This is a genomic window from Fictibacillus sp. UD (assembly GCF_043558025.1).
In the GTDB taxonomy this organism is placed as follows: domain Bacteria; phylum Bacillota; class Bacilli; order Bacillales; family Fictibacillaceae; genus Fictibacillus.
In genome coordinates, this window is sequence record NZ_JARUHH010000001.1 from 575,037 (window position 1) to 632,707 (window position 57,671).

The 57,671-nt window shown below is 37.6% G+C and carries 66 protein-coding genes, 1 pseudogene and 2 riboswitches (2 of these 69 cut by a window edge); of the genes and pseudogenes, 59 read left to right on the plus strand and 8 right to left on the minus strand.

Features of this window, described 5'->3' with window-relative positions; translation table 11 throughout:
* The 18 genes from xerD to P8610_RS03070 all read left to right on the plus strand — a co-directional run.
* Positions 1–542, plus strand: partial view of a site-specific tyrosine recombinase XerD gene (xerD, locus tag P8610_RS02985; protein ID WP_289495241.1) — the 3' portion only. It extends 349 nt beyond the left edge of the window; 542 of the gene's 891 nt are visible here — the last part of the coding sequence; its start codon lies beyond the left edge, outside the window; it ends in the stop codon at positions 540–542.
* Between the two features lie 113 nt (positions 543–655).
* Positions 656–1,840 (plus strand): phosphopentomutase, encoded by a 1,185-nt coding sequence (deoB, locus tag P8610_RS02990; protein ID WP_394603022.1) that lies wholly within the window; start codon positions 656–658, stop codon positions 1,838–1,840.
* Positions 1,841–1,858: 18 nt separating this feature from the next.
* Positions 1,859–2,671, plus strand: a complete 813-nt coding sequence (locus P8610_RS02995) for a purine-nucleoside phosphorylase (protein WP_289495243.1) — start codon at positions 1,859–1,861, stop codon at positions 2,669–2,671.
* An 89-nt stretch (positions 2,672–2,760) separates the two neighbouring features.
* On the plus strand, positions 2,761–4,065 hold the full coding sequence (locus P8610_RS03000; RefSeq protein ID WP_394603023.1) for a pyrimidine-nucleoside phosphorylase: 1,305 nt from the start codon (positions 2,761–2,763) through the stop codon (positions 4,063–4,065).
* Positions 4,066–4,494: 429 nt separating this feature from the next.
* Positions 4,495–5,661, plus strand: coding sequence for a D-alanyl-D-alanine carboxypeptidase family protein (locus P8610_RS03005; RefSeq protein WP_394603024.1), 1,167 nt, complete (start codon positions 4,495–4,497; stop codon positions 5,659–5,661).
* Positions 5,662–5,776: 115 nt separating this feature from the next.
* On the plus strand, positions 5,777–6,127 hold the full coding sequence (gene spoIIAA, locus P8610_RS03010) for an anti-sigma F factor antagonist (protein WP_066242024.1): 351 nt from the start codon (positions 5,777–5,779) through the stop codon (positions 6,125–6,127).
* A 1-nt stretch (position 6,128) separates the two neighbouring features.
* On the plus strand, positions 6,129–6,569 hold the full coding sequence (gene spoIIAB / locus P8610_RS03015; protein ID WP_198767686.1) for an anti-sigma F factor: 441 nt from the start codon (positions 6,129–6,131) through the stop codon (positions 6,567–6,569).
* 12 nt (positions 6,570–6,581) lie between these two features.
* Positions 6,582–7,340 carry an RNA polymerase sporulation sigma factor SigF gene (gene sigF, locus P8610_RS03020; protein ID WP_289495246.1) on the plus strand — a complete coding sequence of 253 codons (759 nt, stop codon included), beginning with the start codon at positions 6,582–6,584 and terminating at the stop codon, positions 7,338–7,340.
* A 704-nt stretch (positions 7,341–8,044) separates the two neighbouring features.
* The gene (locus P8610_RS03025; RefSeq protein ID WP_394603025.1) at positions 8,045–8,203 is read left to right on the plus strand and encodes a hypothetical protein; all 159 of its coding nucleotides are present in this window, start codon (positions 8,045–8,047) and stop codon (positions 8,201–8,203) included.
* Positions 8,204–8,306: 103 nt separating this feature from the next.
* A complete protein-coding gene (locus P8610_RS03030) occupies positions 8,307–8,927 on the plus strand; it encodes a stage V sporulation protein AA (RefSeq protein ID WP_289497615.1) in 621 nt (206 codons plus the stop codon).
* Entirely contained in the window at positions 8,917–9,339 is a 423-nt protein-coding gene (locus P8610_RS03035) for a stage V sporulation protein AB (RefSeq protein ID WP_394603026.1), read from the plus strand. The genes P8610_RS03030 and P8610_RS03035 overlap by 11 nt, the downstream gene beginning before the upstream one ends.
* A 15-nt stretch (positions 9,340–9,354) precedes the next feature.
* Positions 9,355–9,810, plus strand: coding sequence for a stage V sporulation protein AC (spoVAC, locus tag P8610_RS03040; protein ID WP_289495250.1), 456 nt, complete (start codon positions 9,355–9,357; stop codon positions 9,808–9,810).
* A gap of 11 nt (positions 9,811–9,821) precedes the next feature.
* A complete protein-coding gene (spoVAD, locus tag P8610_RS03045; RefSeq protein ID WP_289495251.1) occupies positions 9,822–10,838 on the plus strand; it encodes a stage V sporulation protein AD in 1,017 nt (338 codons plus the stop codon).
* 1 nt (position 10,839) lies between these two features.
* Entirely contained in the window at positions 10,840–11,190 is a 351-nt protein-coding gene (gene spoVAE, locus P8610_RS03050) for a stage V sporulation protein AE (protein WP_289495252.1), read from the plus strand.
* 4 nt (positions 11,191–11,194) lie between these two features.
* Entirely contained in the window at positions 11,195–11,773 is a 579-nt protein-coding gene (locus P8610_RS03055; protein ID WP_394603027.1) for a stage V sporulation protein AE, read from the plus strand.
* Positions 11,754–13,229: a spore germination protein gene (locus P8610_RS03060; RefSeq protein WP_394603028.1), complete on the plus strand. Its 1,476-nt coding sequence runs from the start codon at positions 11,754–11,756 to the stop codon at positions 13,227–13,229. The genes P8610_RS03055 and P8610_RS03060 overlap by 20 nt, the downstream gene beginning before the upstream one ends.
* Before the next feature lie 59 nt (positions 13,230–13,288).
* A riboswitch (Lysine riboswitch) is annotated at positions 13,289–13,465 on the plus strand.
* A 93-nt stretch (positions 13,466–13,558) separates the two neighbouring features.
* On the plus strand, positions 13,559–14,881 hold the full coding sequence (gene lysA, locus P8610_RS03065) for a diaminopimelate decarboxylase (protein WP_394603029.1): 1,323 nt from the start codon (positions 13,559–13,561) through the stop codon (positions 14,879–14,881).
* A gap of 70 nt (positions 14,882–14,951) precedes the next feature.
* Positions 14,952–15,386, plus strand: a complete 435-nt coding sequence (locus P8610_RS03070) for a peptidylprolyl isomerase (RefSeq protein ID WP_289495256.1) — start codon at positions 14,952–14,954, stop codon at positions 15,384–15,386.
* Positions 15,387–15,552: 166 nt separating this feature from the next.
* Here the strand turns inward: P8610_RS03070 and P8610_RS03075 are convergent, their stop codons facing one another.
* Positions 15,553–16,065, minus strand: coding sequence for a DUF309 domain-containing protein (locus P8610_RS03075; RefSeq protein WP_394603030.1), 513 nt, complete (start codon positions 16,063–16,065; stop codon positions 15,553–15,555).
* Positions 16,066–16,199: 134 nt separating this feature from the next.
* On the opposite strand from P8610_RS03075, the gene P8610_RS03080 reads away from it, so the two are divergent.
* The 18 genes from P8610_RS03080 (at position 16,200) to P8610_RS03165 (ending at position 32,402) form a co-directional block, all read left to right on the plus strand.
* Positions 16,200–16,943, plus strand: a complete 744-nt coding sequence (locus P8610_RS03080) for a segregation/condensation protein A (RefSeq protein WP_289495258.1) — start codon at positions 16,200–16,202, stop codon at positions 16,941–16,943.
* Between the two features lie 6 nt (positions 16,944–16,949).
* A complete protein-coding gene (gene scpB, locus P8610_RS03085; protein ID WP_394603031.1) occupies positions 16,950–17,540 on the plus strand; it encodes an SMC-Scp complex subunit ScpB in 591 nt (196 codons plus the stop codon).
* A gap of 17 nt (positions 17,541–17,557) precedes the next feature.
* A complete protein-coding gene (locus tag P8610_RS03090; RefSeq protein ID WP_394603032.1) occupies positions 17,558–17,929 on the plus strand; it encodes a hypothetical protein in 372 nt (123 codons plus the stop codon).
* 403 nt (positions 17,930–18,332) lie between these two features.
* Positions 18,333–19,409, plus strand: coding sequence for a type III polyketide synthase (locus P8610_RS03095; protein WP_394603033.1), 1,077 nt, complete (start codon positions 18,333–18,335; stop codon positions 19,407–19,409).
* A 33-nt stretch (positions 19,410–19,442) separates the two neighbouring features.
* The gene (locus P8610_RS03100; protein WP_394603034.1) at positions 19,443–19,964 is read left to right on the plus strand and encodes an isoprenylcysteine carboxyl methyltransferase family protein; all 522 of its coding nucleotides are present in this window, start codon (positions 19,443–19,445) and stop codon (positions 19,962–19,964) included.
* A 78-nt stretch (positions 19,965–20,042) separates the two neighbouring features.
* Complete coding sequence (locus tag P8610_RS03105; RefSeq protein ID WP_394603035.1) at positions 20,043–21,212, plus strand: D-alanyl-D-alanine carboxypeptidase family protein; 1,170 nt, start codon at positions 20,043–20,045, stop codon at positions 21,210–21,212.
* Positions 21,206–21,799 carry a nucleoside recognition domain-containing protein gene (locus P8610_RS03110; RefSeq protein WP_066241975.1) on the plus strand — a complete coding sequence of 198 codons (594 nt, stop codon included), beginning with the start codon at positions 21,206–21,208 and terminating at the stop codon, positions 21,797–21,799. Before P8610_RS03105 ends, P8610_RS03110 begins: the two co-directional genes overlap by 7 nt.
* On the plus strand, positions 21,800–22,333 hold the full coding sequence (locus P8610_RS03115) for a spore maturation protein (RefSeq protein WP_289495266.1): 534 nt from the start codon (positions 21,800–21,802) through the stop codon (positions 22,331–22,333). It abuts the gene before it with no gap.
* A 93-nt stretch (positions 22,334–22,426) separates the two neighbouring features.
* Positions 22,427–23,173 carry a pseudouridine synthase gene (locus tag P8610_RS03120; RefSeq protein WP_289495267.1) on the plus strand — a complete coding sequence of 249 codons (747 nt, stop codon included), beginning with the start codon at positions 22,427–22,429 and terminating at the stop codon, positions 23,171–23,173.
* A gap of 53 nt (positions 23,174–23,226) precedes the next feature.
* Positions 23,227–23,751 (plus strand): thiol-disulfide oxidoreductase ResA, encoded by a 525-nt coding sequence (resA, locus tag P8610_RS03125; protein ID WP_394603036.1) that lies wholly within the window; start codon positions 23,227–23,229, stop codon positions 23,749–23,751.
* A gap of 12 nt (positions 23,752–23,763) precedes the next feature.
* Positions 23,764–25,368 (plus strand): cytochrome c biogenesis protein ResB, encoded by a 1,605-nt coding sequence (resB, locus tag P8610_RS03130; protein ID WP_394603037.1) that lies wholly within the window; start codon positions 23,764–23,766, stop codon positions 25,366–25,368.
* Positions 25,369–25,393: 25 nt separating this feature from the next.
* The gene (gene ccsB, locus P8610_RS03135; RefSeq protein ID WP_394603038.1) at positions 25,394–26,578 is read left to right on the plus strand and encodes a c-type cytochrome biogenesis protein CcsB; all 1,185 of its coding nucleotides are present in this window, start codon (positions 25,394–25,396) and stop codon (positions 26,576–26,578) included.
* Between the two features lie 318 nt (positions 26,579–26,896).
* A complete protein-coding gene (locus tag P8610_RS03140; RefSeq protein ID WP_066241957.1) occupies positions 26,897–27,613 on the plus strand; it encodes a response regulator transcription factor in 717 nt (238 codons plus the stop codon).
* On the plus strand, positions 27,610–29,409 hold the full coding sequence (locus P8610_RS03145; protein ID WP_394603039.1) for an ATP-binding protein: 1,800 nt from the start codon (positions 27,610–27,612) through the stop codon (positions 29,407–29,409). Before P8610_RS03140 ends, P8610_RS03145 begins: the two co-directional genes overlap by 4 nt.
* A 110-nt stretch (positions 29,410–29,519) precedes the next feature.
* Positions 29,520–29,703, plus strand: a riboswitch (cobalamin riboswitch).
* Positions 29,704–30,048: 345 nt separating this feature from the next.
* Positions 30,049–30,450, plus strand: coding sequence for a DUF4430 domain-containing protein (locus P8610_RS03150; RefSeq protein WP_394603040.1), 402 nt, complete (start codon positions 30,049–30,051; stop codon positions 30,448–30,450).
* Positions 30,443–30,973, plus strand: a complete 531-nt coding sequence (locus P8610_RS03155) for an ECF transporter S component (RefSeq protein ID WP_289495273.1) — start codon at positions 30,443–30,445, stop codon at positions 30,971–30,973. The genes P8610_RS03150 and P8610_RS03155 overlap by 8 nt, the downstream gene beginning before the upstream one ends.
* A 243-nt stretch (positions 30,974–31,216) precedes the next feature.
* Complete coding sequence (locus P8610_RS03160) at positions 31,217–32,029, plus strand: histidinol-phosphatase (protein WP_394603041.1); 813 nt, start codon at positions 31,217–31,219, stop codon at positions 32,027–32,029.
* Between the two features lie 157 nt (positions 32,030–32,186).
* Positions 32,187–32,402: a hypothetical protein gene (locus tag P8610_RS03165; RefSeq protein WP_289495275.1), complete on the plus strand. Its 216-nt coding sequence runs from the start codon at positions 32,187–32,189 to the stop codon at positions 32,400–32,402.
* Here P8610_RS03165 and serA read toward each other — a convergent pair.
* Together serA and P8610_RS03175 are read right to left on the minus strand one after the other, a co-directional pair.
* Positions 32,345–33,919, minus strand: a complete 1,575-nt coding sequence (serA, locus tag P8610_RS03170; RefSeq protein WP_394603042.1) for a phosphoglycerate dehydrogenase — start codon at positions 33,917–33,919, stop codon at positions 32,345–32,347. The genes P8610_RS03165 and serA overlap by 58 nt on opposite strands.
* 188 nt (positions 33,920–34,107) lie before the next feature.
* Positions 34,108–34,356, minus strand: coding sequence for a ferredoxin (locus P8610_RS03175; RefSeq protein ID WP_289495277.1), 249 nt, complete (start codon positions 34,354–34,356; stop codon positions 34,108–34,110).
* 229 nt (positions 34,357–34,585) lie between these two features.
* Here P8610_RS03175 and P8610_RS03180 point away from each other — a divergent pair, with 229 nt between their 5' ends.
* The 5 genes from P8610_RS03180 to P8610_RS03200 all read left to right on the plus strand — a co-directional run bounded on the left by P8610_RS03180 (position 34,586) and on the right by P8610_RS03200 (position 38,707).
* Positions 34,586–35,656, plus strand: coding sequence for a helix-turn-helix domain-containing protein (locus P8610_RS03180; protein WP_394603043.1), 1,071 nt, complete (start codon positions 34,586–34,588; stop codon positions 35,654–35,656).
* Positions 35,634–37,133, plus strand: a complete 1,500-nt coding sequence (locus tag P8610_RS03185) for a RecQ family ATP-dependent DNA helicase (protein WP_394603044.1) — start codon at positions 35,634–35,636, stop codon at positions 37,131–37,133. The genes P8610_RS03180 and P8610_RS03185 overlap by 23 nt, the downstream gene beginning before the upstream one ends.
* Positions 37,134–37,135: 2 nt before the next feature.
* Positions 37,136–37,759, plus strand: coding sequence for a CPBP family intramembrane glutamic endopeptidase (locus tag P8610_RS03190; protein WP_394603045.1), 624 nt, complete (start codon positions 37,136–37,138; stop codon positions 37,757–37,759).
* Positions 37,749–38,057, plus strand: a complete 309-nt coding sequence (locus tag P8610_RS03195) for a hypothetical protein (protein ID WP_289495281.1) — start codon at positions 37,749–37,751, stop codon at positions 38,055–38,057. The genes P8610_RS03190 and P8610_RS03195 overlap by 11 nt, the downstream gene beginning before the upstream one ends.
* 197 nt (positions 38,058–38,254) lie before the next feature.
* Positions 38,255–38,707 (plus strand): DUF2663 family protein, encoded by a 453-nt coding sequence (locus tag P8610_RS03200; protein WP_289495282.1) that lies wholly within the window; start codon positions 38,255–38,257, stop codon positions 38,705–38,707.
* Positions 38,708–38,711: 4 nt separating this feature from the next.
* On the opposite strand, the gene P8610_RS03205 is transcribed toward P8610_RS03200, so the two are convergent.
* Positions 38,712–38,927 carry a hypothetical protein gene (locus P8610_RS03205; protein ID WP_289495283.1) on the minus strand — a complete coding sequence of 72 codons (216 nt, stop codon included), beginning with the start codon at positions 38,925–38,927 and terminating at the stop codon, positions 38,712–38,714.
* Positions 38,928–39,102: 175 nt separating this feature from the next.
* Here P8610_RS03205 and P8610_RS03210 point away from each other — a divergent pair, with 175 nt between their 5' ends.
* From P8610_RS03210 to P8610_RS03235, 6 genes are all read left to right on the plus strand, one after another.
* A complete protein-coding gene (locus tag P8610_RS03210; RefSeq protein ID WP_394603046.1) occupies positions 39,103–39,855 on the plus strand; it encodes a metallophosphoesterase in 753 nt (250 codons plus the stop codon).
* A 65-nt stretch (positions 39,856–39,920) separates the two neighbouring features.
* Positions 39,921–40,832, plus strand: coding sequence for a MerR family transcriptional regulator (locus tag P8610_RS03215; protein ID WP_289495286.1), 912 nt, complete (start codon positions 39,921–39,923; stop codon positions 40,830–40,832).
* A gap of 98 nt (positions 40,833–40,930) precedes the next feature.
* Positions 40,931–41,521, plus strand: coding sequence for a genetic competence negative regulator (locus P8610_RS03220; RefSeq protein ID WP_394603047.1), 591 nt, complete (start codon positions 40,931–40,933; stop codon positions 41,519–41,521).
* 302 nt (positions 41,522–41,823) lie between these two features.
* Positions 41,824–42,741: a D-alanine--D-alanine ligase family protein gene (locus P8610_RS03225; RefSeq protein ID WP_394603048.1), complete on the plus strand. Its 918-nt coding sequence runs from the start codon at positions 41,824–41,826 to the stop codon at positions 42,739–42,741.
* Between the two features lie 238 nt (positions 42,742–42,979).
* Positions 42,980–44,263: a Glu/Leu/Phe/Val family dehydrogenase gene (locus tag P8610_RS03230; protein ID WP_289495290.1), complete on the plus strand. Its 1,284-nt coding sequence runs from the start codon at positions 42,980–42,982 to the stop codon at positions 44,261–44,263.
* Positions 44,264–44,364: 101 nt separating this feature from the next.
* On the plus strand, positions 44,365–45,351 hold the full coding sequence (locus P8610_RS03235) for a YpdA family putative bacillithiol disulfide reductase (RefSeq protein WP_394603049.1): 987 nt from the start codon (positions 44,365–44,367) through the stop codon (positions 45,349–45,351).
* Positions 45,352–45,385: 34 nt separating this feature from the next.
* Here the strand turns inward: P8610_RS03235 and P8610_RS03240 are convergent.
* Positions 45,386–45,874 (minus strand): annotated as a pseudogene (locus tag P8610_RS03240) (asparaginase); the annotation flags it as partial.
* A 196-nt stretch (positions 45,875–46,070) separates the two neighbouring features.
* A complete protein-coding gene (locus P8610_RS03245) occupies positions 46,071–46,271 on the minus strand; it encodes a YolD-like family protein (protein WP_394603050.1) in 201 nt (66 codons plus the stop codon).
* A 240-nt stretch (positions 46,272–46,511) separates the two neighbouring features.
* Here P8610_RS03245 and P8610_RS03250 point away from each other — a divergent pair, with 240 nt between their 5' ends.
* The 8 genes from P8610_RS03250 to P8610_RS03285 all read left to right on the plus strand — a co-directional run bounded on the left by P8610_RS03250 (position 46,512) and on the right by P8610_RS03285 (position 52,336).
* The gene (locus P8610_RS03250) at positions 46,512–47,243 is read left to right on the plus strand and encodes a DUF4145 domain-containing protein (RefSeq protein ID WP_394603051.1); all 732 of its coding nucleotides are present in this window, start codon (positions 46,512–46,514) and stop codon (positions 47,241–47,243) included.
* Between the two features lie 54 nt (positions 47,244–47,297).
* Positions 47,298–47,627, plus strand: coding sequence for a hypothetical protein (locus P8610_RS03255; protein WP_394603052.1), 330 nt, complete (start codon positions 47,298–47,300; stop codon positions 47,625–47,627).
* Between the two features lie 46 nt (positions 47,628–47,673).
* Complete coding sequence (locus P8610_RS03260) at positions 47,674–47,859, plus strand: hypothetical protein (RefSeq protein WP_394603053.1); 186 nt, start codon at positions 47,674–47,676, stop codon at positions 47,857–47,859.
* Positions 47,860–47,968: 109 nt separating this feature from the next.
* A complete protein-coding gene (locus P8610_RS03265; protein WP_394603054.1) occupies positions 47,969–49,510 on the plus strand; it encodes an SIR2 family protein in 1,542 nt (513 codons plus the stop codon).
* 53 nt (positions 49,511–49,563) lie between these two features.
* Positions 49,564–49,773 carry a hypothetical protein gene (locus P8610_RS03270; protein WP_394603055.1) on the plus strand — a complete coding sequence of 70 codons (210 nt, stop codon included), beginning with the start codon at positions 49,564–49,566 and terminating at the stop codon, positions 49,771–49,773.
* A gap of 75 nt (positions 49,774–49,848) precedes the next feature.
* Complete coding sequence (locus P8610_RS03275; RefSeq protein ID WP_394603056.1) at positions 49,849–50,637, plus strand: hypothetical protein; 789 nt, start codon at positions 49,849–49,851, stop codon at positions 50,635–50,637.
* Between the two features lie 24 nt (positions 50,638–50,661).
* Positions 50,662–51,261, plus strand: a complete 600-nt coding sequence (locus P8610_RS03280; RefSeq protein ID WP_394603057.1) for a hypothetical protein — start codon at positions 50,662–50,664, stop codon at positions 51,259–51,261.
* A gap of 103 nt (positions 51,262–51,364) precedes the next feature.
* Positions 51,365–52,336, plus strand: coding sequence for an asparaginase (locus tag P8610_RS03285; RefSeq protein WP_394603058.1), 972 nt, complete (start codon positions 51,365–51,367; stop codon positions 52,334–52,336).
* 44 nt (positions 52,337–52,380) lie between these two features.
* On the opposite strand, the gene P8610_RS03290 is transcribed toward P8610_RS03285, so the two are convergent.
* Entirely contained in the window at positions 52,381–53,253 is an 873-nt protein-coding gene (locus P8610_RS03290) for a GIY-YIG nuclease family protein (RefSeq protein WP_394603059.1), read from the minus strand.
* 100 nt (positions 53,254–53,353) lie between these two features.
* Complete coding sequence (locus P8610_RS03295; RefSeq protein WP_394603060.1) at positions 53,354–53,884, minus strand: asparaginase; 531 nt, start codon at positions 53,882–53,884, stop codon at positions 53,354–53,356.
* 92 nt (positions 53,885–53,976) lie between these two features.
* Here P8610_RS03295 and prsW point away from each other — a divergent pair, with 92 nt between their 5' ends.
* The 4 genes from prsW to P8610_RS03315 form a co-directional block, all read left to right on the plus strand.
* The gene (gene prsW / locus P8610_RS03300) at positions 53,977–54,657 is read left to right on the plus strand and encodes a glutamic-type intramembrane protease PrsW (protein ID WP_289497616.1); all 681 of its coding nucleotides are present in this window, start codon (positions 53,977–53,979) and stop codon (positions 54,655–54,657) included.
* 121 nt (positions 54,658–54,778) lie between these two features.
* Positions 54,779–55,672 (plus strand): spore cortex-lytic enzyme, encoded by an 894-nt coding sequence (gene sleB / locus P8610_RS03305; protein ID WP_289495293.1) that lies wholly within the window; start codon positions 54,779–54,781, stop codon positions 55,670–55,672.
* Positions 55,673–55,689: 17 nt separating this feature from the next.
* On the plus strand, positions 55,690–57,039 hold the full coding sequence (gene ypeB / locus P8610_RS03310; RefSeq protein ID WP_394603061.1) for a germination protein YpeB: 1,350 nt from the start codon (positions 55,690–55,692) through the stop codon (positions 57,037–57,039).
* A 152-nt stretch (positions 57,040–57,191) separates the two neighbouring features.
* Positions 57,192–57,671, plus strand: partial view of a flagellar brake protein gene (locus tag P8610_RS03315; RefSeq protein ID WP_394603062.1) — the 5' portion only. The gene runs 195 nt beyond the window's last position; 480 of the gene's 675 nt are visible here — the first part of the coding sequence; its start codon is at positions 57,192–57,194; the stop codon falls past the right edge of the window.

The window sequence follows — 57,671 nt, forward strand, 5'->3', positions numbered from 1 at the left end:
TCGAAGCATTGCTGGATACACCAGCTTCGAACGACCCGTTCTCACAGCGTGACAAAGCGATGCTTGAGCTTCTATATGCAACTGGCATTCGTGTTTCAGAACTCGTACAGCTTAATTTAGGAGATGTACATCTTGATATGGGTTTCATCCGCTGTGTAGGAAAAGGGAACAAAGAAAGAATCATCCCTCTTGGGAAGATGGCTCAGGCAGCGATCGAACGATATTTACACAATGGACGTTCAATCATGTTAAAGGGTAAGAAGACAGAAGCTCTATTTTTGAATCACCATGGTAATCGTTTATCTCGTCAGGGATTTTGGAAAATTCTAAAACTGCTTGCAAGAAAAGCTCATATTGAAAAGGAACTAACACCGCATACGCTTCGGCACTCCTTTGCTACACACCTTTTAGAAAATGGAGCTGACTTGCGTGCCGTACAAGAAATGTTAGGACATGCTGACATTTCAACAACACAAATATATACGCATGTTACGAAAACAAGATTAAAAGATGTATACTCCGCCTTCCATCCGAGGGCGTGAGCTTTATTTTTAAAAATAGATGTCAGACTTCTGACATCATTGAGGTTTTGTTTGTTGTTTCTACTAAAAGGAAATAGTAAATAAAGTGTATTTATGAACTTCAGGAGGAAAAAATGAAACAATCATGCTTTAAGAGAACTTTTTTAATCGTAATGGATTCTGTAGGGATCGGTGAAGCGCCAGACGCTGAAAAATTTGGTGATAAAGGCGCCCACACTTTAGGTCATATCGCAGAGAAAATGAACGGGCTAAGTGTTCCTAACTTGGAAAAACTGGGACTCGGAAATATTGATGCAACGATGAAAGGGATACAGCAGGCAGAGAATCCTCTTGCTCATTATGCAAAACTTCCTGAACTCTCAAACGGAAAAGATACGATGACAGGACATTGGGAGATCATGGGCCTTCATATAAAGGAACCTTTCCAAACGTTCCCTGACGGTTTTCCAGATGAACTGATTGATATGCTTACTGAAAAGTGGGGCAGAGGGATACTAGGAAATAAAGCAGCTTCAGGTACCGAGATTATTTCAGAGCTTGGGGAAGAACATGTTAAAACAGGTAAATTAATTGTATATACGTCTGCGGATTCAGTATTGCAGATTGCAGCTCACGAAGATGTTGTGCCGCTAGAAGAATTGTATAAGATTTGCGAAACAGCAAGAGAAATGACACGAGAAGGCAAGTACATGCTAGGCCGAATCATAGCTCGTCCGTTTAAAGGAGAACCCGGATCTTTCGAAAGAACGTCTAACCGTCATGACTATGCTCTTAAGCCTTTTGGAAGAACGGTTATGAACGAGCTGGAAGATAAAGGTTACGACAGCATCGCTCTAGGAAAAATCTCTGATATCTTTGATGGTGAAGGCGTAACGAAGGCTATTCGTACGAAATCTAACATGGATGGAATGGACAAGCTTGTTGAATCTATGGATGAGGATTTTACTGGACTTAACTTCTTAAACCTTGTCGATTTTGATGCACTGTTTGGACATAGAAGAGATCCAAAAGGCTATGGAGAGGCACTAGAGGAATTTGATGCACGTTTGCCAGAAGTTCTCGAAAAGTTAAAAGATGATGATTTGCTTATCATTACAGCGGACCATGGTAATGATCCCGTTCATCACGGAACAGATCATACACGTGAATATGTACCATTGATGGTTTATCACAAAAACATCAAAGAAGGTAAGTTGCTGAATGTAGGCAATACGTTTGCTGACATTGGCGCAACGATCGCAGAGATTTACGATGTACAGAAACCAGAAATCGGTCAAAGCTTTTTAAATCAGCTTTAAGTTAAGGGGGAAAATAACATGTCAAAACAATTGCAGACATCTGCTGAATTTATTCAATCTAAACTTACTTCAACTCCAAAAATAGGCTTAATCCTAGGTTCTGGACTTGGAATCCTTGCGGAGGAAATTGAGAATCCAGTTGTTATTCCATATTCAGAGATTCCTGAATTTCCTGTATCAACAGTAGAAGGACATGCTGGTCAGCTTGTTATTGGTGAGCTTGCTGGTAAACAAGTTGTTGCAATGCAAGGCCGTTTTCATTATTACGAAGGATACTCAATGGAAAAAGTAACTTTCCCGGTTCGTGTGATGAAACTGATCGGAGTAGAAACAATTGTAGTTACGAATGCAGCTGGTGGCGTAAACAAGGACTTTGAAGCCGGAGATTTAATGCTGATTACAGACCATATCAACAATTTTGGTGTCAATCCGTTAATTGGCGCAAATGATAGCACATTCGGAGTACGTTTCCCTGATATGAGTGAAGCGTATACAGCTTCACTTCAAGATGTGGCTCGAGGCGTAGCAAAAGAATTAAACATCACATTAAAAGAAGGCGTTTATGTCGGCAACACAGGGCCTTCTTATGAAACACCTGCTGAAGTAAGAATGCTTCGTGTTCTAGGTGCAGATGCTGTAGGGATGTCTACGGTCCCAGAAGTAATCATCGCACGTCATGCGGGCTTGAAAGTGCTTGGAATCTCATGTATTTCCAATATGGCTGCAGGTATCTTAGATCAGCCTTTAACACATGATGAAGTTATGGAAACAACAGAAATGGTAAAAGCTAATTTTCTTTCTTTAGTAAAAGGAATTGTAAAAGAAATTTAAGTTTAAAACCGAACTAAACCAAAGTTTTATCCAATTAGTACAAATATAATGTTTTTGAAGTATCGTTATAAGAAAGTGGTGTTGTTAAAATGAGAATGGTTGATTTAATTCAAAAAAAGCGTGACGGTAAAGAACTAACTAAAGCCGAAATAGATTATATTATCCAAAACTATACGAATGGCGAGATCCCAGACTATCAGATGTCTGCGTTTGCCATGGCTGTGTACTTTAAAGACATGACAACTGAGGAACGCGCTAATTTTACAATGGCGATGGTTGAATCAGGTGACCAAATCGATCTTTCTGCAATCGAAGGAATAAAAGTTGATAAACATTCAACAGGTGGTGTTGGTGATACAACAACTCTAGTATTAGCTCCTCTAGTTGCCGCTCTTGGTGTACCTGTAGCTAAAATGTCAGGAAGAGGACTTGGGCATACTGGCGGAACAATTGACAAATTAGAAGCAGTTCCTGGTTTCCACGTTGAAATTGACAACCAGCAGTTTATTGATTTAGTAAACAAAAATAAGCTTGCTGTTATTGGTCAGAGCGGAAATCTTACACCTGCGGATAAAAAACTATATGGTCTTCGTGATGTAACGGCTACGGTTAATTCGATCCCACTGATTGCAAGCTCGATTATGAGTAAGAAAATCGCAGCTGGTGCAGATGCGATTGTATTAGATGTAAAAACAGGTGCTGGAGCATTTATGAAAACACCGGAAGAAGCAGAAGAGCTTGCAAACGCAATGGTGAAAATCGGGAACGCAGTTGGACGAAATACAATGGCTGTAATTTCTGATATGAGTCAGCCATTGGGTCTTGCGATCGGAAATGCGCTTGAGATTAAGGAAGCGATAGACACACTTAACGGGAACGGACCTAAAGACCTTGAAGAGTTATGCTTAACACTAGGATCTCACATGGTGTATCTCGCGAAAAAAGCAGATTCCCTTGAGCAAGCACGTGAGATGCTGAAAGAAGCGATTACTTCTGGTAAGGCTCTTGAAACGTTGAAAGTGTTCTTAAAAGCACAAGGCGGAGATGATTCTGTTGTCGACCATCCAGAAAATCTTCCACAAGCAGCTCATACATTTGAATTGGCTGCAGAAGAAGATGGATATGTATCTGAGATCATTGCCGATGAGATCGGTACAGCAGCAATGATTTTAGGTGCAGGACGAGCAACAAAAGAATCCGAGATTGATTTAGCTGTTGGTCTGATGCTTAACAAAAAAGTTGGGGATTCAGTATCAAAAGGGGATTCTCTTGTAACGATCTACAGCAACACAGAGAATGTAGAAGATGTTAAAAAGAGAATTCGTGATGCTTATACGATTTCAAAGGATGCTGTAGAAGCACCACCACTTGTATATAAAGAAATCAAACAATAATTCTAGAAAATTTAAGGGTGACTCAAGAGGATTAAAACTTTTGAGTCATCTTTTTTTGTCTGGATAGACTTTTCCCTATGGTAGTGATGCAAGGCAAGTAAGGAAGCTGGATGAAGATTCAGCTTCTATTTTTATGAAGTAAAACAATTTATAGGGGTATAGGAGAAGGTGGATTTGTCGAGAAATAGCGAATCGCCTTTATTAGGAGGATAATCGCTTTATTGTAGTCAAAAATCGCTTAATTATTTCTAGAATGAACTTAATTCTATCCGAAATCGCTCAATTCAGTAAAAGGAATACCCCAGTAACGAATCTGCAGCCAGTCTGAATCTGTAAAATGTATAAAGTTAGCTTGTATTTTAGATGGAAGAAACGGTATAAAGTGAAAAATTATGGAAAAAATAAAGCTATATGAATGGAGGGAACTGTATGAAAGGCGTAATTTCAGGTCTACTTAGTATTTGTTTGCTAGCAGCTTTTTCTATCCCAAAAGCAGAGGCGGCAGAAAAAGAAAAGATGAAGCTTGCTGAACAGAGCCACTCGGCTATTTTAATGGAACAAGATAGTGGCAGTGTTCTGTTTGAGAAAAATAGTCATGAAAAGCTGCCGCCAGCAAGTATGACTAAAATCATGACGATGATCCTTATCATGGAAGCCATTGATAAAGGGAAAATCAGTTGGAACGATAAGATTCGTGTCTCTGATTATGCAGCAAGTATGGGAGGATCACAGATTTTCCTTGAGCCTGGTGAAGAGATGCGTGTAGAAGATATGGTCAAAGGAATTGCGATCGGCAGTGCCAATGATGCGTCTGTTGCAATGGCAGAACATATTGCTGGATCAGCAGAGTCTTTTGTTAACATGATGAACGATAAAGCAAAAGAGCTTGGTTTAAATGATACGTTCTTTAAGAATCCAACAGGACTTCCTGCAGCTGGACATTACACGTCAGCGCACGACATGGCAATCATGGGGAAGGAACTTCTCAAACATGAAGAAGTTACGAAGTTCACCGGACTTTATGAAGATTATTTAAGAGAAGAATCAGAAAAGAAGTTTTGGCTCGTTAACACGAACAGGCTTGTTAAATTTTATCCGGGTGTAGACGGTTTGAAAACTGGATTTACGAATGAAGCAAAATATTGTTTAACTGCAACAGCAAATAAGAACGGTATGAGGGTAATTGCAGTCGTTATGGGTGCTCCTTCTCCAAAAGAAAGAAATGCTCAAGTTACATCGATGCTCGATTATGCCTTTACCCAGTTTTCAACTAAGAAACTATACGACAGACATGAGATAGTAAAAGAAGTAAAGGTTCAAAAAGCAGAAAAATCTAAACTGCCTGTTGTTACCTCAGAAAACATCTCCCTTTTATTAAAAAGAGGTGAAACAGCGCAAAAAGTGAAAACCGAAGTAAATGTGGATAAAGATTTGAAATTACCTGTAAAAAAAGGTCAGCAGATCGGATCTTTAAAAATATATAGCGGGGATAAGCTGATCACTGAAAGTCCAGTTCTAGCTTCAGAGACAGTAAAAAAAGCATCATGGTGGAAACTTTTCAAACGAACAGCAGGACAAATGTCAAAATCCTCCTGATTATGAAGTATTCTTGACAGTTATAGGCGAATTCCCACTAGTTTTGTCAGGAGTGAAGGAATTCGTCTATTTTTATAGAAACTTCACGTTATCCAAAAAAGAAGGAGAGGATAGCGTGGGATTAGCTGTCAATCTGGAACTTAAACACACCGTATTATGTATCCGCTTAGACGGAGAACTTGATCACCATACAGCAGACATGCTTCGGTCACAAGTTGAAGAATATTTGAGAAAACATACGGTAAATCATATTGTATTAAATTTAGAAGGTTTAAGTTTCATGGATAGTTCAGGCTTAGGTGTAATATTAGGACGATATAAGCAGATCAAGAGTCAAAATGGAGAGATGGTAGTATGTGCCATATCACCAGCGGTAAAAAGACTTTTTGAAATGTCAGGACTATTTAAGATTATCAGGCTTGAAGAAGATGAAGAGCTTGCCCTTCAGGCTTTGGGGGTGGCTTAAAATGAGAAATGAAATGAAGATTCAATTTTCAGCATTAAGTCAAAATGAATCCTTTGCTCGTGTTACGGTAGCAGCTTTTATTGCCCAAATTGATCCAACGGTAGATGAACTGACTGAGATCAAGACCGTTGTTTCAGAAGCTGTAACGAACGCCATTATTCACGGATATGAAAACAAAGCAACAGGAATGGTCTATATTGAAGCAGCCATTGAAGAGGACACGATCCATCTAACAATCCGTGATGAAGGTATGGGAATACGTGACTTGGATCAGGCAAGACAGCCGCTTTATACATCTAAGCCAGAGCTTGAGCGCTCAGGTATGGGCTTTACAATCATGGAAAACTTTATGGACAGTGTAGAAGTCATCTCAGAACCGTCATACGGAACTACGATTCACTTGACAAAATACTTAACCAAAAATAAAGCAATGTGTAATTAAGGGAGTATGTCTATGGATGTCGAGGTGAAAGGCAGCAAAAGTGAACCGTTTCTTAAGGATGAAGAGATTAAGTTATTGATCAAACAGAGTCAGGAAGGAGATCAGTCAGCTCGTGATACGATTGTAGAAAAAAACATGAGGCTGGTCTGGTCTGTGGTTCAACGCTTTTTAAACAGAGGTTATGAAGCTGATGACCTTTTTCAAATCGGCAGTATCGGATTATTAAAATCAGTAGATAAATTTGATCTTTCCTATGATGTACGGTTCTCAACTTATGCAGTACCGATGATCATCGGGGAAATTCAGCGCTTCATTCGAGACGACGGAACTGTGAAAGTTAGCCGCTCTTTAAAAGAGACAGGAAATAAAGTAAGAAAAGCAAAAGACGAGTTATCCAAGTCTTTAGGGCGTACACCAACCATATCAGAAGTGGCTGAACATCTTGAGGTTGCAGTGGAAGATGTGATCATGGCGCAAGATGCAGTAAGAGCGCCACAATCCATTCATGAAACGGTGTATGAAAATGATGGCGATCCTATCACTTTACTCGATCAAATCTCAGACCACTCTGAAAACAAATGGTTTGATAAGATCGCATTAAAGGATATCATGGATAAGCTCGATGAAAGAGAACGTCTAATTGTATATTTAAGGTATTTTAAAGATCAAACCCAATCCGAAGTTGCTGATCGTCTTGCGATTTCTCAAGTACAAGTGTCGAGACTCGAAAAGAAAATACTGTTGTTTATGAAAAACCAGATGGAGACTTAAACGTCCTATCTGGTTTTTTGTTTTCTCCATGCTTTCTCATAAGATGTGGGTGGTTAGTGGTTGATTTCTGCTCCAGGTTGCGCGCTTTCCATGGGGCGAACGGTGTTCGAAGAAGTATGTGTGCTCCTGCGTCTACAAGTAAATCCTGCCGAAGCGAGCTTCCTCGTCGAATGCCTTACGAGAAGAAATTGCAGGTAGCTGGCACGCTACGCGCCATTAGGAGTCTCCACCTGACCGCTCGTCCCATAGGAGTCGGCAACATTAAGCTTCAATCAACTTGCATGAAGAAGAAAAAAAGACATCCAATAGCAAATCGCTTAGAAAAGAGCCTGTTATTTAAACGTCTCATTATAATGCTTCTTTCAAGTTACTGCACTTTATGACTTGCAAAATAAAGATACTAAATGCATCAAGCATTACCTATAAACATCACTGATTAGTTGATTGGAGTGACTCTCGGCTAGGACAAGCAGTCAGGTGAGACACTTAAGAGTGAACATACAAATGTGGCTCACCTGACTGCCCGCGAAAAGGGAGTACCTGGAACGGAAATCCACTACTTTCAAAAGTTACTATGAATACGAAAACAGCTTTTTATTATGAACACTCTGAGGTACCTGCAAATAGTTACTTTTTAGACTTTATGATAAAGATTGATTTCACAAGGGATTGTTGCTTCTTTGAACAGTTGATTGAAGTGTAAGGTGCGAGACTCCTGCGGGACAGGCGGGCAGGTGAGACACTTATACGTGAAACGTACGAATGTGGCTCACCGCCTGCCCCGCGGAAAGCGAGCATCTGAAACGGAAATCAACTACTTTCAAGTACACCAAAGAATACGCAACAGTTTTTTATATCTGTAACTTTTTTGTGGTAGTTTTTGGATGGTGTTCGATGTGAGGCATGATAAGAATTGCGGTATCGCATACTAAACACAAATGCGCTTAAGAAAGAGGTGAAGTGAAATTGGATAAAACGGTATACCTGCGTATGCGTCAACGTGTACAGGTCCTTTTGAATCAGAAGGTTACAATCGGTGAGGTTGCACAGATTGTTGCATCTGATGAGTTAGAAAGAGACATCAAGGGATATGTTATCCATGAAGTAACCCCTGAAGATAAGCATTTGATTGTTATAGATGTCATGCGTGTGATTGGAACGATTCAACAGAAAAAGCCTGAGTTAGATGTTCAGACAATCGGCCCTGCACAATCGATTCTAGAGATTCAGATGAAACAAAAAAAGTTAGCACCTGTTTATTTTGTACTCGTGTGGTTGCTGCTCTTTACTGGTTCTGCGCTTGCGATTATGAATTTTCATGAAGATGTCAGCATGCAGCTTGTTCATCAAAAAATCTATTTTATGATAACTGGGCATTATAAAGAACAGCCTTTATTGCTTCAAGTTCCTTATTCATTCGGACTTGGCCTAGGAATGATTCTGTTTTTTAACCATCTGTTCCGGAAAAGGCTTAACGAAGAACCAAGTCCGTTAGAAGTAGAGATGTTCAACTATCAACAAGACCTTGATCAATATGTAATCGTTCATGAAAACAAAGAAACCGAGAAAAAGATCAATGGGAATTAAAGTCATACTGGTTGCTTTTATTGGATTTGGCGGAGGAATAACAGTTGGTTCTGGTCTCGTTGCGCTGATAACGGTATTAGGAATCGTACCAAGACTGATGCAGCTTTCAAAAACATATCGGTACATCAGAGGTTATGAATTAAGCATTATATTAGGAGCGGTAATTGGTGGCTGGATGAACTTAAGAAACGCTTCAATTACATTTCCAGCATTCTTCCTCGTTCCAATAGGCCTGTTAGCAGGAATTTTTGTAGGGATGCTTGCAGCTGCTTTAACTGAAGTCTTGAACGTACTTCCGATTCTTGCAAAAAGAGTAGGATTCGGTGAGAAGATCATCATCATATTAATGGCGATTGTATTAGGTAAAATTTCAGGATCTTTGTTTCATTGGATGTATTACATTAACCACTAAGGATGTGAGTGATTTATGGCAACAAAAGAAGAACAGCAAGCATATGCAAAAAAAATCAAACCGATTCAGCCTAAACCTCCTTACGTTTTAAATTGTTTAAAAGCATTTTTAGTAGGCGGGTTAATCTGTGTAATTGGTCAAGCGATTCAAAACTTTTATATTGAATTTTTTAATTTCTCACAAGAAACGGCCGGCAACCCAACCGTAGCAACGCTCATTTTAATTGCAGCTCTTTTAACAGGATTAGGTGTTTATGATAAGATCGGTCAGTTTGCTGGAGCAGGTTCAGTAGTGCCAGTAACTGGTTTTGCGAATGCTGTAACGAGTGCTGCACTAGAACATAAGAGTGAAGGTCTTGTACTTGGAGTGGCTACAAATCTGTTTAAACTTGCAGGAGCAGTTATCGTTTTCGGGGCTGTGTCTGCCTACGTTTTTGGCATGATCCGCTACATCTTTCAGCATTTGACATAAGGAGTGAAAGCATGAATTTATTAGGAAGACAGACGTGGAAATTTGCGAATAATGTGTATCTGAATGCAGCAGGAACTGCCGTTGGTCCGATGGAAAGTGAAGGTCCATTAGGCAGTTACTTTGATAAAACATATAACAACCTTCATTGCGGGCAAAAGAATTGGGAGCTTGCTGAAAGGCAGCTGATGGAAGACGCGATCAATGCTTGTTTACAGAAAGTAAAGATGAAGCCTGAAGATATCAATTTTTTATTGGCAGGTGATCTGCTTAACCAGATCGTTTCATCCAACTATACAGCTCGAGGGAATGGTATCCCCTTCTTAGGCGTATTTGGAGCTTGCTCAACTTCTATGGAGTCTCTAGCGTTAGGCGCAGCATTGGTAGATGGCGGTTACGCAAACAGAGTTGTGGCAGCCGTTAGTTCGCACAACGCTACAGCCGAAAGACAGTTTAGATACCCAACTGAATATGGCGGACAAAAACCAGATACGGCTACGTTTACCGTTACAGGTGCAGGTGCGGCTCTTGTCAGTAAAGAGGTTTCTGATATTAAGATTACATCAGCAACAGTCGGAAAAGTTGTGGACTTAGGAATAAAAGACCCTTTTGATATGGGTTCTGCGATGGCACCTGCAGCAGCGGATACAATCGCTGCTCATTTTAAAGAGATGAATGTTGAACCAAATGAGTATGACTTAATCGCTACAGGAGACCTTTCAGGTGTGGGTGCGCCAATCGTAAAAATGCTGTTAAAAGAACAGGGCTATGATGTTTCTGATAATCATCGCGATTGCGGGCTGATGATTTATCGTTCCGGTCAGCAGGTGTTCGCTGGAGGAAGCGGCTGTGCATGCTCAGCGGTTGTCACTTATGGGTACATCCTGGATGAGATCCGAAAAGGGAATTTAAAGAAAGTTCTTATGGTAGCGACAGGAGCACTTTTAAACCCTGTTATGGTTCAGCAAAAAGAAAGTATTCCAACGGTTGCTCATGGCGTTGTTTTAGAGCGGGCGGAAGGAGGACAATAAGATGGAATTTTTCTGGGCATTTGTAATAGGAGGCGCCATTTGTGTCGTCGGTCAATTGATGATGGATGTTTTGAAATTAACACCAGCGCATGTTACCACTTCGTTTGTAGTGATAGGAGCAGGTCTTGATGCTTTCGGAATCTATGATAACTTAATCAAGTTTGCAGGAGCGGGTGCTACCGTTCCGATTACAAGCTTTGGTCACTCACTTCTTCATGGTGCGATGGCAGCAGCTGACGAACATGGTTTTATCGGAATAGCGATGGGTATTTTTGAGTTAACATCTGCAGGTATTTCTTCTGCCATTTTGTTTGGTTTTTTAGTAGCAGTCATTTTTGAACCAAAGGGGTGATTCTATGGTGAAAAAACGGGTCATTTTCATAACAGATGGAGATCTGTATGCATTGCGGGTTGTAGAACATGCTGCTAAACAAGTTGGCGGCCGCTGTATTTCGCAATCATGGGGAAATCCATCCAAAAAGAGCGGAGAAGAACTAGTAGAAATGATCCGAACAACACCTAATGATCCTGTACTTGTGATGTTCGATGACTGTGGTTTTAAGGGAGAAGGTCCTGGAGAACATGCAATGAGATACATTCATCAGCAAAAAGACATAGATGTTATCGGTGCAGTAGCTGTGGCTTCAAAGACTCATTTCGCTGAGTGGACGAAGGTACATTGCTCAATGGACAGATATGGTGAACTCACAGAGTTTGGCATTGATAAGAGCGGGGTGCCAGATTTAGAAACTGGAAGAATTAATGGCGATACCGTGTATATACTCGATGAACTAAATCTTCCCTTTGTGGTTGGAATAGGAGACATTGGTAAAATGTCAGGCTTCGATGCTGTCGAAAAAGGGGCTCCGATTACAGTTAAAGCCATTAAACTCATTTTAGAAAGGAGCGAATCAAGTGGGAAACGCCAAAAATAAGACTCCGATCAGTAAGAATATTCATGACACAGAAAAGTTCTTAAAAGAACGTCTTGGCATCGGCGTAAGTTTCGATGTTGGGGTCAGAAAGATTTTTGTTCTAAAAAAAGAACTGCAGCTTTATTATTGTACAGGTCTTTGTGATAGTGAGTTCATCATTATGATCTATCGTGAGCTTATGGATATGGATCATGGTCATAGGTCACCAGGCAAAGTAAAAGACCTTGTACATAATCATTTGGCTCACCAGCAAGTGGAGCTAACAAAATCATTAGATGAAGCCGTAGACAGGATGCTGTCAGGATTAATCGTTATCTTTGTTGACGGTGAGGAAGAAGCCTTTGTTGTTGACGTAAGGAGCTACCCTGGTAGGTCTCCTGAAGAACCGGATATCGAGAAAGTTGTAAGAGGTGCCCGCGACGGATATACGGAGAACATCATCATCAACACTGCTCTTACAAGAAGACGTATTCGAGATGAGCGTTTAAGACACGAAATTATGCAAGTTGGAGAAAGGTCTAAAACCGATGTATGTCTTTCTTATATACAGGACGTTGCAGATCCAGGACTCGTTGATCTGATCAGAAAAGAACTCAGCTCTATAGACATTGATGGCATACCGATGGCTGATAAAACGATCGAAGAATTTATTGTTAAACAAGGCTGGAATCCGTTTCCCTTAGTCCGGTATACAGAGCGGCCTGACGTTGCAGCTCAGCATTTAATGGAAGGGCATGTATTGATTATCACGGATACATCTCCGAGCGTTATTATTACCCCTACGACACTCTTTCATCATGTTCAGCATGCAGAAGAGTATAGGCAGACTCCATTTATCGGTGCTTTTTTAAGATGGACACGTTTTACTGGGATGCTCGCTTCTGTCTTTTTAGTTCCGATGTGGCTTTTGTTTTCAATGGAAAAAGAACTGCTGCCGCCTTTTATTGATTTTATCGGACCAAATAAAACAACCAACATTCCATTATTTTTACAGATCATCTTTGCGGAAATTGGAATTGATATCTTGAGGCTTGCAGCCATTCATACACCTAGTGCCCTTTCCACCGCTATGGGTCTGATCGCAGCAGTATTGATCGGCCAGATTGCGATTGACGTTGGCTTGTTCGTTCCAGAAGTTATCTTGTATGTAGCAATTGCTGCGATCGGATCGTTCTCAACTCCAAGCTACGAGCTCAGTATCGCCAATAAAGTGCTGCGGCTCTTCTTAATTGCAATGGTGATGCTCTTTAAAGTTCCGGGGTTTGTAATCGGGTTTACGATTATGATTTTATACATGGCAACCATTAAGAACTTGAACACACCATACTTATGGCCGCTCTTACCGTTTAATCCGAAAGCGTTTCTGCAGATTGTCATTCGGATAGCCGTTCCGCTCTCTAAAGTGCGACCGAGCATCGTGCATCCGCAAAACACAAAAAAACAGCCAACTAATTAATCTGTCCCTTGCTGATTGTTGAAAATTGTGTTAAATTCATAACTAATTATATATGCCTCATATGAGGTAGAGGCGCAAAACGAATGAGTAGCATATGGAGTTTGTGGATGACGATGAAATATGTTGAAAGGTCAATTTGCCGAAGTGTAAAAAGAGCTCCATCTCTTTTTATGCTGGGCCGCTGCTGAAGAAGCAACGGACTGTCACTACAGCAGTAGTGGAGAGCTATTCCGACATGAGGGTACGGTTATGACAGCCTGCCTTAGTTGCGGCTGTCTTTTGTATTTGTCGGGATTGAATTCTCTATCAACAACGAGAGGGGATTTTTTGTGAATTTACACGGTACAGCACAGATCGGACAAAATCATCATCTATGGATAGGTGGTACAGATACGGTTGAACTTGCAAAAAAATACGGAACACCACTTTATCTGTACGATGTATCTTTGATAAAGAATAGAGCAAGAGGTTTTAAGAGAGCATTCGAAGAAAAAGGTGTGGGCTACCAAGTCGCGTACGCATCTAAAGCGTTCTCTTCCATCGCCATGTTTCAGCTGATCGAACAAGAAGGATTAAGTCTAGATGTAGTTTCAGGCGGAGAGCTTTACACAGCCCTTCAAGCAGAGTTTCCAGCAGAAAGAATTCATTTCCATGGTAACAATAAAAGCTATGAAGAGTTAGAGTTTGCACTTAATGCTGGAGTAGGATGTATTGTAGTTGACAACTTTTTTGAGATCTCATTACTAAAAATGTTAAGCAGCAAACTCAATAAAAAAGTGAATATTTTATTGCGGCTCACTCCAGGAATTGAGGCACATACACATGATTACATCATTACCGGCCAGGAGGATTCTAAATTTGGTTTTGATTTAGGGAACGGCCAAGCTGATAAGGCGCTGCAGGAAGTTCTTGATTATGAAGGTTTTCAAGTATTAGGGGTTCATTGTCATATCGGTTCTCAAATCTTTGAAACAGATGGTTTTACTTTAGCGATCGAGAAGTTATTTGGGCACTTTAAGAAATGGGAAGAGAGCTTCAACTATTTTCCAGAAGTCGTTAACCTTGGTGGAGGTTTTGGTATTCAATATACTTCTGAAGACACACCGCTTGCACCAGAACAGTATGTCACGGCTATGATTGAAGAAGTGAGCAAACAGATGAACCGTTTTGAAGGAAGAGGTTTACCTGAGTTGTGGATTGAACCAGGCCGGTCCCTTGTAGGTGACGCAGGAACAACGATCTATTCAATCGGATCGCAAAAAGAGATTGAAGGTGTTAGACATTATGTTTCTGTTGACGGCGGAATGACCGATAACATTCGCCCTGCACTCTATCAGGCAAAATATGAAGCTTATGTCGCAAACAAAATGAACGAAAAGCCTGCACAAACCGTATCCATCGCAGGCAAATGCTGTGAGAGCGGAGATATGCTGATCTGGGATATCGAGCTGCCGAAAGTAACGGATAACGATTATTTAGCAGTATCATGTACCGGAGCATATGGATACAGCATGGCGAGCAATTATAACCGCATTCAACGACCTGCCGTTGTGTTTGTAGAGAACGGCGAGGAACAACTTGTAGTGAAACGGGAAACATATGAAGACCTCATTAAGAATGATGTCCCATTAAAAACAAATGTTTTTGTGTAAATTAGTTTACGGAGCAGTCATTTAACCGTACAATGGTAGTTGTAATGAAGTTGAAGGAGGCCTGTTTTTTATGAAAAAAGGTTCGATTGAATTTGAAAATGGCGAAAAAATACTTTTTGATTTGTTCCAAGAAGAAGCACCTGGAACAGTAGAAAACTTTGAAAAACTTGCAAACGAAGGGTTTTATAACGGTGTAACGTTCCACCGTGTTATCCCTGGTTTCGTAGCTCAAGGTGGAGACCCTACGGGAACTGGAGCTGGCGGCCCTGGTTATTCAATCCCTTGTGAAACAGAAGGAAACCCGCATAAGCACGTAGCTGGTTCTCTATCAATGGCACATGCTGGCCGTGATACAGGCGGAAGCCAATTCTTTATCGTACATGAGCCACAGCCGCACTTGAACGGTGTTCACACGGTTTTCGGACAAGTTACCGAAGGCATGGAAACGGTACTTCGCATTAAACAAGGCGATGTAATGAAAGAAGTTAAAGTTTGGGAAGAATAATCTCTTAAAATGAGGAAAGCTCCGGAAATGATCCGGAGCTTTTTTTATTTATGTCGACTCGTCAATATATGATTAAAATTAGTCAAATTAATCATTTAAACTCGTCAAATTAATAATGAAATTGGCTGAATGAAAGCTCAATTCAACAAATAGTGTGAGTCAACCTTCATAAAATTCTGTTTTTCTTCAGTTTTTGTTTATTTCGTTCATCAATAACAGAGGTTCGATCTCTTAATGAGTGCTTATGAACGATATGGTCATCAATCATGGCTTGTGGGAACCAATCTTCTTCAGATGCGTTTGCTTCAAATAAGCATTTTTGTAATAATTCCGTTGTTAGGGGCAGAGATATCGGCTCAAAGGGTTTCTGTTGCTCAATTTTTTGTTTTCTCTCCCTAATCAGTTCAAAAAATGGCTGAGTTTGTATCCCAAGTTCCTTTATAGTTGATTCTTCTTTTTCAAGTTTTCGTAAACCGCTCGTAATCATTTTTTTTGCGCCGTTCATGTTACCTCGCCGCTGATGATAGAGTGCGACAGCGAGTTGGATGAGTCCCGGCCACAGATCACCTTTCATCCCTTCGTTCTTCCAATGCTCTTCAAGAACTTCATGGCATTCAAAGTAATCTTGTTCTCTATGAAAATGTATTAAGTATTCAATCCATGGTTTTGGGTATATCACAGTCGTTCACGCCCCTTAATAAGCTCGATTTTAAGTTTACCACATGCACCGTGTGAATAAAAACAAACCGCGACACGAACAAAATATGATATAATTTTATAATACAAAAACGCTGATAAAACTGGGGAAATGTTATGCAATATAGTGTGAAGCTTGATGGATTTGAAGGTCCGCTTGATTTATTGCTTCATTTAATACAAACCTACGAAGTGGATATTTATGATATTCCAGTAGCCATTATCACTGAGCAATACCTTCAATATATACATACGATGAAAGAACTAAAACTGGATGTGGCAAGTGAATTTTTAGTGATGGCAGCTACACTGCTAGCGATTAAGAGTAAGATGCTGCTGCCGAAGCATGAGGAAGAACTGTTTGAAAACCAGATGGAACTTGAGATGGAAGAAGATCCGAGAGATGAGCTTGTTAGAAGGCTAGTAGAGTATAGAAAGTATAAACATGCTGCAGATGAGCTAAAAGAAAGAGAATCCGCAAGAAGTTTAGTCTATACGAGACAGCCGCTTGATTTGAGTCAGTTTGAAAAAGAAGAAACTGCCAAACAAGTCACGAATGTAACCCTTTATGATATGCTGCAGGCGATGCAAAAAGTCTTTCAAGAGAAGGTTACCCGTGCTCCGAGACAAACGACGATTGAACGTCAAGAGATTCCTATCGAAACAAGGATGGAACAAATAAAAAGTTCACTTGTTTCAGTAGGAGGACGAAAAAAGTTTACAGAGCTGTTTGATAAAAGTACAAAAGAGCACGTGGTTGTTACGTTTCTTGCGATTTTAGAATTAATGAAGGTGAAAACTATCAATTGTGAACAGCAAGATCATTTTAGTGAAATATATATAACGATGTTAGAGGAGTAATACGATTTGGAACGAAATGAAATAAAAGCAGTTGTCGAGGGTTTGCTTTTTGTCAGTGGCGACGAAGGAATTGATAGAAAACAGATCGCTCAAGTACTGGAGATTGATAGCAAAGATTTGGATCCCATCATTGAAGAATTGAAGGAGAGTTATTCGTCATCAGACAGAGGGATGTCTATTGTGGAATATGCGGGATCTCTTCAATTTGTAACAAAGCCGGATCATGCTGTCTATTATGAGCGGCTAGTCGAAACACCAGGACATTCAACACTTTCACAGGCTGCGCTTGAAACACTCGCAATCATTGCTTATAAACAGCCGATTACGAGGTCTGAGATTGAAGAAGTAAGAGGTGTAAAAACAGAAAAGCCTTTACAGACATTATCTGCAAAAGGACTTGTAAAAGAAGTTGGAAGAGCTGAGGGTACCGGTAGAGCGATCCTTTATGGAACAACCAAAGCATTTTTAGAGCATTTTGGTCTGCAGAACATTAAGGAGCTGCCACCGCTGCCTGAGAACATAAAGGAAGAAAGTGTTGAACAGGAAGCAGACTTGTTCTTTTCAAAGTTTCAGGAATCACTAAATACTGAAGATTAGTAAGGGGGAGTTATGCATTGTTGATTCAGCATATTGAGGGTATTGAGTTAGAAAAAGAAAAGCCGAATACATCAGAAGATTTTTTCAACCGTTCAGAAGCTACTTATGAATTGAACGGGAAAACACAAACTTTTCACCTGCTTTATGTGCGATATTTTGAAGAAAAACTTCAAGAGGAATTAACGCAGCATGACTTCTGGAAAGAATACTTGGATACTTACAAAATACGTGAGATTGCTTCACTTGTTGCGTTGAGCAGCAATAACGCATATTTAAAGCGGAAACGAGTTTATATAAACGACTATGATGAATTTAGGAATCTCTTTGTTCATTCAAAAGAAGATGTACTGAGATCTCATTTAAACACTTTAAAGAAAATAGTTAAGTAAAGCAGCCAGCATTTTTTGGCTGTTTTTTTTGTTTAAATGCTCTTCTTGCAAATTTTGTTACTCATGAAAGTGGTTGATTTCGTTCCAGGTGCTCGCTTTCCGCACTACAATCAACTTACAAAGTTAATGAGTCGCTAAAGCAATACATGACCGGATTGAGTCTGTTGAAAATTTATTGAGTCTAATTAAAATTTATTGAGTCTTTATACTAAATATTGAGTCTAAATTTATGTAATTGAGTCTTTCTGCATATTTTGACACCCAAATACAACAGATAGCTGCTGGATGCCTACCAATATTAGCGGAAGCATCCTTCTAAAAAAAGTCTCCGTTTTAAAAGGCTGTTTAAGGGTAAATTACTAAAAAAGGAAAAAAGGAAATGCAGCAGAAGGAGAGAGATAATTTGCCAAGAATAGCAGCAGTAGAAACAATAAATCCACCGCACAAGCTTTCTCAAAATGAAACGATGGAGTTTGCCAGAAACTTATTTCAGGATGCATTCTCAGATATTGAGCGATTATTAAAGGTATTTCAAAATGGTGAGATCGAATCTCGTTACTTCGCGATGCCTATCGATTGGTTTAAGAAAAAAAGAAGTTTTCAAGAGAAAAATGATTTATACATAGATTTTGCCACCAATTTAGGAGCGGAGTGTATAGAAAAGTGCATGTCCGATCAGAACCTCAATATATCTTACGAAGAGATAGATGCTATTTTTTTTATATCTAGTTCTGGACTATCTACTCCAAGCATTGAAGCAAGGATAATGAATATACTTCCATTTTCATCCCATACAAAAAGAATTCCAATATGGGGATTAGGTTGTGCTGGCGGAGCCGCTGGTTTTTCAAGAGCATATGATTATTGCAAAGCTTATCCGAAGTCCAATGTACTTGTGCTAAGTGTTGAGCTATGCTCATTAACGTTTCAGCACGAAGATTTATCCAAGAGCAACTTAGTTGGAACATCTTTGTTTGCTGATGGTGTTGCGTGCGCACTAATCTGTGGTGATGAATCTGAAACGGGTATGTCGTTAAAAGTAAAACCATATATAAAAGATACGATGTCTACTTTAAAGCCGCATTCTGAAGACGTGATGGGGTGGGAAGTGAAAGATACGGGACTGTATGTTGTGTTTTCAAGAGATATTCCAAATGTAATCCGAACATGGCTAAAACCAAATGTAGACGAGTTTTTGGAAAGAAATCAACTTGTCGGTGAACAAATTAAACATTTTATTGCTCATCCTGGCGGAAAGAAAGTACTTGAGGCTTATGTTGAAGCTCTAGGAATCCCGTTATCTAAGACAGATATTTCAAGAGATGTATTGATGGCAAATGGAAATATGTCATCTGCAACTGTGTTCTACGTGTTAAAAAAGTTTATGGAATCAGAAAAGGAAGATGGAGATCTGGGAGTAATGGCAGCACTAGGTCCTGGTTTTTCCTCTGAACTTCTATTAGTGGAATGGAGGAAGTAAATCGTGTGGTTTCTTCTTTTTTGGAGTTTTCTCGTGATTCAAAGACTGGTTGAAGTTAGAATTGCAAAATCTAATGAACAGAAACTTCGAAATAAAGGCGCGGTGGAAGCAGGAAAAGACCATTATAAATGGATGGTCTTGATGCATGTGTCCTTTTTTGTAGCTTTCTTTTCAGAAGTATATCTCCTAAACGCAAAACCGCCTAGTTGGTGGCTGATTCCTTTTGTGCTGTTTCTTATCGCTCAAGTTGTCCGGATATGGGCAATATCTTCTTTAGGTGTGTACTGGAATACGAAAATATTGCTTCTTCCGGGAGCGAAAGTGGTAGCGAAAGGCCCATATCGGTTTATGAGACATCCGAATTATACAGTGGTCTCTGTTGAGCTTTTAGTTATTCCTCTAATTTTTGGTGCTTATTATACAGCGATTCTGTTTACAATATTAAATATTTTAATGTTAAGAGTGCGAATACCTGCTGAAGAAAAAGCACTGATGGAACTGACAGACTACGAAAACAGCCACGGTCAAAAACAGCGTTTTTTCCCTAGTCAATGATTGCGGAAGTAAATCCCATTCATAACCTGTCCTTGATTGCATAAACTTTTACAAAACACCTAAAGGGCGGGATTATAAATGAAACAAACTATAAAACCATTACTTCTCGTTGTTATATGTACGCTTATCTTTGCTGTATTCCCGCAACAAGCCAAAGCTGAACCTGGTGTATCAGCAAAGGCTGCTGTGTTGATGGAACAGTCATCAGGAAGAGTGCTGTATGGGCGAAATGAACACCGTCCAATGAGAATAGCGAGCATTACAAAGATCATGACTGCGATCATCGCGATAGAATCAGGGAAGATGCACGACACAGTTACGATCACAGAACATGCAGCACGAACTGAAGGCTCTTCACTTTATTTAAAGCCAGGTGAAAAAATCCCTCTCGAAGACTTAGTTTATGGGTTGATGCTTCGCTCTGGAAACGACTCCGCGGTTGCGATCGCTGAACATGTCGGCGGAAGTTTAGAAGGTTTTTCATATATGATGAACCAAAAAGCGGAAGAGATTGGGATGAAACATACTCGTTTTAGAAATCCTCATGGACTTGATACACATGAAGATCATTATTCAACCGCATATGATATGGCATTACTGACTAAATATGCTATGAACAATGATACCTTTAAGGACGTTTCTTCTACAAAAGTTTACCGGTCAGAACAAACCGGTGAAAAATGGGACAGAGTATGGAGAAACAAAAACAAGATGTTGAAACTGTACAGCAATTCCACTGGCGGCAAAACAGGATACACAAAGCGTGCGAAAAGGACATTAGTTTCAACTGCTGAAAAGGACGGCATGGAACTGATTGCCGTAACACTTAACGATCCTGACGATTGGGAAGATCACCGCAATTTATTTGAGTGGGGATTCCATTCATTTAAAATGACAGAGCTAATTAAAGAAGGTAAGATCTCGAGCATTAAAGATAAAGGTTACAAAGGTAAAGTTGAAGCTGCAAGAACATTTTCATACCCATTGTTAAAAGAAGAGATTAAACAGATCTCTTCTTCCATCGACTTATATAAGCTTCCGAAATCAGGGAAGTGGGAAGAAGAAAAGGTTCCTAAACCTGTTGGCCGTTATTTCATAGACTTAAAGGACACGAGAATTGCTGATCTTCCGCTCTATTATGATGGAAAAACCCTGATTAAACCTGATCAAGAGAGCCTTTGGTCATCTTTTAAGAACATGCTGAACAAGCTGTTCTTTGTTGCCAAGGAGCAAAACCGCCTATGGTGAATTATATTTGGGTTGGAATGATGGTGATCGGTTTTATTGTTGCTGGAATAAACGGAACAATGGATAAAGTGAACGAAGCCATTTTCACGAGTGCCAAAGAAGCCGTTACGCTCAGTTTTGGGATGATCAGTATTCTTGTATTTTGGCTGGGCATTATGAAAATCGCTGAAAAAGGCGGCTTGCTGGAAGTGCTGGCTATTCTTTTTCGTCCTATTGTTAAAAGACTTTTCCCTGATATTCCAAAAGATCATCCGGCACAAGGCTATATTCTCTCCAATATGGCAGCGAATCTGCTTGGACTCGGTAACGCAGCAACACCAATGGGAATCAAAGCGATGGAACAGTTAAAGATTTTAAATGGCGGGAAAAACGAAGCTAGCCGATCTATGATTACGCTGCTTGCGATTAATACATCAAGCATTACACTCATTCCAACAACTATTATCGCAATAAGGATGAGTTACAACTCACAGTCTCCAACTGATATTGTAGCTCCAACTTTAATTGCAACTGCGATTTCTACGGTCGGTGCTATATTAATAGATAGATATTATTATTACCGCTCCTTGCCAAAAGGAGGGAAATAGATGTCCTTCGTTCAATCGTTTTCGATATGGTTTATTCCGCTTTTAATCGGTTTTATACTATTATATGGCACTTATAAAAAAGTTCCGACTTATGAAACGTTTGTAGAAGGAGGTAAAGAAGGTTTTTCAATCGCCATTAACATTATTCCGTTCTTAGTTGGCATGCTTGTTGCCATTTCTGTTTTTCGTGCTTCAGGAGCTTTGGATTATGTCATGATGGCGATGCGCCCGCTATTTTCATTGTTTCATATTCCAGCAGAAGTTGTTCCGCTCGGGCTTATGAGGACGATCTCAGGGACAGGCGCTCTTGGGATGACATCAGATTTAATCGCAACACACGGTCCTGATTCGTTTATCGGAAGACTCGCTTCTACGATACAAGGAAGTACGGATACAACATTTTATGTATTGACCGTCTATTTTGGAGCGGTAGGTATTAAAAAGATGAAATACGCATTAAAAGTAGGATTATTAGCTGATCTGATCGGATTTTTAGCCTCTATAGCTGTGATCTCTCTCTTATTTTATTCATAATTCGACAAAAAAGAGCCGTTATGGCTCTTTTTTACGTTTACTGAGGTTGAGAATTACGAATAATGAAGGTATGATGAGACATGAGGTGAAATCATGGAACGATTGCAAAAAGTGATTGCTCAAAGCGGAATTACTTCCAGAAGAAAAGCTGAGGAGCTAATTCGTGAGGGCAAAGTGAAAGTGAACGGAAATGTAGTGACCGAGCTCGGCACAAAAGTGGGCACAAAAGATAAGATTGAAGTGAATGAAATTCAAATTCAACGGGAACAGCCCGTTTATTTTTTGATGTATAAACCTTCTGGTGTGATTACAGCCGTTTCTGACGATAAAGGAAGAAAAGTAGTCGCTGATTATTTTAAGGACATCATTGAACAGCGTGTATTTCCTGTTGGAAGATTAGATTATGATACAACTGGTGCGATCATTATGACGAATGACGGAGAATTTGCAAACGTACTAATGCATCCGCGTTACCAGCTAGATAAAGTCTACATCGCAAAAGTAAAAGGCATTCCACCAAGAGAAAAGATTAAGCAGCTTGAAAGAGGCATTCGATTAGAGGATGGAATGACTGCCCCAGCAAGAGTGAAGGTAATGTCTATTGATAAGAAAAAAGGAACGGCTATTGTGGAACTGATCATACATGAAGGTAAAAACCGTCAAGTTAAGCGTATGTTAGAAGCTATAGGCACTCCTGTAATGAAATTGAAACGTGAAAGGTACGGCTTTTTAGATCTTAAAGGGCTTAATCCTGGAGACTTTAGAGAATTAACACCACATGAAATAAAGCAGCTGAGAAATCTCGCTGTCACACAAACGTCAAAAAAAAGCCGTAGATAGGCTTTTTTTTCAAGTTATAGTAAAATGGAAGCGGCTTAAAGGAGCGGATGGACTTGAAAAAAAATAGATTATGGTTTCGTTCTGCTTTGCTTGCCATTTTAGTTGTTGCAATCGGTTATACCATTTACAACAGTATGAATGAAGAGTCAGGTACATACATAAGCAAAGGGGATTCGGCTCCTAATTTTGTACTTACCGATCTAAATGGCAAAAAAGTAGAACTGGAAGATTACCGTGGAAAAGGTGTTTTCTTAAATTTCTGGGGCACATGGTGCAAACCTTGTGAACGCGAGATGCCGTATATGCAAAGGCAATATGAAAAGTATAAAGAGCAAGGCATAGAAATACTTGCGGTTAACGTTAGTGAGACAAACGTTCCTGTTAAAAATTTTGCGGATCGATATCGCTTATCATTTCCTATTCCAATGGATAAACAGAGAGAAGTAACAAAGGCTTATGGGATTGGACCGATTCCAACGACTATTCTTATTGATAAGAACGGTAAAGTGGTTGATCGGACGAGTGAGTCATTATCAGAAAAAAAAATTATTTCCTTTATGGAAAAAATAAAGCCGTAACGGGGTGATAAGATGCAATCGATAACATGTGAATGCGGCCACTCCAACCCATACGGAACTAGTCTTTGCCAAGCATGCGGAAAACCGCTGCAGCAAGATGTTGAAGTTTTATCAAGCATGAGGTATGAAGGAAGCGCCAGACGATCTCAAACGTATAAACAAACATTTGTTGATCGGGTATGGAACTTCTTTTCGTCTGTAAAAGTAGGGGTTTGGTTAATTGTTATCATATTAGTAGCTGCAGCAATCGGGACAATCTTTCCACAGGAAACGTTTATTCCTCCCAATGTTGATCCTGCTACCCATTATGAAAGCGAATACGGAACACTAGGTTTAATCTATTATCTGCTTGGGTTTCACAATCTTTATGGTTCTTGGTGGTTTATTCTTTTATTAGGAATGTTAGGACTTTCTATTATTATTGCCAGCCTAGACCGTGGAATACCGCTTTATAAAGCTTTGAAGACACAAAGAGTCACAAGACATGACCAATTTATGAAGAATCAGCGTTTGTTTTCAAAAAGCCATGATGTTGAACTTGAAGAAATCAAATATACGCTCGAATCTCTTCGCTATAAAGTACGTGAAGAAAATGGGAACTTATTCGCTGAGAAAGGACGATTTTCACGCTGGGGTGCCTATGTTAACCATGTTGGGTTAATTATCTTTTTAACAGGTGCGATGCTTCGATTCTTTCCAGGCATGTATGTTGACGACATTTTGTGGGTGAGAGAAGGAGAAAAAGCTTCCATCCCAGGTACTGCCAGTGATGAAGGTCAGTATTACCTTGAGAACAATGAATTTATTCTTGAGATGTATGATAAACAAGAAAAGAAGTTTAATAGTGCACTAAGTTCCGTTGATGGGGAAGTTGCTAAGAACTATCAAAGCAACGTAACGCTTTATAAGACAAAAGAAAATCATACCGCTGGAGCAGCTCCTGAACTTGTAAAAGTAAAAGACGGCGAGATCCGAGTAAATGAACCGTTTAAATTTGATTCTTTTGCACTCTATCAAACGGATTTTAAATTAAATGAGTTTTACAAGATGAGCTTTGAACTTGAAGAAAAGGCAACAGGAAAAAAGTTTGGCAAGTTAACGGTTGATCTTCATGATCCAGAAACCGAGTATGATTTAGGAAATGGATACAAAGTTAAAATTGAAGAATACTTTCCTAATTTTATTTTAAACGAACAAAAACAGCCTTCTACGGTCAATAACTTGCCTGATAATCCAGCATTTGTTTTTTCAATGTACTCTCCAAAGGTACCTGAAGGAGAAAAAGCGTTTGTAGGTATTCAAAAAAATATAGATTCTGGTGAAAATCAGTTCAAAATGTCGTTTGCGGGTATTGAAACGAAAGATTTAACGGCACTAACAGTTAGAAAAGACCACACATTATGGATTATTGCACTTGGCGGCATTATTTTTATGATTGGTGTAACGCAAGGTTTGTATTGGAACTATAGAAGAATTTGGATTAAACAGAATCAAGGTGAAGTTTGGGCAGCAGCTCATACGAATAAAAACTGGTATGGCTTGAAAAAAGATGTGGAGTTCCTGTCCAATAAGACAAACCTCACACCACTAGAAGAAAAAGAATCTGATTCTAAGTAATGCCGTTCAAGCAGGAGGGTTAATGATGGCTGAAATCAGCAGTACGCTATTATATAGTGCATTTATTATTTATTTGTTCTCTACTCTATTTTTTGCAATGTCTATTTCAGATAAAAAGAACAAAGAAGAAAATCACACAAAAAAATGGGGTAAAATCGGTTTTATAAGTTCGTGTATAGGTTTTGCAGCTCAACTAGGCTATTTCATAACAAGATGGATGGCAAGTGGACATGCACCTGTAAGCAACCTGTTTGAGTTTACAACATTTTTTGGCATGATGATGGTGCTTGCGTTCATTATTTTATATGTAATCTATCGTACGAATGGCTTAGGTGTTTTTGCGATGCCTGTTGCAGTTCTTGTTATTGCATATGCGAGTATGTTTCCGAGAGATATTTCTCCCCTTATTCCTGCACTTCAAAGTGACTGGCTAAAAATCCATGTTACGACTGCAGCGTTAGGAGAAGGAATTCTCGCCATTTCGTTCGTATCAGGACTTATTTATTTAATTCGCACGGTAGACCAAACTGTAGCATCAAAAAAGACGCTGTGGCTGGAAATTATCCTTTATAGTTTAATCGCTGTAGTTGGATTCATTTTTGTTTCAATCGGATTTAAAGGTGCTGGCTATCAAACAACATTCGAGATGATGAATGAACAGAATCAGCCAGTTAAGGTAGTCTATGATATGCCTGCTATTGCGGGTCCTAGTAATGGTGAGCACCTAGATAACTCGTTTGGACCTTTGTTTTCAACACCATCTTGGATGAACGGTGTAGAGGCATCAGTTAAGCTAAATACATTCATCTGGTCTCTTTTAGCCGGTGCAGTTCTTTATGGCTTCCTTCGCTTGATCTTAAGAAAAAGAATTGCTGCAGCTCTTCAGTCTAAAGTAAAGATAAAACCTGACCTTCTTGATGAGATTAGTTATCGAGCGGTAGCAATCGGTTTTCCCATCTTTACACTAGGTGCGCTTATCTTTGCGATGATCTGGGCACAGCAGGCTTGGTCGAGATTCTGGGGATGGGATCCTAAAGAAGTTTGGGCATTAATTACGTTCTTGTTCTACGCGGCTTTTCTTCACTTAAGACTTTCAAGAGGATGGCATGGCGAAAAGTCCGCATGGCTATGCGTTTTAGGATTTTGGATTATTACGTTTAACTTGATTGCAGTAAACTTGGTTCTTGTCGGATTGCATTCGTATGCATAAAGGTCAAAATAGAGTCTCTCTTTTATAAGAGGGACTTTTTTGTAGGCATGCAAAATGTTTAGGAAAGGCTGTTTTCTAAATGCTGTTTTCTACAGGATTGTTGCTTTTAAATCTTTTTATTTTTTTGTCTTCGCCTGCACCAAGGAAAGCGAGCACCTTGAACGGAAAACAATCACTTCCAATAACATCAAAGTTTAACAGCTTACGAAAAAAGAGATTAGATATACGTGTCCTGTTTGTTTGCAGCGCTTTGTTTCATGTATGATAGAAGCAGGATATAAAGACGTGCTTATCATGATTAGATATGGAGGATTGAATATGGATACAGAAGCTAAAATACTGGTTGTTGATGATGAAGAAAGAATTCGCAAACTATTAACGATGTATCTGGAACGAGAAAACTATGAAGTGCATGAAGCTGAAAATGGTGAGGATGCTCTTCAGATGGCTGTATCTATTAACTTTGATCTTATCTTGCTCGACCTCATGCTCCCAGGGATGGATGGCATTGAAGTTTGTGAGAAGTTAAGAGAAAAGAAAGCTACACCAGTCATCATGTTAACAGCAAAAGGCGAAGAACTTAACCGTATTCAAGGGTTTGAAGCAGGCACGGATGATTATATTGCAAAGCCTTTCAGCCCGAGGGAAGTCATCTTACGTGTAAAAGCACTATTAAGAAGATCTTCACCTACTAAGTTCCTTCAAACAGAGACTGTGGCTAAAAATGTAGTGGTATTTAAACACCTCACGATTGATCACGATGCACACCGTGTGACAGCAGGAGGCAAAGAGGTGAATCTAACTCCTAAAGAGTATGAATTGCTGTATTACTTAGCAAAAACACCTGATAAAGTCTACGCACGTGAACAATTGCTTAAAGATGTATGGAATTATGAGTTTTTTGGTGATCTAAGAACAGTCGATACACATGTAAAAAGACTTCGTGAAAAACTAAATAAAGTGTCTCCTGATGCAGCTTCTATGATTGCAACCGTTTGGGGAGTAGGCTACAAATTTGAGGCGGGAAATGAATGATCTGGAGAAGTGTAGTTGGTAAGCTTTGGATAACGATTTTATTGTTAGTCTCCGTTGTACTTACCTTATTAACCATTCTGCTCACTCAGTTCTTTGAAACGTTTTACGATAGCCAAGCACGCGAACAGTTAACTAAGATGGCAGACCGGCTTGTACTCATTATGGAAAGTGATGAGAATAGGGAAGAAGCAATCCGCATTACGAGTGAGATGGCTGAAGCTTATTCTATGTCCATCATGATCATTGATGAAAACCAGGATTCATTCATGTCTCAAAACTTGTATGATAATGCACCGTACATACCAGTTTCCGTATTTAATCAAAACGATAAACTTTCTACGGTTACGGAAAACGGAAAGAAGATCTACGTGAATGGAGATTTTCCTGTAGTGGACAAAAATGATGAGTCCAAGCAGACAATGATTATTTATGGAGAACCGTACGAAGCCGGAAATACTAAAGGTGGAGTATATGTTTATCAGTCGATTGAAAATGTGAAAAAGACAACCAATCACACAAAATATTTGATTTTCTTAGCAGCTGGTATAGCTATCATCTTAACTACAGTTTTTGCTTTTTTCCTATCAACCCGGATTACGGCGCCGTTAAGAAGAATGCGAGAAGCTGCAACGTCTGTAGCTAAAGGTGAATTTGATATGAAAGTGCCGATTTTAACACATGATGAAATCGGTGAACTTGGAATGACGTTCAATCGTATGGGACGTCAATTAAAAAATAACATCACAGCGCTGAATCAAGAAAAAGAACAGCTGACAAGTGTGTTAAGTTCTATGGCGGACGGTGTGATTACCTTTGACAGGAAGATGAACATTTTAGTTACAAATCCTCCTGCCGATCGCTTTTTACAAGCGTTTTATTATGAATCAGGGATGAAGACTGAAGTGAACGGAAATGTTCCTGAAGCTGTCAGACAGCTTTTTCAGCAAGTTGTCTCACTTGAGAGTGAGCAGATGACAGAGATTGCGATTCAAGGCCGCTCATGGGTAGTCGTGATGACACCATTATATGATCAATCCCTTATTAGAGGTGCCGTCGCAGTACTACGTGATATGACGGAAGAACGCCGAATGGATAAGTTAAGAGAAGATTTTGTTGCCAATGTTTCTCACGAGTTGAAAACTCCGATTGCTATGCTGCAAGGATATAGTGAAGCGATCGTAGATGATATTGCAGAATCAGAAGAAGAGAAAAAAGAGCTTGCTGGCATCATTTTAGATGAATCAAAACGAATGGGCAGGCTTGTTAACGAGCTGCTCGATCTCGCTAGACTAGAAGCAGGACACATGAAACTTCACTACGCCTCTCTTGCGATTGTGCCTTTTGCAGAAAGAATCGTGCGTAAATTCCAAGGACCTGCCAAAGACAGAGATATTCAGTTAAATCTTTCTATTGACGGTAACCTGGACTCCCATCAAGATCAAATAGAAGTAGATCCAGACAGAATTGAACAAGTGTTAACCAATTTAATTGATAATGCTATTCGCCATACGGCACAAGGTGGATTTGTAAATCTGTCGATTGGTGTGAGCGAACAGAACGTTAAGTTTTATGTGAGCGATAATGGATCTGGGATCAAAGAAGAAGATTTACCGTTTGTATTTGAACGTTTTTATAAAGGGGATAAAGCTAGAACGAGAGGGAAATCCGGTGGTACTGGTCTAGGACTAGCCATAGCAAGAAACATCGTAGAAGCACATGGAGGACAGATCAGCGTTCACAGCAAAAACAATGAAGGTACGACATTTTCCTTTGTTATTCCGCGAACGTTGAAATAAATTAGCAATACACCCCGATTAATCTTGTTTCATAAGGAACAAAAAATGATATAAAAAAAGATTTCACAAATTTCTCCATTACGTTATAATAAGAATTGTGTTTTCAAAAAATTCATAAGTGTTAAACAGGTGCAGTCCAGTATTGGACACGCTTAATAGGGAAAACGGTTAAATGCCGTTGCGGTCCCGCCACTGTAATTGTGAGAATCCTATAGTTTCGCCACTGTTAATACGGGAAGGCGATAGGAGACGATGATCAAGAGCCAGGAGACCTGCCTGTTTGTTACATGACATGACCTACGAGGATAGGGGGGTGTTTAACAGTGCCGGAGAGCCGGCTGCTGTTTTCTGCCTGTATACTATTAATCTCCTTCGTAGACGAAGGGGATTTTTTTAGTTATACGTAAATTCACTAAATTTATGGGTTTTTCCTGAATCTTTATTGAAAAGTTGATTGTAGAGGAAGGTGTGAGACTCCAGCGGGACGAGCGGGACAGGTGAGACTCCTAATCGCGGTTTGCGGCAGGAGGCTCACCGCACGCCCTGCGGAAAGCGAAGCACCTGAAACGGATATCAACTCTTTCAAGAGCAACATGATTTGAGAAAAACCTTAACTCAAGACAAGAAAGAGGTAAAATGATGAAAAAACTACTTTTAGTATTTACAACAATGATCATGATACTGGTTGGCTGTGGAACGACTGAAGTAAAGGAAAACACGGATCAGCCAAAACAAGAGGAAACAAAAAAAGAACAAGTCACGGTTCAGATCACTAAAGATAATGGAAAAGAAAAGGTAACAGAGAAGAAAGTGGATATAACAAAAGGTGCAACAATTATGAACGTGATGCAAGATAACTTTGATATCAAAACTCAATTCGATGGTGCATTTATAAGCAGTATTGAAGGAATTGAGGGAAATGAAAAGGATAAAACATCATGGTTCTTTTCTGTGAATGGTGAGGAAGCAATGAAAGGCGCAAAGGAAATCACTTTAAAGCCGGGAGATTCTTTAGAGTTCGACTTCCATAAATATGAATAATCTCAGTATTAGAAGAATGACGATCATTGCTTTGTTAGCTGCTCTTTTAACTGTAGGGCGAATCTGGTTTGCAATGATACCAAACGTTCAGCCAAACACAACTATATTGATTTTGGCATCATTTGTACTAGGTCCTATTCACGGACTGCTGCTTGCTATCTTGAGTACACTAACCACAAACCTAGTTTTAGGCCACGGCTTATGGTCGTTCGGTCAGATGATTGCTTGGGGTCTTATTGCCGTGATGAGCGGCCTGATAGGTCGATACCGTCACAACATACCGTGGATGATTTTACCTTTATATGCTGGTTTCTGTGGATTTTTATTCGGTTTCATCATGTCGGTTATAATGGGCGGAATTATCATGCAAAAATTTTGGCCATATTATATAGCTGGGCTGCCGTTTGACCTTAATCATGCGATTGGAAATGTGGTATTCTTTGTAGTACTTTATAAACCGCTACTTTACGTAATGGAGCATCAAATTAATAAAGATATGAACAAGAAAGCTGCCTTTGAATAGGGAGCTTTTTTTCTGCAAAAAAATGGTTCAAAATAAGTCTTATTTGAATAGGATGATAAAGTTGATTTAACTTTTCTAAAGGAGGACAAAATGAGAGACTATTTAAACCGTTTTTTTGCAGTGATGTTTTTAATGATGTGCCTTAGCGTATTATTTATTGGAGTTAAATTAGGAGCATAAACTCTTGATTGAAACAGATATTCATGATACATATGGTAAAACGTTTTAAAAAAGGAGATTAATATGCTAACGGATTACCATTCTCATCTGGAAAAAGGCACTTTAACAATCGACTATCTAAAACAATTTGTAGACACAGCAAGAGAAAAAGGGATACAAGAGTTTGGAATTTCAGAACACGCTTATCATTTTTATGAAACAAAGAACATTGTATCAAAACCATGGATGGAAGAAAGACGCTATTACAAGATGGACGATTATGTGAACTTGTTTAAACAAGCTGATCAACTTGGAATGGACGTAAGAATGTCTATAGAGATGGACTATACACCAGGCAGTCATGAGGAAATGGCTGCGTTTATCAAATCTTATCCGTTTGATTATGTGATCGGATCTGTTCACTGGGTAGACGATTTTGGAATAGATTTGGCAGAGTACCGAAAAGAATGGGATCGTCGTGATCTCTATGAAACGTATCGTGCTTATTATGATCAGATCGTTACGCTTGCTGAAAGTAACTTATTTGATATCGTGGGGCATCTTGATCTTGTGAAGATCTTTAACTATGTTCCTGCCGATCAAGACTTCTTATATGAACAGTATGACCGTGTTACAGATGCTTTAAGCCGTTCAAAGACATGTGTAGAGATCTCGTCTGCTGGACTGCGGAAACCGGTTGGGAGGCTGTATCCTGAACCCGAACTCCTTTCACTCTGTTACAAGAAAGGAATTCCGATCGTACTTTCGTCAGACGCTCACGAACCTCATCAGGTTGGAGAAAACTATGAAGCATCCATTACGCTAGCCAAAGAGACGGGATACACGAAACTCATGACGTTTAGAGGCGGAGAGAGGAAAGAAGTAGAATTAGGGTAAGTAAAACTCTTAAAACGTAATCAAAAACTCAAAAAAGCTCTGCTTTAGAATGATTTCAATGCAGAGCTTTTTTCTATTGGCTCTTTTCTAAACACTTTTTTCTAAAAGGTTGTTGCTTTCAAATGTTGTCTTCTAAGATTGTTGATTGGAGTGTAAGATGCGAGACTCCTGCGGGACAGGCGGGCAGGTGAGACACTTAAAAGTGAAACGTACGAATGTGGCTCACCACCTGCCCCGCGGAAAGGGAGCATCTGAAACGGAAATCAACCACTTTCATGAGCAACAAAGTTTACGAAAACAGCCTGTCTTTTATACTTACAAGTCTAACGGTTTACAAACAAGAAGATCTTCAATACTTGCAAGCTCTTTTTGAGTAGATTCCGGCAGTTGGGTGTCAAATGTTAAAACCATCATCGCTTCTCCGCCAGCTGATTTTCTTCCAACGTGCATCGTAGCGATGTTAATATTTCTTTCACCTAAAAATGCCCCAACTTTTCCGATGATTCCTGGAGTGTCTCTGTGTTCAATGTACAAAAGTGAACCTTGAGGAACAAAGTCTACCGTGTAGCCGTTTAGCTGAATAATTCGGCCGCCGAACCCTTTAACGAGTGTTGCAGAAAGCGTAAATATCTTTTTGACGCCAGTTACTTTTACATGAATGATGTTTGGATAACCATGGTCAGCTGTTCCATGTTTTTCTCCAACCACTATACCTTGTTCTTTCGCTGCGACCATACTGTTAACATCGTTAACTGGCCGGTCAAGTCTCGTTTTTAAAAATCCGCAAAGAAAGCTGCGTGTGAGTGAAGTCGTATCAGTTTCTGATAATGATCCTCCGTAGCCTATAGAAATCTCTGAAACAGGTTCTTTGAAAAATTGAGTTGTAAACGAACCAAGAAGGTTGGAAAAATCATAATAAGCGATCAGCTTTTCATAGGTGTCTTTAGATAGTGATGGGAAATTCACAGCATGTTTTAATGGCTGATTTAAGAGATAGGATCTAATTTCATCACTTGCCATGTATGCCACATTTTTCTGTGCCTGTACAGTTGAAGCTGCAATATGCGGAGTTACAATGACATTAGGATGATCAATCAACGAACGGCTTACAGGGGGTTCTTGTTCAAACACATCCAGTGCACAGCCAGAAAGGTGACCGTTATCTAAATAATGGAGAAGTGCTTCTTCGTCAATGATGCCTCCACGTGCGCAGTTTAGAACAAATGCACCTTTTTTTGCATGTTTTAAATTCTCATAATTTAATAGTTTACGGGTATCCTTTGTAAGCGGGGTATGAACGGTCATAATGTCACTTTGTTGAATAAGTGTGTCAAGGTCAACGGAAGTAACAGATAGCTCTTTTTGCTTCTCAGCAGAAAAATAAGGATCAAAAACAAGGACATTCATGGAAAAGCTTTTCGCACGCTTTGCAAGTTCAGAACCAATTCGTCCCATACCAATTATCCCGAGTGTTTTTTGGTATAGTTCTTGACCTGTATACTTCTTACGATTCCATTCGCCTTGTTTAACCGATTGATTAGCCTGGGGAATATTGCGTACTAAAGACATCATCATTGCCCAAGTGTGTTCAGCCGTTGAAATGGTGTTTCCTTCAGGTGCGTTAACGACAAGAACACCCCTTTTAGTAGCAGCATTAATATCGATGTTATCAACACCCACACCAGCACGAGCAACAATCCGAAGTTCAGGCAATTTTTCTAAGACTGCTTCAGTGATCTTCGTTGCACTTCTTACCATGATGCCATGAATGTTTTCAGGTTGCTCGAAATCTTCTAGCTTTCCAAAGATAAGTTCTACGCCTTCAAGCTTTACTAATGGTTCAACTCCATCGCTCGTAATTCCATCACATACTAATATGGTTGCTGTCACAGTTCCACCCCTTGATTTTTGTATAAGTAGTATCAATATTTTGATAATTTAACACATTCTGAAGAAGGGTACAACCACGATTTTTATGATAGCGGTTTCATTATTAGAAAACTAATTGACAATGAGAATCATCCTTAATAAAATAAAGAAAAAACCCTCTGAAAAGAGGGTTTGGTGAAAACTTGGTACTATTCGTATTTTAATGCATCACCATCAAAAGGCTCTTCAGAAACTTTAATGGAGTCTGTAGGACAGCCTTCAAAAGCGTCTTGCATATCTTCTAACAATACATCCGGAATTTCAACGATTCCTTGGTTATCGTCTAGAGTTACAAACGCAATTCCTTCGTCGTCATAATCGTAAATGTCTGGTGCTGCAGCTCCGCATGCTCCACATGCGATACAAGTTTCTTTGTCAACAATCGTATACTTTGGCATAGTGAATACCTCCTAAGGAATTGAAAAAAATACCCGCTTACATATTTAACCATTTTAAATTAAGGGTCTACTAATCATATTGTAATAAGTATCCCTCTACTTTTCAATAGAAAATTAATAACCTCATCATATCTTTTATTCCCATCCTTCCTCAAAATATAACACTTTTACTCTTAAATTTCCTTAAATCTGATAAGATAGATTATATGATATCGTGTGGTGATTTAGTATGGATATTTGTCATGTCGTTTTATTAGATATATTTCATAAAGTGAATGGCAGCCGAAAAGGTTCAGGCATTTATTATATTGTTACAGGAAAGAAAACCTCTCAGTCTTTGTCTGATAGTCAATGGTTTGGGATTGAACACTATTACGCTGCATTAAAAGGTATAACGAATACGGCATATACAGAAACAATAGAGATTCTTTTGAATGAAAAATGGATAGTTTCAAATAGAGACCAAGAATACGTGGTCACAAAAACAGGGGAACAAGTCCTTTTAAAAGAAAAAGAAAGACTTTCATTCTTAAATAATTTGAACGGCTTAAAATATGCATCTATTGAGTCTGCTTGCTGGCATATTCTAACTTTATATGTGCAAGCACTCTCAAACTCTCTATATGACAATGTAGATTACTCCCCAATCGTTAGAGACCACCTGGCCGTTCAAAAAGTTAAAAGTTTATTTCCAAGATCTGAAACAGAAAGAAAAGAAAAAGCTGAATCTTTATATCATGAGATGTCGCGATTGCTCTTGATCCATGCCCCTCTAAGTGCAGATATTTTTGTAAGGAAGCTGTCCGGTTATAATCGTATCGGAAATACCTTTGAACAAGTTGCACGAGAAACAGGCATCAGTGAAAGAGAAGCGATTCTTCGTTTCCGATCTGTACTGCACGCATTTATTCAAAATGCTGCTGAGAAGAAACAGCAATATCCCGTCTTCCATTCTTTATTTTGTTCCTTGTCTGACGTTCCAGCACTTACAAAATCTGCTTCTCATACTTACGAAATGCTGAACAAGGGAAAGACACTTCAAGAGATAATGGAAATGAGGAACATTAAGGCCAGTACAATTGAAGATCACCTTGTGGAGTTCGCTCGCGAGATTTCCGACTTCTCCATTCATCCATATGTTAATGAGGAAGAGATTCAGAGCATAAAGAAGTTTTACAATACAACGAAAGAAAATAAACTCCGGCCGTTTAAAGATGCATTTCCTCATCTTTCGTATTTGCAGATAAGGCTGGTATTGGCAAAAGAAGGTGGAAAACATGCAACTGGAAGCAGCGCTTAAAGAACTATATGGCTTTTCAAAGTTTAGACCTGGACAAAGAGAGATCATATCGGACCTGCTTGAAGGGCACGATGTTTTAGGTATGCTGCCAACAGGGACAGGGAAAACACTAATTTATCAGATGGCAGCTCATCTATTAAAAGGTAGGGCGCTCGTTGTATCCCCACTCGTATCTCTGATGCAAGACCAAGTAGATCAGTTTAAACAGACGGGCTTCAAAAGAACAGTTGCTCTGAACAGTTTCTTAAATTACGGTGAGAAGCAAGTAATCTTAAAACAAATTAAAAACTACCAATTTGTGTTTGTGAGCCCTGAGATTATCCAAAACCCTTTTATTCGCTCCATATTATTGTCGGTAAAATGGTCATTGTTTGTAGTTGATGAGGCACACTGTATCTCACAGTGGGGTCATGAGTTCCGTCCCTTTTATTTAGACTTGGCTCTTATGAAAAAGGAGATGGGAAATCCTACTTGTCTCGCTCTAACGGCCACGGCTACACCAAAGGTCCGAAACGATATTTTACAGCATTTGGACATGCATGATGCTAAGATACACGTTCATAGTGTGAATCGTCCTAACATATCTATCTTTGTTGAGTATTTTGATGAATATGAACAAAAATTTGAGCGCGCTATGAAACTTGTAGAAAAATTAAAAGGACCTGGAATTATATATACAAATACGAGGAATGCTGCCGAACAGCTTGTTATGCTATTGCAAGATCGTGGAGTGAAAGATGTCTCTTATTATCATGGCGGTATGGATCCCGATGAAAGGCTGCTTGTTCAAAAGCAGTTTCTTCAATCTCAGTTGAATTTAATTGTTTGTACAAATGCATTTGGAATGGGCATAAATAAAGCTGATATTCGTTATGTTATTCATTTTCACACCCCGTCTACAATTGAGGGTTATATACAAGAGATTGGAAGGGCGGGCAGGGATTCAAAACAATCTGCAGCAATTCTTCTATTTCATCCTGCTGATCTTGAAATTCCGTATCATTTTATTGATCAAGAACTGCCTGATGCTACACAGGTCGATTATTTATTTTCAGATTACGAGCATCTGGACCAACATACTTTTTCAGAAAAGTTGCAAATGTCTGGGCTGTCAGAAACTGCCCACCGCTTTATGGAATATCACTTAAATAAAAATGGACTTTTGAACAGATCAGACATTTCAACCGAGGAAAAAGCATCGTTAAAGTTGAGACTGAAAAAGAAAATCGAACAAAGAAAAACCGAAAAGGTAAAATCTTTGCAAATGATTGAAACGTGGTTAAACAGTATCGATTGCAAACGAAAGGGACTGCTGGATTATTTTGGTGAAGACGAAACTGAAGAAACTGACTTGTGCTGCAGCAACTGTAAAGCTGAAATCTCTTGCTTTTATGGAAATCATGACCAACTAAACACTTCATATGAACGATGGGAAGATGAACTAAAACGACTATTCAGACAGGAAGTGTACAATTAAGGATGAGCAAACCTGTAAAAAACGACTGGATCGATCAGATCACACATAAAGAGCTTATAATGAATGTTTATCTTTCACAGAGTTTATTTATAGCAGCAGCATTAGGCGCAGCATTTCTATTTAATGTTCCTTTTCCTTGGGACTTTAACAAGCTTTCTCTTTCTGCTAATGAGTGGACCGTGGCTGTAGGAACAGGTTTGTTATTCCCTTTTTTATCAATACAGTTAAAAAAACGGCTTCATTCTGATGCTTTAGATGACGGCGGAATTAATGAAAAAATATTCAGTTCACTTTCGTATCCTCATATTCTAATTCTGACAGGAATTATCGCTTTTTCTGAAGAATGGTTATTTAGAGGAGTTCTTCAACCATTAATTGGCCTTACTTTAACAAGTATTATTTTCGCGTTTTTGCATGTTAGATATATAAAAAAATCCATTCTATTTAGCATAGTTACGGGTCTTAGTTTTTGGCTAGGTATGCTATATGAATGGACAGAAAACATTTGGGTTCCTTTTTTCGCACATTTTTTAATTGATTTTATATCAGGTTGCTGGATTGCCAGACATAGCAAAAACAAAAACAAAGACAGCGAGATATGGAGTGTGGACCAGGATGACGAATGATCAAGCAGAAAACTTAAGGGAAAAAGTGGTCGATAGCCAAATTGACGGTAATCAAAAGACTCAATCTTTGCCATCTAGGAGTGAGGTCCACGGGAAAAGAAGGGACAGTCAAAAAAAGCAGAAAGAAGCCAAAAGTGTAAAAAGGAAAACAACATTTTTGGCTACACGTCTTCTTTTATGTGCATTTATACTTTTGATTGGAATTACCCTAACTTATAAATTGTGGTCCAAAGATATATATATCCCTGTACATAGTGAAGATAAAAAGGGGATCGAGCAAGTGGAGATCGAACAATAAAGACCGTCAGAAAAACTGACGGTCTTTATTTTATCTTTTTTTTGTGTGTATTTAGAATACTTCTTATAAAGGTTCTTTTCTGAAGGATTGATGCATTTGGCTTTTTATTTTCCTAACTTGGTATGCGAAGACAACCTTTTATTAAAAAGCATGAATCTGCTTGTATAGGCATAGTTATTTTACAGGAGGTTATGCGTATGAATGCATTGAATCACTGGAAGATAAAGCCCTTTATCAATGAGTTGACAAGTATGGTTTTAGCGCAGCTTGTGGACAAAAAAGCAGAGAAAGACAGATGGAAAAAAGCGATTAATCAATGGGGTTTATCTATGATTTTTGTTGTGCTAGCTACCTTCGTATATCTTTATTTTTATAAACTTCCCACAGCCTCAATGTTTGCAAATCCTTTAACTTTATTGTTTTCTGATGAAATGGTATGGATTTGTACAGGTTTTCTTATTTTCTCTAGCTTTTATATGATTTGGATGAAAAAGAAGTACAAAAAAGCTGACGATGATTTCGAAGCGATCAGAAAAGATTTTATCGATCGTAATGAAGAATGGTGGAGTGATGAGGATCAATGGGATCAGAGGCATGTTGTTTTTGAGTTTATGAAAAAAGAATATAACATCAATATTCTTCACAAATAAGGTTTTACTTACAAGGACAACCGAAAAATAAACAAGATTCTCGATCGTGGCGCTGACCTTGAATAACCACTGTCATTTCGCAAAAATGATCGATTCTGCCAAAGGCCAAAGTTTCATGTTTTTCAGGGCAATAAACTTCGATCGGCAGTCCAAGGCGCATACTATAGGATAAATCTAGGTCAGTCACGAGAGACTTATTTTTTAATTTAGTTAATGTCATGATGTTTTCCCTCTCCTATCATTTTGGTTAATCATGTAAATTAATCATAAGGCAAATTTACAATTTTTTCAACTCACATTTTTTAAATATTCAAAAAATTTAATGTGGATTCTTTCACATAGGACGGTTTTGAATGGTATGATATGATCATTTAGACTCGTTATAGGAGGCCATAATGATCTTTATATATTTATTTATCTCTGCAGTTTTTCTCCTGTTACTATATATGTATATTGAAGCACACCGAAATCGTGTCATATTTGATTCAGTTAAGATTGACAAGCTCCCGAGATCTTTTGAAAACTTTAAAATTTTCTTTATTTCGGATGTTCATAAACGAAAAATATCTGAAGAAATTGTTCTTGTAGCAAAAAAAGCAGATTTGGTCATAATCGGAGGCGATCTTGTTGAAAAAGGAGTTCCGATGAAAAGGGTAGAAGATAACATAAAGCTGCTCTCAAAATTGGGACCTGTATTCTTTGTGTGGGGAAATAACGATTATGATGTAGAACCTGCACAGCTTGCGGATACGATTGTTAAACAGGGAGCTCGAATTCTAGACAACACCAGTTTCAGCATAAAAAAAAATAATGAAAAAATAGAACTCGTTGGCATAAATGATATATCTTTAGGCTATTCTTCCTTAGAAGATGCATTACATGATTGCCAGTCTCAGTGCAGAATCTTAATCAGTCATAATCCTGATATATCAAAAAGTATTTCAACGCATCACAGCATCCAGCTCGTAATTTCCGGCCATACACACGGAGGTCAAATACGCTTAGGACCTTTCGGAATAGCTAAGAAAGGTGGCTGGTACAGAGAGGATACACACATTCTTTTAGTGAGTAACGGTTATGGTGCAACCCATTTGCCTTTGCGGCTAGGTGCACCAAGTCAAACGCATTTACTTTCACTTACAAGGTAAAAAGTTTACAGTATAATGATTTATTAGATATACTCTTCTTAACCTATTTATTGGAGGAAGAACGGATGCCTAGTGAAGGGAAATATAACATTAAAGCGGTTTCTAAGATGCTTGGCATTCAAGCAGGTACACTAAGAGCTTGGGAAAGACGCTATTCTATTGTTCAGCCTAAACGTAACGAAGCTGGCCATAGATTATACACCGACGAACAAGTATACATATTAAAATGGCTAGTGAATAAAGTGAATCAGGGGTTTACGATCAGTCAAGCGGTTGATGTTGCGCAAAATGGGGAACTTTATAAAGAAGCGGCTCCTTTTGCAGCTGAAAATACAGATCGGGCAGCTGAAATGAGTAACATGATATTAGAAGCTCTATTAACGTTTCAAGAAAAAAAAGCAAACGATCTATTGAGTCAAGCGTTTAGTATGTATAATTTGGAAAAAGTCATAATTGATATTTTGGGTACATTATTAGTACGCGTAGGACACCTTTGGGAAGAACAGAAAATCACAGTAGCACACGAACATTTTACTTCATCCTTTTTAAGGAGTAAAATTGGACAACTTATTCAATGGCTTCCATCCGATCCTTATCTGCCAAAGGTAATTGCAGCATGTGGCTTAGATGAAGAACATGAATTGGGTCTTCTAATGTTTACACTGTTTTTAAGAAGAAAAGGATTTGAAGTTATATACTTAGGTCATGGCATACCAAAAGAAGATTTTGAGGTTGTAATAAAAGAAGTAGAGCCTAAAATGGTGTTTTTCTCGTGTACGATTGTAAATAATTCTACGAAAACACTTAGATGGGTAAACGGACTGAAAGAACAGTTTCCAAATACCGCATTCGGTGTAGGAGGATCGGCTATCAGCCAATTACCTTTAGATATTCAAGAAGATTATGATTCTTTTCTAATCGGGAGTGCCAAAGTAGAATGGGACGACTGGATTTCTCAGAATCTGAGAAATAATTAACTTTTGGGATTATTTGCTTGGATGTTTATCACCAACTTTTTACAAACTCATATATTGATATTAAGTCATAATAGCGCCGATCGTAAGGGGGACCAGAGATGCGGGTAGAACGGTTAACCTATAACAAAATAAAAATCTTCCTAACTTTTGATGACCTGAATGAACGTGGTATTTCTAAGGAAGAAATATGGCAGGATATTCCGAAAGTGCATCAGCTTTTCCGTGATATGATGACTGAAGCTGATGATGAAGTGGGATTTAAAGCTGATGGTCCTATTGCGGTTGAGGTCTTTTCACTTCCAGCTCAAGGTATGGTTGTTATTGTTACTAAAGGAATCAATGAGTATGAACTTGAAGAAGAATATGATGAAGATTATATAGAAATGCAGGTCACCTTAGATGAGAACGATGAGATTTTTTATGAGTTTTCATCTTTTGAAGATGTTATTTTGCTCGCAAAACGTCTTCACTCGCTAGAGATTAAGGGTGGAACTCTGTATTCTTTTAATAATCACTTTTACTTAAAGTTTGAAGAAGATGAGGTCAAACCAGTAGACCTTGATCTATTCATAGCTCTTCTTGCTGAGTTCGGCAGCTCCTCTACAATTACAAGCTACAGAGTGATTGAGTATGGGAAACAGTTGATGAAAACAGAGGCAATCAGTGAACTGTACCGTTATTTCAAGTGAAAAAGAGAGGGCGCAAATTTTTGCGTCCTTATTTATTTTGAATTTTTATCTAGTGGCCGTCGTTTAAAGTTTTGTTCTTAAAGGCTGTTTTTGCAAACTTTGAGTCTCCATCGATAAGTACTTGTTTTGAATCAATCCATTTATCAGCAGATGGCAGAATATATTTTTATCATGTATATATCATTGTGAATTTAGAGAGTAAACGTGTTATGATTATTAATATTTTTTCATCCTCTGAACCGTTATGACGGCAGGGAATATAATAAATACATAAAACTTTTGGGCTAGGAGTGACCATTAAAATGAAAATTGCAGTCTTATACGGCGGTGTATCTGCTGAACGCGAAGTATCATTATCAACAGGAAAACAAATCATCTCTGCGCTTGAAAGCAAAGGGCATCAGGTAACGGGGATTGATTTCCATCCTTCGCGGCTAAATGAACTGCTAGATCTAGAAGCAGATGTTGTCTTTCTAGGACTTCATGGCAAATTTGGTGAAGACGGCAGATTACAAGGGCTTTTAGATATGCTAGAGATCCCTTACGTAGGGTCAGGTGCATTAGCATCAGGTATCGCTATGGATAAAGCAAAATCTAAACAGTTCTTTAAAGATGCTGGTATCAATATCGCAAAAGAGAAAGTTCTTTATCGCAAGTCATACGATGAGAATCAATTAGAACTGTCATTTGATTTTCCGGCAGTTGTTAAACCAAACAGAGAAGGATCTACGATTGGGCTTACGATCGCTCAAAATCATGAAGAACTGCTGAAAGGAATCTCAGAAGCATTTTTACATGATGATACGATCCTTGTAGAACAATTTGTAAGTGGAAAAGAGGTTACCGTTGCGGTGATGGGGGAACACGGTAAGTATAAAGCTCTTCCTGTTGTCGAGATCGAACCTAAAAATGCGTATTATGATTATGAATCAAAATACGCAGAAGGTGGAAGTATCCACTATGTTCCTGCACGACTAGACGAAAAAACAACAGCGCTATTGCAAACACAGGCTGTTCTGGCTCATGAGGTGCTTGGGTGTGAAGTTTATTCACGTGTTGATTTTATCGTGCCTCACGATGGATCAGAACCTGTCATTTTAGAAGTAAACACGCTGCCAGGTATGACACCGACAAGTCTGTTTCCGGATGCTGCAAATGAAATAGGTATGGATTACCCATCCATGATTGAAAAATTGATCGAACTATCTTTAAAGAAATAAGTCTGATCATGTCCCCGCCTGATATTTCAGGCGGGGAAAACTTAAAATATTCAAGAGACAAGCTTTATAGGTATATTGGCAGAAAATTAGATATTTTCTTAACAGTTCGTGACTTAAGAAAGCGTTTACTTTTTAGGCGAAAATCACTAAATTTCTCTTCTCATTGTTTATACAAAGGTGTATACTGACGATGAAGCTTGACTAAACTCTAGAGGTGACGAATATGGGAGGTAAACAAATGACAGCCCAAAATACTACAGACCAAAAATCCGACAATCATCATGAAAATGACAATGTGCTCCAATCCACGCAATCCGTTATCGCGGATGCGCTCGATAAATTAGGGTACTCTTCCGAAGTTTATGAGTTATTAAAAGAACCGATTCGTATGTTGACTGTTCGAATTCCGGTAAAAATGGATGACGGAAGCACAAAAATTTTTACAGGATATCGTGCCCAGCATAATGATGCTGTTGGTCCAACCAAGGGCGGCGTTCGTTTTCATCCGAATGTATCAGAAACAGAAGTTAAAGCGCTATCAATCTGGATGAGCTTAAAAGCTGGAATCGTAGATCTGCCATACGGCGGTGGTAAGGGCGGAATCATTTGTGATCCGCGAACAATGTCTTTTAGAGAACTTGAAAGATTAAGCCGTGGATACGTAAGAGCAATCAGTCAGCTGGTTGGACCTACAAAAGACATTCCCGCTCCAGATGTATTTACAAATTCACAAATTATGGCATGGATGATGGACGAATATAGCAGAATTAGAGAGTTTGATTCTCCAGGTTTCATCACAGGAAAACCACTTGTTTTAGGTGGATCTCATGGACGTGAAACAGCAACAGCTAAAGGTGTTACGATCTGTATACGTGAGGCAGCAGCCAAAAAAGGCATCCAACTTGAAGGTGCTCGTGTAGTTGTACAAGGATTTGGTAACGCAGGAAGTTTCCTTGCTAAATTTATGCACGATGCTGGCGCTAAAGTAATCGCTATTTCAGATGCTTATGGTGGTCTTTATGACCCAGAAGGCTTAGATATTGATTATCTGCTAGAACGCCGTGACAGTTTTGGAACAGTAACGAAATTATTTAAAGATACGATAACTAATCAAGAGCTGCTAGAACTTGATTGCGATATTTTAGTACCGGCAGCCATTGAAAACCAGATTACTGAAAGAAATGCACATCAGATCAAAGCTACGATTGTTGTAGAAGCAGCAAACGGACCGACAACGCTTGAAGCAACTAGAATTTTATCTGAAAGAGGAATTCTATTGGTTCCAGACGTTTTAGCTAGTGCTGGTGGAGTAACGGTTTCTTATTTTGAATGGGTTCAGAACAATCAAGGATATTACTGGACAGAAGAAGAAGTAGAAGAAAAGTTAGAAAAAGTTATGGTAAAGTCGTTTGAAACAGTTTATACCACTGCCATGAACCGAAAAGTAAACATGAGACTAGCTGCATATATGGTTGGTGTTCGTAAGATGGCTGAGGCTTCTCGCTTCAGAGGATGGATTTAAATTTTTGCAAACTTATACTAAATCTCCTATCATTGATGATAGGAGATTTTTTTTGGCATGATAATAAAAGAACATTAGCGTTTTTTTGGAGTGGTGAAGAATTGAAGATTGAAGTCTGTATTATCGGTGGAGGGCCTTGTGGGCTAGCAGCTGCTATTGCCCTGCAAAAGAAAGGCATATCGTATTGTGTGATTGAAAAAGGGAATGTTGTGAACACCATTTATCAATATCCGACCCATCAAACGTTTTTCAGCTCAAGCGAAAAACTTGAAATTGGGGATTTCCCCTTTGTGCACGAACAAAGAAAGCCTAAAAGGATTCATGCGTTAACGTATTATCGTGAAGTCGTAAAGAGAAACAAGCTTCATGTACGCACATTTGAAAAAGCGAAATCTGTTACAAAAAGGTCAGATGGTAAATTTACCATTCAAACAATAAATAGAAAAAAAGAGACATTGTTCTATGAAGCGAAATGGGTAATTATTGCAACTGGTTATTATGACAACCCTAATTTAATGAACATTGAAGGAGAAGATCTTCCTCATGTCTTTCATTATTTTAATGAGGGTCATCCTTTCTATGATCTTGATGTAGCTGTGATTGGCGGGAAGAATTCAGCGATAGATGCAGCCCTTGAACTTGAAAAAGCAGGAGCTCGTCCTCATGTCTTTTATAGAGGCAGTGAATATTCACCAAGTATAAAGCCTTGGGTGCTTCCGGAATTTGAGGCTGGAGTTAAAACAGGCAATATTCAAATGACATTTAACGCTTCTGTAAATAAAATTACCGATGATGGCATTTATGTGAATGAAAGTGGGGAAGAGAAGTATTACCCGTTTCATGCTGTATTTGCTATGACAGGTTATCATCCTGATCATAAGTTTCTTTCTAATATGGGAGTAAGCATACAGGAAGAAACAGGGCGGCCTTGTTTTTCCGAAGAAACGATGGAGACAAACGTTGAAGGGCTATTTATAGCAGGTGTTATTGCAGCAGGTAATAATGCAAATGAAATCTTTATTGAAAATGGAAGATTTCACGGTGAGATGATCGCTAAAACGATTGAAGAAAGAAATAGAAACCGGTAATCCCTAAATGCGGGTTATCGGTTTCTTTGTTGTGCTATTCAAGGAAAAGCTGTTGCAGTTGATTACAGTCACTCGTGTTTTCGAGTGCGATCATCAGCTTTAAACGTGCTTTTTGTCCATTTAAACCGTTTGAGAAGATGGCACCTAGTTCTTTCAGATGTTTTCCTCCACCTTCATAGGAGTATATATCTTGTGCGATTCCGTTAAAGCATCTAGAAACGAGTACAACTGGTATTCCATTTGATATGAGTTCTTTTAACGCGGGAACCGTCGCAGGCGGCAAGTTGCCTTGTCCTAAAGCTTCAATGACGACTCCGTCTGTAGCGTTTGTTGCGGCTTTTATCAAACTGCCGTCCATTCCTGCATATGCTTTTAGTAAGATGACATTTTTAGAAAATTTCTTAACGTGAAATGAACTGGATTTCAGTGGTGTATGATGAAACAGAACCCCTCTTTTTGTAACAATTCCGATCGGTCCATATTGAGGACTCTGAAAAGTAGCAATGTTACTTGTATGTAATTTGTTTTACTAACAAAAAAGCGACAGTAAATTCGTTTTTTCGACAAGAGAATGGTCTATCCCCTTAGCTTTTATTTATATTTTTTATTTTTGAAAAATCAATTGTATGAAGACAATTATTAAAATCCTTAATACGAAATTCATTCTTATTTTGATAAATAAAGTGAATATAACCAGATAATTCAATTAACCTTTTGTTTTAATACAATGTAAACCTTAAAGGGAAGTGGAATTCCATTGCTTCAAGGATCAATTCGTTCATATTATCCATTTGTTGTTCATCTACGTTAGGTTCAGGTATATCGTAATACTCCTCATGTATGTATTTTCTTAATTCCTTAACATGTTCAGGTAGCATCAAACTTGTCCACTTAATGTTACCCCGATCTCGAATAGTCATAATATCACTCCTTTAGTAATATCATAACACGAACAAATGTTCTTAAAAGGTGTAATTTAATTGATTAATTTGTCTTTGTTTTTTTGTTATTATAAAAAAACGTTATTTTTATGCAGTTTTTAGCCTCATGGATACCCCTAATTGAGTACAAAAACCTAGCATGTCATTTTACACACCCATTAAAAATTATTTATAGTAAGTAATTCCCTTTAACTGTAAGATAAAAGTGGGTGATATAGTGTGAATAAATTAGAAGAAAAAGTTTATTGTAATGTATGTAAAGGTGCTAGAAATCATCATATTTTAAAGACTCATAGTGAGGTTGCTGATTATCATTCAGACATACACTGGCATGCGAAATATCACATAGTTCAATGTATGGGTTGTGACACAGTTGCTTTTGTTGAACAATATGGTGATGAGGATACTTGGGATTATAATGAATATACAGGTGAAAGAGAATGGAAAGATATTTTTAAGGTATTTCCAGAAGAGCCACCAAAACCGTCCAGAGATGATTTTTTCCTTGGAGATTATAAGTTGAAAATAAAAAACTTTAATCATGTTGATCCTGAATTGAAAGAATTGTATTCACAAATAGTACAAGTTTTTAATCAGCGTTTTAACATTTTATGTGCAGCGGGCTTGAGAACTTTAATTGAAGCAATTTGTCTTAAAACTAATATAACGGGTGGAAGACTTTATGATGAAGATAAAAAAGTTAAAGTCTCTAGAAAAGGTAATGAAGTATATTCCACATCCCTTGAAGGTAAGATATATGGATTGTATGAAAAACAGTTAATTCTATGGGATCAATGTAGAATTTTACAGGAAATTAGGGATATAGGAAATAGTGCAGTGCATGAAATAGAAATTCCTTGTATTAAAACTCTTAGACCTGCAATCATTATTGTAGAAGGAATATTTGAAAGTATTTATGAGTTGAGAGAAAAAAGTTTGGTTAAAAAGTAGAAGGAATTTTTTTCCTTTTTGTCGTATTTAGTAGACAAAGGGGAGGTATGTAAAATGAATAGTGATAAAAAGGCAGAAATACGTATTTCTGAAGCAAAAGCATGGCTTAAGGAATTGAAAGAAGAAAATAGTAAATTAGAACAAGAATTAGACTCAATGGAAATTAAAGTTGAACGTTTACGAGCAAGATATGAATTAGCAGAAAAAACTTTTAGACGTTCTTCCATGGAAAGAATTAAAGAAGATAATGTAACTCCTTTATCCGAAAGCCTTCAGGCTCTGAAAAAAGAATACGAGAAAATACAGGTTGATAACAACCAAAAAATTATTGCGAATGAAAAACTAATAGAGAATATTGAAGCAGTAATTAAAGTTAATTCTTGATAACAAGGCACTCTGTTAGGAGTGCTTTAATTTTGTAGGAGGATATATGAGTTTTATTAGAAGAGTGTTTTCTAATTACGTTCATAAAAAAATGACTAGCGAAGAATCTAAGTCAATTATTCTCGGTACATTTTGCATTCTTTGTGATGACTTTAGATCAGATGAACAAAAAGTCAAAATGATTGAAGATGTATTTAAAAAAGTCTATTTAAATCAAGAAAAAACACTCTGAAAATTAGGGTGTTTCTATATTTATAGAGATATTATTTTAATGTGTAATCATAGGATGAATTAGTTAAAAATGGTATAATTTATTTAACTTTTAAAAACGAGGGGATTCTATGCATATCAAAGATTTTATCAGTAATTTTAAAAACCATCCTGTACTTTTTATTGGCACTGGGATGAGTCTTAGATATTTAGAGAATTCATATACGTGGGACGGATTACTCGCTTACATTTCTAAACAAATTAAAGGAACAAATGAATTCTATTTTGATTTGAAATCAAAATATGAAAAAGACGGTACTTTTGATTACACTTTGATTGCAAAAGACTTGGAAAAAGAGTTCAACGATACTTTGATTAAAGAAAGAGATGGTGAATTTAAGGAAATTAATGATTTGTTTTATGAAAACATGGAGAAAGAAATTAATATCAGTCGTTTTAAATTGTATATTTCAAAGTTGTTATCAGACCACCAAATTAAAACAAGTAAAAAGGAAGAAATTTCTGAGTTGAAAAAAGTCAGAAAAAATATTGGATCAGTAATTACTACTAATTATGATAGTTTTATTGAGGAGATTTTTGAGTTTAAACCACTTATTGGTAATGAAATATTATTAAGCAATCCTTATGGTTCGGTATATAAAATACATGGATGTGTAGATTACCCGAATAAGATAATTATTACAGATGATGACTATAATATTTTTGAAGAAAGATATGAGTTAGTAAGAGCACAATTGTTATCTTTATTCATTCATAATCCTATTATATTTCTTGGATACAATATTGGAGATACAAATATTAAAGATATTCTAAAAACTATTTTCACTTATATAAATTCTAATTCATCAGAGGCAGAAAAAATAAGAAAGAATTTCTTACTTGTAGAATATGAAGAAGGATCTCAAAACACTGAAGTAACTGACCATGACATAGATATAAGAGGTTTTTCGACAATACGTATAAATAAAATTAAAACTGATAATTTTCTAGAAATATATAAACACTTATCAGACTTAAGCCTCCCTGTTTCAGCGATGGACGTAAGAAAAGTGCAAACAGTTGTTAAAGAAATTATGGCAGGTGGAAACATCGAGGTTAGTATAACGGAAGATATAGATGCCTTGAAAAATGGTGAAAAGATATTAGCCATTGGTTCATTAAGGACTATCACTTATGATTTTCAAACAACTTCAGAGTTAATGGAGAATTATTTTAAAGTGATTGATGAATCCAACCATCAATTATTAAAGCTAATTGATAAGCATAGGATTCAAAAAAATCAATATTTTCCTATTTATGGATTTCACAAAATTCAACCTGAATTAGAAAGTGTTAGAAGATTAAAAGAAATTCAGAATGATAAAATAACTAATTTAGTTAAGGAAGTTACTGATTTTGGAGTAAAACATTCAACTATTGATGGTATTGAAAAAGATGAAAATATATCTCAAACAAATAAGAACTTAGCGATTGTATTAGGGATTATAAACAATAGGATCGATTTAGATTCAATAGAAAGTTACTTAAGAAATTATTCAGATAAGAAATCAACTAACTATAGAAAATTACTTTGTGTCTACGATTTTAAAAAGTATGCAGCAGAAGATGAAATACAGACTTTGAATAATCGAAATGAAGTAACTGTAAGATAAAATTCTTTCAAAATTTTAGTTTTTACATAGTTCTTAAGGGGGAGATTGATTGTATGGATAAAAGAACCGAAATGTTAAGACATTGGTGTCATGGAGAAATAGCCTACGATGAATTAGAAATGTATTTAAAAAATATGTTGTTTGAAGGTGGCTACGTTGAAAAGAATGGGGAACCTACTGAACTAGGTATTCTTTTTATTGAAGCTGTAATAGCAAAACCAGATCCAAATAGTACATCAGGATGGATGCCAATTAGACCATAAACAGATAAGCAAGATATTGCCTTGTAGGTACTGAAAGAGTTATTGAAAGCGAATAACAAAAAGAAAGGAATTTAAATGTTTAATATACCAATAGATAAGATTATTTCGTCGATTATTGCTTCAATTATCCTAGTAGTGTTATTTCGACCAAATATTCTTACTTTCTTTTCATCTTCTCAGAGTGAACGTTTGTTATTAAATAAAGAATTTAGAATCATCCATAGGATTGTCCTATGTTTGATTTGCTTTTTTCAGTTTCCTTTAGCGTTGAGCTATCACTTTTTAAATGGTGAATTTTATAAATTTTTCGAGAAACATCTAACTATTATAATTCTTATAATACTTATTGGTTTTTTTGCATCATGGTTTTTTAATTATCGTTTTAAATATTACGCTGAAAATAAAAAAAATAAAGAATATATGTTTTTATATATTTTTTTAAATATTATTTATTTTCCCACCTTGTTTTTCACTTATGGCTTTATGATTTTTAGTTTAGAATTTTCAATAAAACAACCTGAATTTTGGGAAAACATTTTACCTTTAAGCTTCCTATATATTTTTTTTCTAAGTTTTTTCTACTTATCATGGACTAAATTGCTTTATCAAGAAATAAAAACAGAGATTAATCTTTCTGATGGAAAAAAGATTTCAAATTGCTACTTCTTGCATCCTACTTATGGTAAAAATATACTTTTAGGTGATCACCCCAAACAAGATTTGTGTAAAGAAATAATAGTAGTTCCAATTGATAAGATAGAATTTATTCAATTCAAAATCACTAATAAAATTAAAGGCGGCATAGCCTCAAAAACAAAAGAGAAAACAACTAGGTATGTAACTAAAAAAAGTTTTTTTAGTTAGAGTGAAATTCTTTAGGAGAAGAAAATGAATAAACAAAAGAAAAAATTAATAGATCAAGAATGGTATCGCAATTCCGTGACTCATTTTAGTGTAATAAGTGGATTTTTAACAGTTATCGGCTTAGTGTATGGAATAATATCTTATCATCAAACTGTAAAACCATTAGTTGATGAGAAAAAACTAAAAGGTGAAATAGAAACTTTAGAAACTCATAATAATCAATTAACTGATCAAACTAATGACTTGAAATTAACTAAAACAAATCTACAAAATGATCTCACTGAACTACAAACAAAAAAAGAAAAAACTCAAGGACAGTTAGAAGATAAAGAAAAACAATTATTAGATATGCAAAATGAAATGATAATGGCACATGCTGATGCATATATGAGTCCCATTATTTATGATTTATTATATCGAAGCGCAAGATCTGAAAAATTGAATGTAAAAGAAATGACCTTAGAAGAATTAGATAATAAATTAAAAAATTCTGCTGATTCTAAAACTCAGAAGGATGTAATAAATTTACTTAAAAAATTCACAAATGAGAATATTAAAAAGGATTCAGATTTTAGTCAATTATTTAATTACAAGTTGTATATTTATGAACATAAATTAAAGTGAAAAATTAACCGAATAAATTATTCGTAATATAATTTAACATCGGAATTTTATTAAATAATTGTTATAATAGTCCTGCCAACTCAAAAGAATGGAGTTTTTACATATGACCAATAAAAAAGTAATACTCATTACGACTGGTGGGACTATTGCAAGTAAACCAAACACAACTTCAGGAAAACTAGCTTCAGGTGCAATCTCGGGTGAAGAGTTAGCAGCAATGTGTAAATTACCTGAGGATATTGAAGTAGTTGTTGATGCAGTGTTTCAAAAACCAAGTATTCACATTACCTTTGAAGATTTGATTTCTCTTAAAGAGAAAATAGAAAATTATTATAAAGATCCTTCTGTAGATGGAGTAGTTGTTACACACGGTACAGATACTCTTGAAGAGACAGCTTATTTCTTAGACTTGACTATTTCAGACGATCGAACTGTTGTTATTACAGGTTCACAACGAGCACCTGGTGATCTTGGTAGTGATGTTTATATTAATATGCGTCATGCAATTTATTCAGCTTGTTCGGAAGATTTAAGAGGAGCAGGTACAGTTGTTGTCTTTAACGAACGTATCTTCCCAGCCAAGTATGTAAAGAAAGAACATGCTTCAAATATCCAAGGGTTCAATGCTTTCGGTTTTGGATATTTAGGTATTATAGATAATGACAAAGTTCATGTTTATCAAAAGCCAGTTAAAAGAGAAAATTATAAAGTCAAAAACGTAATACCTGAAGTTGATATCGTAAAATGCTACATTGGTGCGAATGGGAAATTTATTAAGGCAGCAAGAGAAAGCGGTGTAAGTGGTATCGTTCTTGAGGGTGTTGGAAGAGGCCAAGTTGCTCCAGAAATGATGACTGAGATAGAGCAAGCGATTAGTGATGGGATAGAAGTTGTAATTACAACAAGTGCAGAAGAAGGTGCTGTTTATACAACTTATGATTACCATGGAAGTGCATATGATTTGTTTGAAAAAGGAGTTATTTTGGGAAGTGACTATGACTCCAAAAAGGCGAGAATTAAATTAGCGGTAGTCCTAGCAAGTGAAAATGATGTTAAGAATATGTTTTTAAATTAATGTAATAAATCCCTAGAGCCTCTTTCTTATGAGGCTCTAGGGATTTATGTGAATTTAGGAATCTTATCCATATACTTTTCTTTAACAATTGAATTAAATGTATATTCCAACTCATTACTTATTTTAAGTATTTCTTCCATAGCATCAACAAAAGAAGTTCCATAGGTAAGCATGTGACTTCTAACTATGGTTAAGGTTTCCTCGTAGTAAAGATGGTAGTTATCAATAAGTTCCCTCAATGTACATTTTGATAAAAGTGAATGATTCCAGTTATTAGTTGTAAATGCTTCTACAATTTTGTAGTTGCCAGCAGTACACCTTGCAGCCCCTTTTTTGTAACCAGCAATATTATTCCAAGGAGGCAACTGGTTAAATTTATTTTTATAACTTTGAATAAGAATCCCTTCTACAATCTTAACATCTCTTTTAAACTGTTCATCAGAAAAATCAGATAATTCCACCTGTTCACCAGAATAAATTTTTTTGAAATTTTTTCTAATAATTGGTTGATACAAAGAGGGCATTGTTAAGATAGAAAATCCTAGTTTTTCATTAGATTCAAAATATTCAGTTATGTATTCGAATTTACTACTCGATGGAAGAGTAGGTATAATTCCATTATGCTGTTTAAACCTCTCGGAGAAATCAACTGCAAGTCCTATATATAATAATTCTCTGCTCTCATAATTCCAGAAGGAATATATTCCTGAAGATGCCCATGCTCGACTAGACATATTGACATTCATAGGACTACATAAATCCTTTAGAGCATCAACAATCGATGAAACATCTTCTCTCTTATATGCATCTTGAATTATAGTCCCAAACTTAGATCCAATTAAATTCTGATAGACAGGTGTTTTATTTAACCTAATTTGGTTAATAAAATCTAATAATGCCTTCGATTCTGAATTCAAATTTAACCGCCCCTTTGTATATAATAAGGAAACCTTCAGAACTATTATAAAACAATTTTGTTATTTATTGGAATTAAATATAGTTATTTGTAGTGAGGAATTAATCGAGGGATTCAGATGGTATAAATTTAAAGTTACTTGTATGTGTCTTTGTTACGTTTTTTGCAGCGTGTATCTCGTCATTAAAAACAACGAGTACGCCTTTTCCTAATGATTGCTCCTCACAAGCAACTCTCACAGATGAAATAAGGTTGTACGGTCCATCAGATCCGTGCTCATTGCTTGAACGCATAGCGCCTGTCACGATAACTGGTATTGAGGTTTGAAGGACAAGATCTAATACATACGCTGTCTCTTCTAGTGTATCAGTGCCGTGGGTAATAACAATTCCATCATATTGTTCTGAATCTGTTTGAATAGCAATAAAATTTGCTAACTCCAGCATATGTGATGGTGTTATGTGAGGAGATGGCAAATTAACATAATTTTTTACAGTGATTTTTGCGATATCAGATAGCTCTGCAATGGTTGCTTCTAACGGGTGTATCTCTTTCGTATTAACGCCGCCTGTTACTTTGTTTTCTTCCATTGCAATAGTGCCGCCCGTATGAATTAGTAAAATCTTTTTCATGGCTGCAGCCCTCCTTATTTCTCAGTGTTCTCTATTCCACTTCTTAAAATATCATGTTACGATATAAAAAAACAGTAGAAAAGAGGCAGGACATGCTAGCTGTAATTTCTGCAGCGGTGGCTCCGGCTATTGCTCTATTATCCTTTTTTTACCTAAAAGATAAATATGAAACAGAACCATTATCGTTAGTGGTTAAAGTATATATATTTGGTGTGCTTCTCGTTTTTCCAATTATGGTGATTCAGTTTGGATTTAAAGAGGAGATGAACGTTACCCCTTTTGTGGATGCTTTTTTTGTAAGTGGTACGCTTGAAGAATTTTTTAAGTGGTTCTTAGTGTTCTATGGAGCTTATCTACATGAAGAGTTTAATGAACCATATGATGGTATTGTTTATGCAACAGCGCTGTCATTAGGATTTGCATCATTAGAAAATATTTTTTATCTCTATACGTTCGGCATTGAGGAAGCCTTGGTCCGTGCGCTTCTTCCAGTAAGTGGTCATGCCCTTTTTGGTGTGATCATGGGTTTTTATCTTGGTAAAGGTAAGTTTTCATCAGGCAGAAAAAAGATAATCTACCTTTCCTTATCCTTATTCTTACCCGTTATTTTACATGGTACGTTTAACTTCTTGTTACTATCGAGTACAAAATACATCTTTTTTTACATGTTTCCATTTATGATTTTCTTGTGGTGGTTTGCTCTTCGTAAAGTAAGACTTGCTAATAGTGCAATAACCCCCTATACAAACGCTGAAGCGAAGACCGGTATCTAGCCGGTCTTCTTTTATTTTTGTGAACAATTAGACTTTGAAAGCTGAATAAAATTAAACAGATTACAAATGATATCTGTATAACACGAAAATGGAGATTAAATTACAGGAGGCTCACTTTCTCATGAAAAGAAATTCAGCTTACATAAAGGGAGTAATAGTTATAATAGCCCTTTGTTTTGGGCTTTTAGCTGGATTTGGTCAGAATAATGCACATGCATTTTCAAACCAAGTCATACAAGTAGGAGCTACAGGTGAAGATGTAGTAGAACTGCAGTCCAGGCTTCAATATTTAGGTTTTTATACTGGTAACATCGATGGTGTTTTTGGATGGAGAACTTATTGGGCTTTGCGAAACTTTCAATATGAATTTGGTTTGCCTATTGATGGTTTAGCAGGAGGTACCACGAAACATAAGTTAGCCAATGCTTCAAAGTATGATAAAGCTTGGGTTAATAAGCAAATTGATTCAGGAAAGAAGTTTTCATATTATGGCGGAGAAAAGAAGAGTGCAAAAAGCGGTGCTGCAAAAGGTGGAACAGCTAAAGGTGGAACAGCTAAAGGCGGTGCGGCTAAAGGTACGAAAGGAGCAGGACAAGGACAAGCAAAAGCAAAAGCTAAACCTGCTCAAGTAAAGCCGGCAAAAAATATTCCAGACGGCTATTCACAAAACGATGTTAACTTGATGGCTAATGCTGTTTATGGTGAAGCAAGAGGTGAACCATACATCGGACAAGTAGCAGTAGCTGCAGTAATCATCAACCGGGTGGAAAGTGCTACTTTTCCTAATACTGTGTCCGGAGTTATTTTTGAACCTGGAGCATTCACGGCTGTAGCCGATGGACAGATCTATTTAACGCCAAATGCGCAAGCGAAGAAAGCAGTGATGGACGCGTTGAACGGTTGGGATCCAACCGGTGAAGCAGAATATTATTTTAACCCGGATACAGCTACATCTGGCTGGATATGGGGACGTCCTCAAATCAAAAAAATTGGAAAGCATATTTTCTGTAACTAATAAAGGGGTGAAATGATATGATACGCACAATCCTAATCGTACTGTTGTTCGTTGCTGTAGCAGGAACAGGCTATTGGGGCTACAGTGAACATCAGGAAAAAAACGCTGTACTTCTTCAAGCTGAAAACAACTATCAGCGCGCTTTCCATGATTTGAACTTCCATATGGACTCACTTCATGACAAAATCGGTGAAACAATCGCGATGAATACAAGAAATCAGCTTTCTCCGGCTTTAGCTCAAGTATGGAGACTAACGTCAGAAGCTCATAATGATGTTGGTCAGCTTCCGTTAGCGCTGCTTCCTTTTAATAAAACGGAAGAGTTCTTAACAAAGATGGGCGAATTCAGTTATAGAGCAGCTGTTCGAGATTTAGATAAGAATCCACTTAGTGACAAAGAATATAATACTTTAAAAGAATTGTATGCCAATTCAACAGAGATCCAAAACGAATTAAGGAAAACAGAATCTCTTGCTCAAAAGAACAACCTTCGCTGGATGGATGTAGAGATGGCTCTTGCTACCAATAAGCAGCCTGAAGATAACACGATCATTGACGGATTCAAGACCGTTGATAAATCTGTTGAAGGATATTCAGATGTTGATTTTGGAACAGAAGTGTCAAACATGCAGAAAATGAAAGATCGTGATCTTAGTCAGCTAAAAGGAAAGAAGATTACGAAAGAAGAAGCGAAAAAGATAGCAATTGACTTTTTCCAGCTAAAGGAGAACGTGAAGATCACAGTAGAAAGTACTGGAAAAGAAGCAAAGTATGATGCTTATTCATTAACGCTGTACAACCCTGAAACAAAAGGTACAACATATATGGACCTTACAAAAAAGGGTGGCTATCCACTTTATGTACTCTATGACCGGAATGTTGGGAAAACGAAGATATCCTTAAACGAAGCCATGCTGCAAGCAGAAGATTTCCTTGAAAAGCATATGGAAAGCAAAATGGAAATGGTAACAAGTGATCAATACGATAACATTGGTGTATTCACTTATGCTCGTCTTGTGGATGATGTTAGAATCTATCCAGAAACGGTTTCTATAAAAGTAGCTTTAGACAATGGTGATATCATGGGTTATGAAGGCACAGATTTCCTTCTTGCCCACGTAGACAAGAGAACTCCAGTGTTTAAGATCTCTGAAAAAGAAGCAAGAACCAATCTGAATCCTAAATTTGAAGTGAAAGAAATAAGCAGGGCGTTAATTCGAAATGATATTAACGAAGAAGTATATTGTTATGAGTTCCTAGGTACGCTAGGTGATGATACGTTCCGTGTATTCATCAACGCAGAGAATGGAAACGAAGAAGAAGTGAAGAAACTAAAAGAAGCTGAGCCATCCTATAACGATATATAAAAAATTTCGTAGATGTCGTTAAATTTCCTCTTACAGGTTGCTCGCTTTCCAATCAAGCAAAATTTCGCAGTTTGAAATTTTGCTTTTTCTTTTATTTTTAAACTGTCATAATAAGGTAGATAGATAACAAAGCTTTATTTGGGGGAAGTTTAATGATTTCAGTAGGTGAACTATTATTTTTAGAGCCTTTGTTTTCCGACAAAAAAAATAAATATCGCTGTAAAGTATATGATGTTAAAGATGATCATCTTTACATTGATTATCCAAGTAATGAAAAGACGAATCGCACAGAGTATTTTTTTGATGGAACGCAGTTCAAAGCATCCTTTGTTGATAAAGAAAAGAACGTCTTCACCTTTCGAACAGAGCTATTGGGGAGAAAGATAGAGAACATACCTGTATTGATGATTGCCTCTCCAAAAGAAGAAGAAATACAAAAAATTCAGCGAAGAGAGTTCGTAAGAGTTGAAACCATGATTGATGTTTCAGTAGTAAATAGTAACGATTCGTATCCTCCTTTTAATTCTGTAGTACTCGATTTTAGTGCAGGAGGAATGCTTCTTTCTCTTCCGTTAGACCATTCTGTAAAAAGTGAAGATAAGTTGGATTGTCTAGTTGTTCTGCCGATGCAA

Excerpts from the sequence above, each read along its gene's own strand:
- P8610_RS03055 (WP_394603027.1), top strand. The coding sequence starts at position 11,195 with ATGGTGAAAAAACGGGTCATTTTCATAACAGATGGAGATCTGTATGCA.
- P8610_RS03175 (WP_289495277.1), bottom strand. The coding sequence starts at position 34,356 with ATGCCAAAGTATACGATTGTTGACAAAGAAACTTGTATCGCATGTGGA.
- P8610_RS03195 (WP_289495281.1), top strand. The coding sequence starts at position 37,749 with ATGACGAATGATCAAGCAGAAAACTTAAGGGAAAAAGTGGTCGATAGC.
- P8610_RS03185 (WP_394603044.1), top strand. The coding sequence starts at position 35,634 with ATGCAACTGGAAGCAGCGCTTAAAGAACTATATGGCTTTTCAAAGTTT.
- P8610_RS03210 (WP_394603046.1), top strand. The coding sequence starts at position 39,103 with ATGATCTTTATATATTTATTTATCTCTGCAGTTTTTCTCCTGTTACTA.
- P8610_RS03215 (WP_289495286.1), top strand. The coding sequence starts at position 39,921 with ATGCCTAGTGAAGGGAAATATAACATTAAAGCGGTTTCTAAGATGCTT.
- P8610_RS03120 (WP_289495267.1), top strand. The coding sequence starts at position 22,427 with ATGGAACGATTGCAAAAAGTGATTGCTCAAAGCGGAATTACTTCCAGA.
- P8610_RS03150 (WP_394603040.1), top strand. The coding sequence starts at position 30,049 with ATGAAAAAACTACTTTTAGTATTTACAACAATGATCATGATACTGGTT.
- deoB (WP_394603022.1), top strand. The coding sequence starts at position 656 with ATGAAACAATCATGCTTTAAGAGAACTTTTTTAATCGTAATGGATTCT.
- P8610_RS03205 (WP_289495283.1), bottom strand. The coding sequence starts at position 38,927 with ATGACATTAACTAAATTAAAAAATAAGTCTCTCGTGACTGACCTAGAT.
- P8610_RS03275 (WP_394603056.1), top strand. The coding sequence starts at position 49,849 with ATGTTTAATATACCAATAGATAAGATTATTTCGTCGATTATTGCTTCA.
- P8610_RS03005 (WP_394603024.1), top strand. The coding sequence starts at position 4,495 with ATGAAAGGCGTAATTTCAGGTCTACTTAGTATTTGTTTGCTAGCAGCT.
- P8610_RS03110 (WP_066241975.1), top strand. The coding sequence starts at position 21,206 with ATGGTGAATTATATTTGGGTTGGAATGATGGTGATCGGTTTTATTGTT.
- P8610_RS03270 (WP_394603055.1), top strand. The coding sequence starts at position 49,564 with ATGGATAAAAGAACCGAAATGTTAAGACATTGGTGTCATGGAGAAATA.
- P8610_RS03140 (WP_066241957.1), top strand. The coding sequence starts at position 26,897 with ATGGATACAGAAGCTAAAATACTGGTTGTTGATGATGAAGAAAGAATT.
- P8610_RS03280 (WP_394603057.1), top strand. The coding sequence starts at position 50,662 with ATGAATAAACAAAAGAAAAAATTAATAGATCAAGAATGGTATCGCAAT.
- sigF (WP_289495246.1), top strand. The coding sequence starts at position 6,582 with ATGGATGTCGAGGTGAAAGGCAGCAAAAGTGAACCGTTTCTTAAGGAT.
- P8610_RS03295 (WP_394603060.1), bottom strand. The coding sequence starts at position 53,884 with ATGAAAAAGATTTTACTAATTCATACGGGCGGCACTATTGCAATGGAA.
- resB (WP_394603037.1), top strand. The coding sequence starts at position 23,764 with ATGCAATCGATAACATGTGAATGCGGCCACTCCAACCCATACGGAACT.
- P8610_RS03220 (WP_394603047.1), top strand. The coding sequence starts at position 40,931 with ATGCGGGTAGAACGGTTAACCTATAACAAAATAAAAATCTTCCTAACT.
- P8610_RS03155 (WP_289495273.1), top strand. The coding sequence starts at position 30,443 with ATGAATAATCTCAGTATTAGAAGAATGACGATCATTGCTTTGTTAGCT.
- ccsB (WP_394603038.1), top strand. The coding sequence starts at position 25,394 with ATGGCTGAAATCAGCAGTACGCTATTATATAGTGCATTTATTATTTAT.
- spoIIAB (WP_198767686.1), top strand. The coding sequence starts at position 6,129 with ATGAGAAATGAAATGAAGATTCAATTTTCAGCATTAAGTCAAAATGAA.
- P8610_RS03255 (WP_394603052.1), top strand. The coding sequence starts at position 47,298 with ATGAATAGTGATAAAAAGGCAGAAATACGTATTTCTGAAGCAAAAGCA.
- P8610_RS03225 (WP_394603048.1), top strand. The coding sequence starts at position 41,824 with ATGAAAATTGCAGTCTTATACGGCGGTGTATCTGCTGAACGCGAAGTA.
- P8610_RS03000 (WP_394603023.1), top strand. The coding sequence starts at position 2,761 with ATGAGAATGGTTGATTTAATTCAAAAAAAGCGTGACGGTAAAGAACTA.
- P8610_RS03145 (WP_394603039.1), top strand. The coding sequence starts at position 27,610 with ATGATCTGGAGAAGTGTAGTTGGTAAGCTTTGGATAACGATTTTATTG.
- P8610_RS03070 (WP_289495256.1), top strand. The coding sequence starts at position 14,952 with ATGAAAAAAGGTTCGATTGAATTTGAAAATGGCGAAAAAATACTTTTT.
- P8610_RS03080 (WP_289495258.1), top strand. The coding sequence starts at position 16,200 with ATGCAATATAGTGTGAAGCTTGATGGATTTGAAGGTCCGCTTGATTTA.
- P8610_RS03105 (WP_394603035.1), top strand. The coding sequence starts at position 20,043 with ATGAAACAAACTATAAAACCATTACTTCTCGTTGTTATATGTACGCTT.
- spoVAD (WP_289495251.1), top strand. The coding sequence starts at position 9,822 with ATGAATTTATTAGGAAGACAGACGTGGAAATTTGCGAATAATGTGTAT.
- spoVAC (WP_289495250.1), top strand. The coding sequence starts at position 9,355 with ATGGCAACAAAAGAAGAACAGCAAGCATATGCAAAAAAAATCAAACCG.
- P8610_RS03260 (WP_394603053.1), top strand. The coding sequence starts at position 47,674 with ATGAGTTTTATTAGAAGAGTGTTTTCTAATTACGTTCATAAAAAAATG.
- P8610_RS03285 (WP_394603058.1), top strand. The coding sequence starts at position 51,365 with ATGACCAATAAAAAAGTAATACTCATTACGACTGGTGGGACTATTGCA.
- P8610_RS03180 (WP_394603043.1), top strand. The coding sequence starts at position 34,586 with ATGGATATTTGTCATGTCGTTTTATTAGATATATTTCATAAAGTGAAT.
- spoVAE (WP_289495252.1), top strand. The coding sequence starts at position 10,840 with ATGGAATTTTTCTGGGCATTTGTAATAGGAGGCGCCATTTGTGTCGTC.
- sleB (WP_289495293.1), top strand. The coding sequence starts at position 54,779 with ATGAAAAGAAATTCAGCTTACATAAAGGGAGTAATAGTTATAATAGCC.
- P8610_RS03245 (WP_394603050.1), bottom strand. The coding sequence starts at position 46,271 with ATGACTATTCGAGATCGGGGTAACATTAAGTGGACAAGTTTGATGCTA.
- P8610_RS03160 (WP_394603041.1), top strand. The coding sequence starts at position 31,217 with ATGCTAACGGATTACCATTCTCATCTGGAAAAAGGCACTTTAACAATC.
- P8610_RS03200 (WP_289495282.1), top strand. The coding sequence starts at position 38,255 with ATGAATGCATTGAATCACTGGAAGATAAAGCCCTTTATCAATGAGTTG.
- P8610_RS03165 (WP_289495275.1), top strand. The coding sequence starts at position 32,187 with ATGCGAGACTCCTGCGGGACAGGCGGGCAGGTGAGACACTTAAAAGTG.
- P8610_RS03035 (WP_394603026.1), top strand. The coding sequence starts at position 8,917 with ATGGGAATTAAAGTCATACTGGTTGCTTTTATTGGATTTGGCGGAGGA.
- P8610_RS03190 (WP_394603045.1), top strand. The coding sequence starts at position 37,136 with ATGAGCAAACCTGTAAAAAACGACTGGATCGATCAGATCACACATAAA.
- ypeB (WP_394603061.1), top strand. The coding sequence starts at position 55,690 with ATGATACGCACAATCCTAATCGTACTGTTGTTCGTTGCTGTAGCAGGA.
- prsW (WP_289497616.1), top strand. The coding sequence starts at position 53,977 with ATGCTAGCTGTAATTTCTGCAGCGGTGGCTCCGGCTATTGCTCTATTA.
- P8610_RS03265 (WP_394603054.1), top strand. The coding sequence starts at position 47,969 with ATGCATATCAAAGATTTTATCAGTAATTTTAAAAACCATCCTGTACTT.
- P8610_RS02995 (WP_289495243.1), top strand. The coding sequence starts at position 1,859 with ATGTCAAAACAATTGCAGACATCTGCTGAATTTATTCAATCTAAACTT.
- P8610_RS03230 (WP_289495290.1), top strand. The coding sequence starts at position 42,980 with ATGACAGCCCAAAATACTACAGACCAAAAATCCGACAATCATCATGAA.
- P8610_RS03115 (WP_289495266.1), top strand. The coding sequence starts at position 21,800 with ATGTCCTTCGTTCAATCGTTTTCGATATGGTTTATTCCGCTTTTAATC.